General features: G+C 47.6%; 41 protein-coding genes, 1 tRNA gene and 1 pseudogene. 31 read left to right on the top strand and 12 right to left on the bottom strand.

Annotated elements, in window-relative coordinates; genetic code table 11:
* The first annotated feature begins 156 nt into the window (after positions 1-156).
* Positions 157-1,617 (top strand): polysaccharide deacetylase family protein, encoded by a 1,461-nt coding sequence (locus OCV59_RS11110; RefSeq protein ID WP_147594510.1) that lies wholly within the window; start codon positions 157-159, stop codon positions 1,615-1,617.
* A gap of 81 nt (positions 1,618-1,698) precedes the next feature.
* The gene (locus OCV59_RS11115; RefSeq protein WP_147594511.1) at positions 1,699-2,091 is read left to right on the top strand and encodes an RrF2 family transcriptional regulator; all 393 of its coding nucleotides are present in this window, start codon (positions 1,699-1,701) and stop codon (positions 2,089-2,091) included.
* Positions 2,092-2,309: 218 nt separating this feature from the next.
* On the opposite strand, the gene OCV59_RS11120 is transcribed toward OCV59_RS11115, so the two are convergent.
* The 3 genes from OCV59_RS11120 to pepF form a co-directional block, all read right to left on the bottom strand.
* Positions 2,310-3,203 (bottom strand): RluA family pseudouridine synthase, encoded by an 894-nt coding sequence (locus tag OCV59_RS11120; protein WP_147594512.1) that lies wholly within the window; start codon positions 3,201-3,203, stop codon positions 2,310-2,312.
* A 156-nt stretch (positions 3,204-3,359) separates the two neighbouring features.
* A complete protein-coding gene (locus OCV59_RS11125; RefSeq protein WP_147594513.1) occupies positions 3,360-4,166 on the bottom strand; it encodes an NAD(+)/NADH kinase in 807 nt (268 codons plus the stop codon).
* 77 nt (positions 4,167-4,243) lie between these two features.
* Entirely contained in the window at positions 4,244-6,046 is a 1,803-nt protein-coding gene (gene pepF / locus OCV59_RS11130; RefSeq protein ID WP_147594514.1) for an oligoendopeptidase F, read from the bottom strand.
* A 310-nt stretch (positions 6,047-6,356) separates the two neighbouring features.
* Here pepF and murI point away from each other — a divergent pair, with 310 nt between their 5' ends.
* The 3 genes from murI to OCV59_RS11145 are packed head-to-tail and all read left to right on the top strand — an operon-like array spanning position 6,357 to position 8,758.
* Complete coding sequence (murI, locus tag OCV59_RS11135) at positions 6,357-7,190, top strand: glutamate racemase (protein ID WP_147594515.1); 834 nt, start codon at positions 6,357-6,359, stop codon at positions 7,188-7,190.
* On the top strand, positions 7,187-7,786 hold the full coding sequence (locus OCV59_RS11140) for a hypothetical protein (RefSeq protein WP_147594516.1): 600 nt from the start codon (positions 7,187-7,189) through the stop codon (positions 7,784-7,786). The genes murI and OCV59_RS11140 overlap by 4 nt, the downstream gene beginning before the upstream one ends.
* Before the next feature lie 12 nt (positions 7,787-7,798).
* Entirely contained in the window at positions 7,799-8,758 is a 960-nt protein-coding gene (locus tag OCV59_RS11145) for an MBL fold metallo-hydrolase (protein WP_147594517.1), read from the top strand.
* Between the two features lie 10 nt (positions 8,759-8,768).
* Here the strand turns inward: OCV59_RS11145 and OCV59_RS11150 are convergent, their stop codons facing one another.
* Entirely contained in the window at positions 8,769-9,449 is a 681-nt protein-coding gene (locus OCV59_RS11150; protein WP_262584363.1) for a GNAT family N-acetyltransferase, read from the bottom strand.
* Positions 9,450-9,718: 269 nt separating this feature from the next.
* On the opposite strand from OCV59_RS11150, the gene nadE reads away from it, so the two are divergent.
* The 8 genes from nadE to OCV59_RS11190 all read left to right on the top strand — a co-directional run bounded on the left by nadE (position 9,719) and on the right by OCV59_RS11190 (position 17,494).
* A complete protein-coding gene (gene nadE, locus OCV59_RS11155) occupies positions 9,719-10,459 on the top strand; it encodes an NAD(+) synthase (protein WP_147594519.1) in 741 nt (246 codons plus the stop codon).
* 672 nt (positions 10,460-11,131) lie between these two features.
* Positions 11,132-11,998 (top strand): substrate-binding domain-containing protein, encoded by an 867-nt coding sequence (locus tag OCV59_RS11160; protein WP_147594520.1) that lies wholly within the window; start codon positions 11,132-11,134, stop codon positions 11,996-11,998.
* A gap of 40 nt (positions 11,999-12,038) precedes the next feature.
* Positions 12,039-12,887, top strand: a complete 849-nt coding sequence (pstC, locus tag OCV59_RS11165; RefSeq protein ID WP_147594521.1) for a phosphate ABC transporter permease subunit PstC — start codon at positions 12,039-12,041, stop codon at positions 12,885-12,887.
* Complete coding sequence (pstA, locus tag OCV59_RS11170; protein WP_147594522.1) at positions 12,887-13,753, top strand: phosphate ABC transporter permease PstA; 867 nt, start codon at positions 12,887-12,889, stop codon at positions 13,751-13,753. The genes pstC and pstA overlap by 1 nt, the downstream gene beginning before the upstream one ends.
* Positions 13,754-13,757: 4 nt before the next feature.
* Positions 13,758-14,507: a phosphate ABC transporter ATP-binding protein PstB gene (gene pstB, locus OCV59_RS11175; protein WP_147594523.1), complete on the top strand. Its 750-nt coding sequence runs from the start codon at positions 13,758-13,760 to the stop codon at positions 14,505-14,507.
* Positions 14,507-15,175, top strand: coding sequence for a phosphate signaling complex protein PhoU (gene phoU / locus OCV59_RS11180; RefSeq protein ID WP_147594524.1), 669 nt, complete (start codon positions 14,507-14,509; stop codon positions 15,173-15,175). The genes pstB and phoU overlap by 1 nt, the downstream gene beginning before the upstream one ends.
* Positions 15,172-15,849 carry a response regulator transcription factor gene (locus OCV59_RS11185; protein ID WP_147594525.1) on the top strand — a complete coding sequence of 226 codons (678 nt, stop codon included), beginning with the start codon at positions 15,172-15,174 and terminating at the stop codon, positions 15,847-15,849. The genes phoU and OCV59_RS11185 overlap by 4 nt, the downstream gene beginning before the upstream one ends.
* The gene (locus OCV59_RS11190) at positions 15,842-17,494 is read left to right on the top strand and encodes a sensor histidine kinase (protein WP_147594526.1); all 1,653 of its coding nucleotides are present in this window, start codon (positions 15,842-15,844) and stop codon (positions 17,492-17,494) included. The genes OCV59_RS11185 and OCV59_RS11190 overlap by 8 nt, the downstream gene beginning before the upstream one ends.
* A gap of 154 nt (positions 17,495-17,648) precedes the next feature.
* On the opposite strand, the gene msrB is transcribed toward OCV59_RS11190, so the two are convergent.
* The 5 genes from msrB to OCV59_RS11215 all read right to left on the bottom strand — a co-directional run bounded on the left by msrB (position 17,649) and on the right by OCV59_RS11215 (position 20,909).
* Complete coding sequence (gene msrB, locus OCV59_RS11195) at positions 17,649-18,620, bottom strand: peptide-methionine (R)-S-oxide reductase MsrB (RefSeq protein ID WP_394803009.1); 972 nt, start codon at positions 18,618-18,620, stop codon at positions 17,649-17,651.
* 181 nt (positions 18,621-18,801) lie between these two features.
* A complete protein-coding gene (locus OCV59_RS11200) occupies positions 18,802-19,413 on the bottom strand; it encodes a TlpA family protein disulfide reductase (protein WP_147594528.1) in 612 nt (203 codons plus the stop codon).
* 126 nt (positions 19,414-19,539) lie between these two features.
* Positions 19,540-19,710 (bottom strand): hypothetical protein, encoded by a 171-nt coding sequence (locus OCV59_RS11205; protein WP_262584364.1) that lies wholly within the window; start codon positions 19,708-19,710, stop codon positions 19,540-19,542.
* 16 nt (positions 19,711-19,726) lie between these two features.
* Entirely contained in the window at positions 19,727-20,770 is a 1,044-nt protein-coding gene (locus OCV59_RS11210) for a 4Fe-4S binding protein (protein WP_147594530.1), read from the bottom strand.
* Positions 20,763-20,909 (bottom strand): CD1871A family CXXC motif-containing protein, encoded by a 147-nt coding sequence (locus OCV59_RS11215; RefSeq protein ID WP_262584366.1) that lies wholly within the window; start codon positions 20,907-20,909, stop codon positions 20,763-20,765. The genes OCV59_RS11210 and OCV59_RS11215 overlap by 8 nt, the downstream gene beginning before the upstream one ends.
* A 151-nt stretch (positions 20,910-21,060) precedes the next feature.
* On the opposite strand from OCV59_RS11215, the gene OCV59_RS11220 reads away from it, so the two are divergent.
* A complete protein-coding gene (locus OCV59_RS11220) occupies positions 21,061-21,738 on the top strand; it encodes a response regulator transcription factor (RefSeq protein ID WP_147594531.1) in 678 nt (225 codons plus the stop codon).
* Positions 21,735-22,871 (top strand): sensor histidine kinase, encoded by a 1,137-nt coding sequence (locus OCV59_RS11225; RefSeq protein ID WP_147594532.1) that lies wholly within the window; start codon positions 21,735-21,737, stop codon positions 22,869-22,871. The genes OCV59_RS11220 and OCV59_RS11225 overlap by 4 nt, the downstream gene beginning before the upstream one ends.
* A 49-nt stretch (positions 22,872-22,920) precedes the next feature.
* Here the strand turns inward: OCV59_RS11225 and fabF are convergent, their stop codons facing one another.
* Positions 22,921-24,189 carry a beta-ketoacyl-ACP synthase II gene (gene fabF, locus OCV59_RS11230; RefSeq protein WP_147594533.1) on the bottom strand — a complete coding sequence of 423 codons (1,269 nt, stop codon included), beginning with the start codon at positions 24,187-24,189 and terminating at the stop codon, positions 22,921-22,923.
* A gap of 145 nt (positions 24,190-24,334) precedes the next feature.
* Here fabF and OCV59_RS11235 point away from each other — a divergent pair.
* The 7 genes and pseudogenes from OCV59_RS11235 to OCV59_RS11265 form a co-directional block, all read left to right on the top strand.
* A pseudogene (locus OCV59_RS11235) lies at positions 24,335-24,496 on the top strand (DUF896 domain-containing protein); the annotation flags it as partial.
* 191 nt (positions 24,497-24,687) lie between these two features.
* The gene (locus OCV59_RS11240; protein WP_147594535.1) at positions 24,688-25,143 is read left to right on the top strand and encodes a hypothetical protein; all 456 of its coding nucleotides are present in this window, start codon (positions 24,688-24,690) and stop codon (positions 25,141-25,143) included.
* 128 nt (positions 25,144-25,271) lie between these two features.
* Positions 25,272-26,441 carry a cysteine desulfurase NifS gene (nifS, locus tag OCV59_RS11245; protein ID WP_147594536.1) on the top strand — a complete coding sequence of 390 codons (1,170 nt, stop codon included), beginning with the start codon at positions 25,272-25,274 and terminating at the stop codon, positions 26,439-26,441.
* A gap of 10 nt (positions 26,442-26,451) precedes the next feature.
* Positions 26,452-26,898, top strand: a complete 447-nt coding sequence (gene nifU, locus OCV59_RS11250; protein WP_449495055.1) for a Fe-S cluster assembly scaffold protein NifU — start codon at positions 26,452-26,454, stop codon at positions 26,896-26,898.
* On the top strand, positions 26,855-28,162 hold the full coding sequence (mnmA, locus tag OCV59_RS11255; RefSeq protein WP_147594538.1) for a tRNA 2-thiouridine(34) synthase MnmA: 1,308 nt from the start codon (positions 26,855-26,857) through the stop codon (positions 28,160-28,162). Before nifU ends, mnmA begins: the two co-directional genes overlap by 44 nt.
* Positions 28,163-28,414: 252 nt before the next feature.
* The gene (locus OCV59_RS11260; protein WP_262584367.1) at positions 28,415-28,795 is read left to right on the top strand and encodes a RidA family protein; all 381 of its coding nucleotides are present in this window, start codon (positions 28,415-28,417) and stop codon (positions 28,793-28,795) included.
* A 141-nt stretch (positions 28,796-28,936) separates the two neighbouring features.
* Positions 28,937-29,010 (top strand) — tRNA-Gly (locus tag OCV59_RS11265).
* Positions 29,011-29,094: 84 nt separating this feature from the next.
* Here the strand turns inward: OCV59_RS11265 and OCV59_RS11270 are convergent.
* Positions 29,095-29,490 (bottom strand): type II toxin-antitoxin system HicB family antitoxin, encoded by a 396-nt coding sequence (locus OCV59_RS11270; RefSeq protein ID WP_147594539.1) that lies wholly within the window; start codon positions 29,488-29,490, stop codon positions 29,095-29,097.
* 426 nt (positions 29,491-29,916) lie between these two features.
* Here OCV59_RS11270 and OCV59_RS11275 point away from each other — a divergent pair, with 426 nt between their 5' ends.
* The 9 genes from OCV59_RS11275 to OCV59_RS11315 all read left to right on the top strand — a co-directional run bounded on the left by OCV59_RS11275 (position 29,917) and on the right by OCV59_RS11315 (position 40,068).
* On the top strand, positions 29,917-30,717 hold the full coding sequence (locus tag OCV59_RS11275) for a nuclease-related domain-containing protein (RefSeq protein ID WP_147594540.1): 801 nt from the start codon (positions 29,917-29,919) through the stop codon (positions 30,715-30,717).
* A 65-nt stretch (positions 30,718-30,782) separates the two neighbouring features.
* Positions 30,783-31,151 carry an ACT domain-containing protein gene (locus OCV59_RS11280; RefSeq protein ID WP_147594541.1) on the top strand — a complete coding sequence of 123 codons (369 nt, stop codon included), beginning with the start codon at positions 30,783-30,785 and terminating at the stop codon, positions 31,149-31,151.
* 337 nt (positions 31,152-31,488) lie between these two features.
* Positions 31,489-32,463 (top strand): aldo/keto reductase, encoded by a 975-nt coding sequence (locus OCV59_RS11285; protein ID WP_147594542.1) that lies wholly within the window; start codon positions 31,489-31,491, stop codon positions 32,461-32,463.
* Positions 32,464-32,573: 110 nt separating this feature from the next.
* A complete protein-coding gene (locus OCV59_RS11290; protein WP_262584368.1) occupies positions 32,574-32,711 on the top strand; it encodes a hypothetical protein in 138 nt (45 codons plus the stop codon).
* Between the two features lie 4 nt (positions 32,712-32,715).
* Positions 32,716-33,273, top strand: a complete 558-nt coding sequence (locus OCV59_RS11295) for a TetR/AcrR family transcriptional regulator (RefSeq protein ID WP_262584369.1) — start codon at positions 32,716-32,718, stop codon at positions 33,271-33,273.
* 22 nt (positions 33,274-33,295) lie between these two features.
* Positions 33,296-37,486: a collagen-like triple helix repeat-containing protein gene (locus tag OCV59_RS11300; protein ID WP_262584370.1), complete on the top strand. Its 4,191-nt coding sequence runs from the start codon at positions 33,296-33,298 to the stop codon at positions 37,484-37,486.
* 205 nt (positions 37,487-37,691) lie between these two features.
* Positions 37,692-38,501 (top strand): amino acid ABC transporter substrate-binding protein, encoded by an 810-nt coding sequence (locus OCV59_RS11305; protein ID WP_147594544.1) that lies wholly within the window; start codon positions 37,692-37,694, stop codon positions 38,499-38,501.
* Between the two features lie 209 nt (positions 38,502-38,710).
* Entirely contained in the window at positions 38,711-39,370 is a 660-nt protein-coding gene (locus OCV59_RS11310) for an amino acid ABC transporter permease (RefSeq protein ID WP_147594545.1), read from the top strand.
* Complete coding sequence (locus tag OCV59_RS11315; protein ID WP_147594546.1) at positions 39,370-40,068, top strand: amino acid ABC transporter ATP-binding protein; 699 nt, start codon at positions 39,370-39,372, stop codon at positions 40,066-40,068. Before OCV59_RS11310 ends, OCV59_RS11315 begins: the two co-directional genes overlap by 1 nt.
* A 194-nt stretch (positions 40,069-40,262) precedes the next feature.
* Here the strand turns inward: OCV59_RS11315 and OCV59_RS11320 are convergent.
* Positions 40,263-40,744: DDE-type integrase/transposase/recombinase (locus tag OCV59_RS11320; protein WP_147594547.1), on the bottom strand; the 482-nt coding region annotated here is incomplete at its 5' end.

A 40,744-nucleotide genomic window follows, 5' to 3' on the forward strand; every position in this document is an offset into this window, starting at 1 on the left:
TGTTTTGGGTTATTTAAATTCTAACACAAAAGGAAGTTCTCTTTTCTATTGATCTTTTTTTGACCTACAAATATTTTACACTAGCTATAACGGTTGTGCTGCAGTGCTGTTTAAGTGTATAATAATAGTATAAATTCAAGGAGAAAGAACACAGTAATGGAAAACAGAGTACGGCGACACTTTACATCAAAAAACAGACGAAAAAACAGAAATATGTTACTGCTTGTGATATTTCTCGCGGTACTTGTGATCACATCGCTGATAGCGATCGCGGCATATGTCTCGACCAACGTTTATCAGAACAAAGAGGAATTCCGGCAGTATGCGGACGAGGAACTGAAAAAAACGCAGAACTTTTCAGTCACTGATAAGACAAAGGTCGAATACGAATATGCCAGCCCGATATCATATGTAGTCGAGTATGATGCGTGCGACGACCGGAACGTTGCAGCTTTTCGCGAACAGCGGATATCCGAGATAAAACAGAAGTACATAGAAACTGCCTCGGCAGTGGAAAAGGCCAGAAAAAAAGAAAAGAAGAGACTGTACAGGCCGCTGGAGCATGCGCTGATACTGAAATCCAGTGTCTATCGGTCGGTCAGCGGAGCGATAAGCCTGGCGATATACGAGGACAACAGCAGCGAAGTGGAAAAGGACATGAAGAGAGCTGACTCCCGCATAAATACATATCAGTTTTCTGCGAAGACGGGAAATCCACTTGAACCGATGCAGATCTTTCGTGAAAACTACAGGCAGATCTGTTCGAAGTATTTCAGTGAATATTTCAGACGCAACTATGGAAAGGATGAACTGAAAAAGGGCTGGGAGCAGTATGTAACAGCTGAGGAGGGAAATTTCAGCAAATACGCGCTCACAGACGAAGGTGTGACATTTTACTTCGATGAAGGCACCGTGCTGAAAAAATCAAGGGGTGTGGTGCAGGCGGGGATATCGGTTTCCGACCTGGAAGGGACGCTGAGGGAAAGCGTGCTGGAGAGATATATCGATCCTTCAAAGCCGATGGTGGCGGTGACATATGACGACGGGCCGGGAGGAAATGCGGAGACCAGGATCCTGGAATGCCTTAAGAAGCACGGAGCAGTGGCGACTTTCTTTTATCTGGGAAACCGTGTGTACGGCAGCCCTCAGAACGTGAAGACGGCGTATGAGATCGGATGCGAGCTGGGAAACCATACGTGGAACCATCCAGTGCTGACAAGTCTTAAGCCGGAAGAGCTTACCAGGCAGTTCAATGATACGAATGCGGTGATAAAAGACGTTGCGGGAGTGTATCCTACGCTGTTCAGACCGAGCTACGGGGAAACAAATGATGCGATAAACAAGATGTCAGATCTGCCGGTGGTAATGTGGACTGTCGATACCCTCGACTGGAAATACCGCGACGGGCAGAAGATCTTCGACGCGGTCCGCAGCGCTTCAAACCTCGACGGAAAGATAATCCTGATGCATTCGATCTACGAATCGACTGCCGATGCCACAGACAAGATCATACCGTGGCTTAAGGAAAACGGATACCAGACCGTGACAGTCAGCGAACTGATAAAGTACAAGACGGGTGCGGATCCGCAGGCAGGAAATATATATCACACATTTTAAAAGGCATGATTGCTTTTAGAGGAAAAATGTGTTACATTATTACTTTAATACTGAAAATAAGAATTTGGAGTGTGTATAAAGATGCTTATTACTAGACGAAGCGATTATGCGATGCGCATATGCCGTGTCCTGCATGACGGTAAAGTCCATAATGTACGTGAGATATGCCAGGCGGAGGAGATACCGAAAGCCTTTGCATATAAGATATTGAGAGAGCTGGAAATGGCGGGACTGGTGAAGTCGGAGCGCGGCAACCAGGGCGGGTACTATCTCAACAGACCGCTGAGCGAGCTGACGCTTTACGATGTGGTGAATATCACGGAGGATGATCTTGCGATACTTCACTGCATGAAAGAGGAATGCAACAGGAACCCTGACAGCATGCCGTGCAAGGTACATCAGGAGATCGAGAGGATACAGAATATCCTGATCGACGAGCTCAAGAAAAAGACGATAGAGGAGATACTCGACTAAGCCCGGACCGTGAACTGAATGCGAACGGACCGTGAATGCAGCGCAGATATCACGGTACCGTGCATCGACGTAACGGCGATGCGACTGGCGTCATGCACCGGCAGAATGGCAGAGTAACGGATGAAAATAAGACCCTTTCGGCGAGAAGGCTGAATAACGCAGCTGTTCGCACGAAAGGGTCTTTGTGTTTTTTGAATTGCAAAGCTGCACACTGTGTATCAGACGAGCCTGTCGAGCACGCTCTGCATGTCATCGGGCAGCGGCGCGTTCAGTGTCAGCTGCTTTTTCGTTATAGGGTGTGTAAAGGTCAGTGTCGCGGCGTGAAGCGCCTGTCTTTCGATCAGGTTCACGTTGTCTCCTCCGTAAAGCCAGTCGCCGAGCACGGGGTGACCGATGTGCGACATATGTACGCGTATCTGGTGTGTTCGCCCGGTTTCAAGGATCAGCTCCACGAGTGTGTAGCCCATGCGAGGGAAACGCTGCAGCACTGTGTAGTGGGTGACCGACGGCGAGCCGCCTTCCATCACTCCGCGCCTGACGTTTTCCGGATCGGGTCTGCCGATCGGCAGGTCGATAGTGCCTGAATCCGATTCGACGATGTCTTTGACGATCGCTACGTAGCGCTTTCTGACGAGATTGGCCTTCATCTGATGCGTGTAGTCGTTCTGGCAGTATGCGTTTTTCGCGATGACCAGGAGTCCCGATGTATCCATGTCCAGTCTGTTCACGAATCTTATCTTGAAGGACTGGCCTGTCTGCTCCATGTAGTACATGAGCGCATTCGCGACTGTGCCCGAAGGGTGGCCCTTGGTCGGATGGACGATGAGCCCCGGCTGCTTGTTTATTATCAGCAGGTCATCATCCTCGAATACTGGATAGAGAGGTATGTTCTGCGGCTCGAAGTTGCTCCTTTCATCGGGGAGCGTGATCTTTATCACATCTCCCGCTGCAGGCCTGATCCAGCCCGGCGTCTGGACGCCGTTGAGCATCACGAGCTTTTCGCGTTTTATTTTATTTCTCAGCCTGGAGGAAAAATCGAAATGCTCGCGCATTATATCTTTCAGTTCCAGGCCTTCATCTTCTGAAGTAACTGTATGGATAAAATCTGTCATTCTCTTTGTATGCCTTTCAATTTTGTAAGTCTTTCATGCAGCCGCAGCGGGTTCTACAGCTGATAGATGACCGTGGTGACCGGTGCGGATGATGGCCTGTGCAGCAGGTCCGGGGTGATCGATGGACGGTAGCGCGGCTGTTCTGGCTTTCTGCAGCTACAGGAACTTGCTCTTGACCTTGTCCCAGAAATCGTAGTTCTTGAACCGCATCAGCTGTACCGATGTTTCCGATATCATCACCTGTATGTCGCGTATGTCGGAGTAGCTTGTCTGGAAACCGTCGTTCGTGATGAATATCCTGCTGTCGCTGCTTTCGGGAACGACTCCCAGTGACAGCTCGGCAGGGAGAAGGATGCTCGATGTGAACGAACGGTATGCCGTAGTGTTCATCGGTGCTATAGGTGTGACCTGAAGCAGTTTGAGCCGCGGATCTACGATGGATCCTCCGAGCGAGTAGTTGTATGCTGTGCTCCCGGCCGACGTTGCGATCAGTATGCCGTCTCCGCTGAAGCGCTCGATAGGCTTGCCGCCGATGGAAATATCGAGATGCACGGAGTACGACTGTCTGCCCCTTATAACGATCTCGTTGAGGCCGATATGCGTGTGCTCCGAGCCGTCATTTTTTGTGACTACGGCCTTTACGGTGCTCAGCTCCTGTATGGAGTACTGCCTGTCTTCGTAGTCTGAAATGAACCGGTCGATGCTGTCGAGCGATATTTCCTGGAAAAATCCGAGGTGCCCGGTATTTATACCTATGATGGGGCACTCAGGGAAGCTGCAGGAGTGCACCGCTTTGAGCAGTGCGCCGTCGCCGCCTATGCAGATTATCAGTTCTGTTTTGTCGCCTGAATACTCTTCCGTCACCGTATATCCTCTGTCAACGAGTTTTTTTGTGAGGATCGTCTGTGTTTCCAGTGACAAATCTGTCCCGTTTGTAAAAATGTTGATGTGTTTTTTCTTCATAAAGCTGATCCTTCCCGGCATTTTATCTTAAGTCCATGTTAGTACGATCCGGGATCCTTCAATGGACCCAATAAGTTCTATATCAGTTTTTCGAATTCGTCCAGCAGGCTTTCAAAGGTCTGCATAGCTTTTCTTACAGGCTCAGGACTGCTCATATCGACGCCTGCGATCTTTAAAAGCTCGATAGGGTAGTCTGACTCGCCTGTCTTCAGAAATTCGATGTATGCGTCTCTCGCAGGCTCTCCTTCGGTCAGGATCCTGTTAGAGATAGCCGTCGCTGCGGAATATCCGGTAGCGTATTTATAAACGTAGAATGCATTGTAAAAGTGCGGTATGCGGGCCCATTCATATTTTATGGTGTCGTCTTTTTCTACTGCATCGCCGTAGTACCTGGCATTGAGCGCTTCATACTGTTCGCACATGCCTTCTGCCGTCAGCACCTGTCCATCTTCGATCGCCTTGTGAGTCATATCCTCGAATTCTGCGAACATCGTCTGTCTGAACAGCGTGGTCCTGAATTCCTCGAGATAGAGATTGAGCAGATATTTTCGCATCTCTGTGTCGGTCTCATTGTTGAGCAGATGCTTCATCAGCAGCGATTCGTTGACCGTCGACGCCACTTCTGCGGTGAATATGGAGTGGCTTCCGTAGATGTACGGCTGGTTGTCTCTGGTGTAGCGCGAATGCATCGAGTGACCCATTTCGTGGATTATCGTGAATACATCCTTGAGCGTGTCAGTATAGTTCAGGAGGATGTAAGGGTAGCTGTCATAGCTGCCGAAGCTGTATGCTCCGCTCGTCTTTCCTCTGTTTTCGTACACGTCTATCCAGCCCTGCGAGATACCTTCGTTCATCTTGGAAATGTACTCGCTGCCGAGAGGGGCGAGGGCTGTTCGCATCATGTCGAGTGCTTTTTCATAAGGAATGTCGTTTTTAGGGAGCTCGATGAGCGGCACGTACATGTCGTACATGTACATTTTGTCAAGACCGAGCATTTTCTTGCGGAGTGCCACGTATCTGTGGAGCACAGGCAGGTATTCGTTGACTACTGCAACGAGGTTGTCGTATACTTCGCCGGGTATATTGTCTCCGGAAAGTGCAGCAGCTCTGGCTGACTCGTATTTTCTGATCCTGGAGCCGACCACATCGGTCTTGGTGTTGTAGTTATAGCATGATGCGATAGTGTTTATGAGTTCTTTATAAGAGTCGTACATAGCGTTGTATGCCGCTTTTCTCACATCTCTGTCATGGCTTTCCATGAGTTTGATGTAGCTGCCGTGAGTGACTTCGACAGGCTGGCCGTCTTCGCCGGTCACTGTGCCGAATTTGATGTCGGCATTGTTGAGCATGGTGAATATGTCGTTTGTCGCACCTGTGACTTCGCTCATCTGTGCGAGGATGTTTTCCTCTGCTTCGGAAAGCACGTGCGCTTTCTGACGGAGCGTGTCTCTGATGGCGAATTCGTATTCTTTTAATCCCGGTTCCTGGTCTATATAGCCGAGGATAGTTTCTTCAGGTGAAGCGAGCAGTTCCGGTGTGAAAAATGCCATCGCTGCGGAAACTTTTGCGATAACGGCGCCGCATCGGCTGGTCATAGCCTGGTATTTGCTGTCTGCGTTGTTTTCATCGCGGCGCATGCGCGCGTATACGAATATCCTTTCGAGATCCATCCATATAGCATCGCGGTCCTTGTGTGCTTTCAGGAGACCTGCAGCGCTTTCCGCAAGCTTTCCGCTGTAAGTCCTGTTGTATTCTTCGGCACGTTCCGCGATCCTGTCGAGATCGCCGTCGACAGCAGAGTCATCTGAGATCATCGCTTCGATGTTCCACTTGTACTTTTTATCTATCTGATCTCTGGTCTTCAGTTCATTCGAATTCATTTTTTTACCTCCGTTGCAATTTACTTTGTAAAAGTAATATTATATAATAAGCTGATATGGACATCAGCATGTCCCGGCATGTTCCAATAAATTTGATTTTACGGCAAAGCCGATATGAAGCAATGGAATTATTATAGCAGACAAGCTTGTCGCAGTCTGCTTCAATAGTTTCCACCTTGCGGCGAAGCCGATATAAATCAATGAAACTATTATAACATGCAAACTCAGCATTATCGACATTTAATAAATGTTTAGATACATATATTATCGCAATAGATAGTATGCAGTAAACGAGAGGAGATATACTTCAATGGATAACAGACCCATAGGTTTTTTTGATTCGGGGCTCGGAGGACTGACATGCATACCGCACCTCATGAAAAAGCTGCCTGATGAAAAAATGATTTACTTCGGGGATACTGCAAGGACTCCATACGGATCGAAAGCGATCTCGACTATAAAGAATTTCTCTATGGAAATCGCAGATTTCCTCGTAAAAAGCAATGTGAAGATGATAGTCATCGCCTGCAACACGGTAAGCTCCACATGTCTTGAGGATCTGAGACGAAAATTTCCTCAGATCCCGATACTCGGCATAATCGACCCTGCTGCGAAGAGCATCGCAGAACACGGCAATGCGGACAGCCGGGTGGGCATAATAGGAACGAAGGTCACGATCGCCAGCAGAGCCTACGAGGAGTGTATCAGCAGATATAACGACAGCATAAATATTTTCGAGACATCGTGCCCGGCATTCGTGCCTCTGATAGAAGAAGGGATAATCGAAAACGACATCATGGATCTGACCATAAAATATTACATGGATGATTTCGTGTACGGCAACAGACTCGACACGGTGGTACTGGGATGCACGCACTATCCTCTGATCAGCAGGAACATAGAACGGATATATCCGCAGCTGGATATAATAAATCCTTCCAGTATAATCGTCGATACAATAGCAAAAATACTTGGAGAGAGAGACATGCTTGCGAAGGATTCATCCTTTGAAAATGTGTTCTACGCCAGCGACCTTTCGGAAAACTTCATCAACATGATCGACCATATTTTCGAGGGGGAAAGCGAAGGCAGGAAGGTGAAATTCCTTAATTTTGATTTGGAAAACGGAGAGCGATTTATATGAATTACGAAGAACTTATAGAATACCTCGATCTCGAGGACGGGAGCGAACTTGAATACTTTGAAGCGATGGCAGACATGATCGAGAGCGAGGAATACATCGAGATGGAAGCTATGTACAGGCTTTTTGAGGAAGCTGACAAGACTATGATAGAAGAGCTCCTCAACGATTATTTTGAGGATATACTTGACGGACTTCCGGACAATTCAGGAGAGATCTTTTCACTGCTGCATCAGATAAAGCTCAGCCTCACGGGACTCATAGCAGGAGCCGAGGATGACAGCGACCTGCGAAGATTTACAGATGAATTCCACAAGTTCAGGAACTGGTACTCCCAGGACTCCGAAGTCGAGCTGACCCCTGACGGCGGAGGCGCGCCTCTTTACCACAGCGTCAGAGATGCGATCACAGCGTCGCGCGTGGAAAAACTGGGCGGCGAAAAGTACAGCTATGATTTTGAAAATGCGCTGGATTATGAGCTCGACAGCTATACGGTGCCGTTTTCGGATCTCGCACAGGCAGAGGATGAAAACGACGGGACCATCGTGTTTTCACCGGAGGACGGCGAGCCCGGCGACTATTCGGACGACTACATGTAGGGAGCTTCTATCATGACAGACAAAGCAAGAGATCAGAAGAACATCATAATAGACGACAAGATATTCAATGTGTTCGGGGATGATTTCGACAGATTCGATTTTCCTGCGGACATACAGCGCGTGACGGCGGGCAACGGCGGCGAGGCGCTGCTGATAAACGGCAGTGAAAAGACCGCGCTTCTCGACTGCGGCATGGCGTACTGCGGCAGCAGGATGGTCGAAAACCTGAAAAGCGCGCTTCAGAACCGCGGGCGCAGTACGCTGGACATCGTGTTCCTCAGCCATTCGCACTACGATCACATTGGTGCGCTTCCTTATGTAAAGGCCGCGTTTCCGGATGCCGTGGTGTATGCGAGCAGGCACTGCAGCGAGATCCTCAAAAGACCGAATGCGAGAAAGCTCATGAAAGAACTTGGGACGACGGCGCGGGATCTTTACGATCCGGGCAATACCGAAGAGATAATCGTCGACGGACTTGCGGCAGACAGAGTTCTGGCCGACGGAGATACGGTATCGCTGGGGAAAGAGACAGTGGCAGCGATAGAGACGAAAGGGCACACCGACTGCTCCATGAGCTACTACCTCGAGCCGTACCGGATCCTTTTCACGAGCGAAAGCACCGGGCTGATGGAGACCTCGGAATACGTACATACACCGATACTTAAAAGCTACGATGACGCGATCGTTTCAATGAAAAAATGCAGGGCATGCGGCGCGGAATACCTGTGCCTGCCTCATTTCGGCATGCTTCCGAAGGACTTCAACGAGACGTACTGGAAGATGTTCGAGGAGGCGTGCCATGAAAAGCTCGCATTCGTGCGCCGTATGGAAAACGGCGGGCTGAGCGAGGACGAGATGGTCGACGAGTATATGAAGAAATACTGGAATCCCGCAAAGGAGCAGGAGCAGCCCATCGAAGCTTATCTGATCAACGCGAGGGCGGTCGTCAAAGCGATAAGACGGGCGCTGTGATCCTGCGTGTCTAGCGGTTGGTGTACAGCATGTATGTATTGACGAAACCGAATTTTTCGGATGATGTCTCGCCGATCACATCGAAACCGAGGCTCTGATAGAATTTCACATCGTCTGCCGTATTGGTGAACAGCATGACAGGAAGCCCGACTTCATCTGCGTACCGGCAGACCTGAGTCATGAGTTTTCGGCCGCGACCCTGATGCTGATATTTTTTCTCGACGCCGAGAAAATCGGCATATATGTGAGGTCTGGGGATCGTATCGAGCCGGCTTTCCAGCAGATCGAGCTCCTCGAAAAGCTCGAGGCGCAGCTTTCTGTCTTCTGCGGAGAGCCTGTTCATCACATTGCGGTACTCTCTGCTGTAGCTTCCGGCGGCGAGATGCTTGAGAAATGTATATTTCATCCTGTCGGAATGGACGAGCATCACCGCTTCATGGACGTTTTCGTCAAGGCTGAATCCGGCACCGTACATCATGTCGTACGCCGTGTAATATCTGAGAGTGGCTTCCAGTGCGAGGAGCCTTTTTCTTTTGTCCGGAAATACATTGAGCAGCTTCGGGTACCGGTCGAATGCGTCGAGGTAGGTGAGTACGAGCTTTTCTCTGTCCCTGTTTTTCAGTCTGTAAAGCTGCGGGATATCGATTTTTCCTGTAAAGCCGTTAGCGGCTGTGCCTTCTGTTGTTTTCATGTTCCACACTCCATAAATGTAAATGTATTTCGAGAGAAAGCCTGCGCTTTGCATAAAACACAAAAGTCATAAAAGATATCATGTGCTGTTTGCGCGCAGTATTTTCACAATTTTCTAAACTATATAATACCACCTGATCCGGATGACTGCAATAACTTGCATAAAAATGAAAATGCTGATATGATACTAACAATAATGTTTTCATGTCATTAAACTTTCCGCCGGTCTGGTATCGGGCGGAAAATACAGATAGATAAGAGGTGATACTTATGTTTAATGCAGAAAAATCAAAGAACGATATCGTCAAGTGGATAAGAGACTGGTTCGAGGAAAACGGCCAGGGCTGCAAGGCTGTCATAGGTCTTTCGGGCGGCAAGGACAGTTCGGTAGTGGCGGCGCTGTGTGTGGAGGCTCTCGGTAAAGACAGAGTCCTGGGCGTGATGATGCCTAACGGAGAGCAGTTCGATATAGATGTTTCACACAAGCTCGTCGAGCATCTCGGCATCGAGGGTATCGTGGTAAATATAAAGGATGCGTATGAAGGCATGGTGGGAGAGCTGATGAAGCATTTTGACAGCTTTGAAGGCCAGGCGAAGGTGAACCTGCCTCCGAGGATCCGTATGGCTGCGCTTTACGCGGTATCGCAGAGCGTGAACGGCAGAGTTGCGAACACGTGCAATCTTTCCGAGGACTGGGTGGGATACAACACCAGATACGGCGACGGAGCCGGCGACTTCAGTCCGCTTTCGCACTTCACGGTACAGGAAGTCAAGGCTATAGGAAGAGCGGCAGGGCTGCCTGACATGTTCGTGGACAAGGTGCCTATCGACGGGCTCTGCGGACTGACGGATGAAGACAACCTGGGCTTTACATACGCTGTACTCGACAGATATATCAGAGAAGGCGTATGCGAGGATGCGGAAACGAAGGCGAAGATCGACCGCATGCACAAGATGAATCTGTTCAAGCTGCAGCCGATGCCTACGTTTGAATACGAGCCGGAGAAATAGGGCACGGTGCAGATCTGCGCCACAGAGAAGCACCGGGCATCAGCGCAGTCGCGGCCATGACAGCGACCTGATAAGTCCAGCGGGCGTGATGGATCAAAGAATGATATACGAGATCACGGGATCTCATCAGAGCGGGCTTTCCGACATACACGGGAGGCTCGTCTTTTTTTGTTTTTTTGGAGTGGAAAGACTGCACACGGGCACATGATGTGCAGATTATCGTGATCACAGAAAACAAATACACATCAAGTCATTTTTTTGTGCATGATTCGGATCGAAAAAGTTTTATTTACACAAGGATTTTGTGGCAACTGCCAAAAAACCATGGTTTACAGTGATTTTTGGCATCGAATTAACAATATATGTAAAAACCTTGTGTAGGATTTTTTTCGAGAGCGTTTATATGCACATCTAAAATTTGATTTGTGTAATTTCCCTGATTGTGACTGGATTTATACACAGATTATGGTCGTTTTGATCGTGACGCATTCACCGCAGACGTTACTGGATCATATTTTTAAATTTGTCCTTATGATAAATTCAAAACGTTTTACATAGATTTAACGTATATGAGATTTTGCATTTAACATTCGCTACCTATAATACGAAACATACAAAAGAGAAAAAGAAAAAAGAAAAAACAGATCAAAAAGACGAAGGAGATGTAAAAAGATGAAAAAGAGCAGATTAGCAAAAATTCTTACGTTAAGTCTGGCGGCAGTGATGGTATTCTCACTGGCAAGCTGCGGAGGCGGCGGCAGCGATACAGGAGATAAGGACATTACTGTTATTTCCAGAGAAGAAGGTTCAGGAACGAGAGATGCCTTTACAGAACTGACAGGAGTCCTCAAGGATGACGTTGACAGAACAGTTGATACCGCTGAGATCTCAAACAGCACATCAGTTGTTACTCAGTCGGTTGCAGGAAACGATGCAGCGATCGGATACATTTCACTGGGATCGCTCGATGATTCGGTAAAGGCAGTAAAGGTGGACGGAACAGAAGCGAGCGTCGACACAGTGAAGAGCGGCGACTACAAACTTCAGAGACCTTTCAATATCGTTACAAAAGGTGAAGTAGCAGAACTCCCGCAGGATTTCATAAACTTCATCATGAGTAAAGACGGTCAGAAGATCATCGAAGAGGAAGGCTACATAGCAGCAAATGAAAACGCAGGCGACTACAAGGCTTCCGGACTCACAGGAACGATCACTCTCGCAGGATCGACATCAGTTTCACCGGTAATGGAAGTTCTCGCTGACAAGTACAAGGAGCTCAACAGCGGCGTAACGATCGAGATCCAGCAGACTGGTTCAGGCGCAGGCATCCAGAGTACTATCGAAGGTGTATGTGACATAGGCATGGCATCAAGAGCACTCGCAGATGACGAAGCTTCCCAGGGTCTCACAAGCCAGGAGATCGCACTTGACGGAATAGCAGTTATCGTAAACACTAACAATTCAGTCGAAGATCTCACAACAGACCAGATCGTAAAGATATTCACAGGAGAAATCACAAACTGGGCTGACGTTAAATAAGATAGATAAGTAAGATAAGAAAGAATAACAGGTACAGAAAATGCGAAAATACAGTGAAAAGATCATGAAGATAGTCTTCCTGACAGCAGCATGTGTTTCTATACTGGCAGTGATCCTCATATGTGTATTCCTGTTCGCAAGCGGTGTACCAGCCATCAGGGAAATCGGAGTATCCGATTTCCTTCTTGGCGGTTCATGGAAACCGAATCAGGGACTTTACGGAGTCTTCCCGATGATAGTGGGCAGCATATACGTGACTGCGGGAGCAGTTGTCGTAGGAGTACCGATCGGTCTTCTCTGCGCTGTGTTCATGGCGAGGTACTGTCCTGCAGGGCTTTACAGGATACTAAAACCGGCAGTCGACCTGCTGGCAGGGATACCATCGATAGTTTACGGATTCTTCGGGCTGATGGTCATAGTGCCGATGGTGCAGAACATGTTCGGAGGGAGCGGCAAATCGCTGCTGACAGCATCAGTCCTTCTCGGGATCATGATACTGCCTACCATAATAAGCGTAGCGGAGTCCAACATAAGAGCGGTGCCTGAACAGTATTATGAAGGCTCCCTGGCTCTGGGTGCGACAAAGGAAAGAAGCGTGTTCCGCGCAGTCCTTCCGGCTGCGAAGATGGGTATCATGGCAGGTATCATCCTCGGCATCGGAAGAGCTATCGGAGAAACGATGGCGGTAGTTATGGTCTGCGGCAACCAGGCGATAATGCCGCGAGGCATCACGGAAGGAGTCAGGACTCTCACAGCGAACATAGTGCTCGAGATGGGATACGCGTCGGGCCTGCACAGAGAAGCCCTGATCGCTACAGCAGTAGTGCTGTTCGTTTTCATACTGATAATAAATCTTTCATTTATGGCACTGAAAAGGAGGGCTGACTGATGAGAAGAAGCAGAAACAGCTCGATGCAGCAGTTCTGGCTGACATATAAAAACAGGCCGGGTTCTCTGATAATGCGGATACTGGTGATACTGTCAGCAGTGATCACTACAGGGATACTGTTCTCGCTGATAATATACATACTCGTAAACGGTGTCGTACATCTCAAACCGGAACTGTTCGCATGGGAATACAACACTGACAACATGTCGATGATGCCGGCAATAATAAGCACGGTGTACATAACTTTCCTGTCGCTGCTGATGGCAGTGCCGACAGGTATCTTCTCGGCGATATATCTTGTGGAATATGCAAAGCGCGGCAGCCGTCTCGTGAAAGTCATCAGGGTGACGACTGAGACTCTGCAGGGTATACCGTCGATCGTCTACGGTCTGTTCGGATATATACTGTTCGTTATAACTCTGGGCTGGAGCTATTCGCTTCTCGCAGGAGCGGTGACACTGGCGATAATGATACTGCCGCTGATAATAAGGACGACGGAAGAGGCTCTGATCTCAGTTCCCGACTCCTACAGAGAAGGCAGCTTCGGACTGGGAGCAGGAAAGCTCAGGACGGTGTTCAGGATAATACTGCCGAGTGCAGTGCCCGGGATACTGGCAGGAGTGATCCTGGCGATAGGAAGGATAGTAGGAGAAAGTGCAGCGCTGATCTTTACAGCGGGAACTGTAGCACAGGTGCCGGGAAGCCTTTTCGACTCGGCGAGAACGCTTTCAGTGCATATGTACGCACTCCTGTCCGAAGGTCTTTACACGAATGAAGCATACGCGACAGCAGTAGTGCTGCTGCTTTTAGTAATAATCATCAATGCGGTTTCGGGCTTTATAGCAAAGAAACTCGCGACGAGGTAGCGATATGGATAAATACACGATAAAGGATCTGGAGCTTTTTTACGGTGATTTCAAAGCTCTGAAGAACATAAACCTTAACATACAGGAAAAAGAAATCACAGCATTTATAGGGCCGTCCGGATGCGGCAAGTCGACGCTTCTTAAGACGCTGAACCGCATGAACGACCTCGTTGAGGGATGCAGGATAACGGGCTCCGTGCAGCTCGACGGCGAAGACATCTACGGAAAGATAGACGTTAACAAGCTGCGAAAGAGAGTCGGCATGGTTTTCCAGAAGCCGAATCCTTTCCCTATGAGCATATTCGATAATATAGCATATGGTCCGAGGACTCACGGTATTCATTCAAAATCCAGACTGAACGAGATCGTCGAGAAATCCCTGAAGGACGTGGCTATCTGGGACGAAGTGAAAGACAGGCTGAACAAAAGCGCGCTGGGACTTTCCGGCGGACAGCAGCAGAGACTCTGCATAGCGAGAGCTCTGGCGGTCGAGCCTGAGGTGATACTGATGGATGAGCCGACATCTGCACTCGACCCGATATCGACTTCGAAGATAGAGGATCTGGCAGTCGAGCTCAAGGAGAAATACACGATAATCATGGTGACTCACAACATGCAGCAGGCGGCCAGGATATCCGACAAGACCGCGTTTTTCCTGCTGGGAGACATGGTGGAGTTCAACGATACAGATAAACTGTTTTCCATGCCGGAAGACAAACGTACAGAAGATTACATAACAGGGAGGTTTGGCTGATGCGTGTTAAATTCGATGAACAGCTGGAAAAGCTCAACGTGATGCTCATAGACATGGGCGCGCTTTGCGAAGAGGCGATAACATATGCGGTGAAGGCACTTGAGACCGGCAGCGACGAGATGAGAGAAAAGACATTCAGCACGGATGAGGTGATCGACGAAAGAGAGCGCGAGATCGAAACCGCGTGCCTCAAGCTGATACTGCAGCAGCAGCCGGTGGCAAAGGATCTGAGGACGATATCCTCAGCGCTCAAGATGATCTCAGACATGGAAAGGATCGGAGATCAGGCTTACGATATAGCCGAGATAACGAAGACGATAGATGACGGGGCCGGAGGGTTCTGCCAGGATCACATAAGCGCCATGGCACAGACCGCGATACAGATGGTGACGGAAAGTATCGATTCATTCGTAAAAAAAGACATCGGCATCGCGAAAAATGTTATAATCAGTGATGACAAGGTGGATGACCTCTTCATCCGCGTCAAAAACGATCTGATAGATGCTGTCACTGCCGACCGCTCGCACGGCGAATATATGTTTGATATACTGATGATCGCCAAATATCTGGAAAGGATAAGCGACCATGCCGTCAACATCGCAGAATGGGTGATATTCTCCGTGACCGGAAAGCATGTCAGTGAACAGCAGGAAAAGGAAACGATATGATATATTTTCTTGAAGATGACAACAACATAAGGAATTTCGTGATCTATGCGCTCAAGAATACAGGACTCGATGCGGAAGGCTTCGATCACCCGGAAAAATTCTGGGATGCGATGAAGAAAAAGAAACCCGATCTTCTGCTCCTCGACATCATGCTCCCCGGCGAGGACGGCATTTCCATACTGAAAAAGATAAGATCAGACAGTTCGACAAAGGAGATGCCGGTGATAATGCTGACTGCCAAAGGCACGGAGTACGATAAAGTGGTGGGTCTCGACAGCGGCGCAGACGATTATGTCGCAAAGCCGTTCGGCACGATGGAGCTGATCTCGCGCATCAAGGCGCTGCTCAGGAGAAGCGGTATGAACAACGATCCCGTGGAGTACAGGAAAGGCGCACTTTATCTCTGTCCGTCGAAGCATATAGTAAAGGTGGACGGAAAGGACGTCACGCTGACCTTCAAGGAATTCGAGCTTCTCTGCCTGCTTTTCAGAAACGAGGGGATAGTGCTGACGAGAGATGAGATCCTTTCAAAGATATGGGGATACGAGTTCGACGGGGAAAACCGCACTGTCGACGTACATATCAGGACTCTCCGTTCCAAGCTGGGCGAGGCCGGCAGCCTGATCAGGACGGTGCGCGGCCTGGGATACAAGATAGGAGGAAGTGATGAGTAAGAAGATATTCAGGAGCATCCTTGCCGTATCGGCTGCAGTGCTGCTCATCTGCGTTTTGTGCGTATCATACGTGCTGCACGGATATTTCGGAAAGATCATAGAGGATGAGCTGAAGGAAGAAGGAAATTTCGTTGCGCAGATCGCAGAAAACGACGTTTCCGGACTTTACGATATAAAGAATGTAAAGAACAGGATCACGCTGATCGCGCAGGACGGCAGTGTGCTCTTCGATTCATACAAGGATGCTGCAGACATGGATAACCACGGAAGCAGAGAGGAGATCGCCGAGGCTGAGAAAAACGGCGAGGCCTTTGCGGTAAGATATTCGGACACGCTTTCGACCAGGACGATATATTATGCAAAGCTGCTGGATAACGGTGACGTCGTGAGGATCGCACAGCAGCAGAGCATGGTGAGCATGATGCTCAGAGGTATGCTCGCTCCGTTCATACTGATACTCATAGCAGTGATAATCCTCGCTTATATCGTATCGAGGAAGGTAGCATCGTGGATAACAGCTCCCGTCAATGCGCTTGATCCCGAAGATCCGGAGGCGGAAGAGCCTTATCCGGAGCTGGCGCCGCTCGTGACCAAGATCAGAGAGCAGAACAGGCGCATCGACATGCAGCTCGAGGCGATGAAGCGAAGACAGAAGGAATTCATGGCGATAACGGAGAACATGAGCGAAGGGTTCCTGCTGATCGACACCAAGATGGAGATCCTTTCGTACAATACCGCGGCTGTAAGACTTCTCGGAGACACGGACACGGAAGAGCCGCATTCGGCATTCGAGCTCAACAGGAGCACCGGATTCAGGACAGCCGCAGAAGAGGCGCTTTCAGGCAGACACAGCCAGCAGCTGCTCGAGCTCAAGAACAGATACTACAACATCATAGCCAATCCTGTAACGGAAAGCGGCAAAGTCGTCGGAGCGGTCATCATAATCATGGACGTTACGGAAAAGGAACATCGCGAAAAGCTGCGCAGAGAATTCACGTCGAACGTTTCGCATGAGCTGAAAACGCCGCTGACGACGATATACGGAGTTTCCGACATGATGGCAGAGGGCATCGTCAAGCAGCATGATGTGAAGGATTTCGGCAGGACGATAAGAGATGAATCCGGCCGCATGATCACGCTGATCGACGATATCATCAAGCTCTCCAGGCTGGACGAAAATTCTTTTCCCGAGGAGTTTTCGGAGGTCGATCTCATGGAAAGCGCAAAAGACGTGATAGAAAGACTTTCTATGAAGGCCGAGGAAAAGGGCGTGAGCATGTATCTGGAAGGCAGTCATGCGAAGATACACGGTATCCCGTCGCTCTGCAGCGAGATCATCTACAACCTGTGCGACAATGCGATCAAGTACAATCGCGAGAACGGTTCAGTCATCGTAAAGGTGGCAGATCTGCACGAGGGTGCGGAGCTTTCGGTCGAAGACACCGGCATCGGCATACCGTTCGAGTGCAGAGACAGGATCTTCGAAAGATTCTTCCGTGTAGATGAGAGCCACAACCAGCAGGTGGACGGCACAGGTCTCGGACTTTCGATCGTCAAACATGCCGTCGCACAGATGGGCGGCACGATAGAAGTGGAAAGCGCAGACGGGATCGGAACGAAGATGATCGTCAGATTCGGACGCTGAGGATACAAATAAATATAAGATGCAGGGATTTTTACTGAAAGAGCCCTCCGATCGGAGATGACGTTTCTATGATACGTCGGTTTTCCGATCGGAAGGCTCTCTGTTTTTTTTTTTGACGTTTTTCATGTCGGATAACAGACGGATCATCTGTCATTTACTCAAAAAGATACAGAAGATACCCGTAACCTTCAGCTTCCATCTTTGCATAAGGAACAAAGCGAAGAGACGCACTGTTGATGCAGTACCGCACTCCGTTTGGCGATTCGGGGTCATTGGTGAAAACATGTCCGAGATGCGAGTTGCCGCTTCTGCTGCGCACTTCAGTACGCTGCATCCCATGACTCCGATCTTCTTTTGTCACTACGACAGGGTCTTCGATAGGCTTTGAAAAGGCCGGCCATCCACATCCGCTTTCAAATTTGTCTGTAGATGAAAAAAGCGGTTCTCCTGTAACGATATCTACATAGATACCTTTTTCAAACTGATCCCAGAATTTATTTTTAAAAGGTTCTTCTGTACCGTTTTCCTGAGTTATGCGGTATTGCTCATCAGTGAGCCTGTCACGGATAGTTTCAGTCGCAGGTTTGATGTAATCGCCGGGATCTATAGTCAGTTTTGAGAACAATTCGATTTCTTTACGGGGGATATGACAGTACCCGTCGGGATTCTTTTCAAGATAATCCTGGTGATATTCTTCTGCAGGATAATAATTTAAAAGAGGTCCGATTTCAACAGCGAACACATCATGCCTGCTTTTTTCGACAGCAGCGATACGTTTGACGGTTTCCTCTGCTTTATCGTTGGTATAATAAATGCCGGTCTGATACTGTGTTCCTTTATCGTTGCCCTGCCTGTTGGAGACTGTAGGATCGATCACATAAAAATATGCCAGAAGCAGTGCGTCGAGACTCACTTTTTCGGGATCGTATTCTACACGCACTGTTTCTTTAAATCCTGTTTTGCCTTTAGATATTATGCTGTATTCAGCATCGGATATACCTGTTCCGTTAGCATAGCCGCTTTCGGTATCGGTCACGCCCGGAATGGACTGCATCAGTTTTTCTATACCCCAGAAACAGCCACCGGCAAGGTATATTACATTTTCGGGTTCATTCGAAAAATCCATTTTCTCAATATTTGCCGTATCTTTTTCTCTGCTGCTGTTTTCGTCAGCAGCAGAGCAGCCGCAGACAAGCAGCAGAGAAAGAAGAAAGGCTGTCATCAGGCTTTTTTTCATGGTAATTTCCTCCCATGTGTTTTTATAAATCATGCAGTCTCAGCAGTCTCAGGATCACGAGGGAGACTGTTTAGCTGTCTTGATCCCGGGCTTTCATATCATCCTTTATGATCTTGTCGATCTGCTCTTTCAGCATCTTCATAGATGCTTCGTTATCTATACTGCCTCTCAGTGGTTCGCCGATGATATTGCCACTGCGGTCTACCAGATATGTAGTCGGGAAAGCGGTGATACTGTTGGCGAAATCTATAGCATCCTTCGAAGCATCATCAAAATACAGGTTTCTGTAAAGTGCTCCCTGCTTTTCAAGAATCTTCTTTGCTTCGCTGATACTGTCACTGCTGCCGCCAAGAGTATCAGTATTGATACCTATGACAGCACCGCCTTTTTCCATGAGCTCCTCATTGAGAGCGTTCAGCTCAGGCAGTTCTCCGACACATGGAGCACAGCTGCTGAACCAGAAATTAACGACAGTGACTGAATTCTCCGCAAAGATATCGCTGCTTACAGAACCTCCGTCAAGATCACTGCCGGTAAATGCCGGAAAACTCTGCATGTCAGAGCCGGCATTGCCACTGCTGGCACTGCCGCCGCAACATGCCTTGTCTTTTGAGCAGGTGCTGCAAGAGGTCAGTATAAGTATGAGCGACAGGAGCAATATTGTTGGAAGAGTTTTTTTCATAATTTATCGTTCCTTTCTTTATATTTGCGAAATCCAGTAATAACATTGTGTCGTAATATATGGAAAAAGACGTGCTGTCAGGAGACATGACCGGCATTTACTTCATGGAGGTCATAAACAGAAGATTTAATTCATATCCTTGTCTTCATCCATCATATCTTTGTCTTTCATATCCTTGTCTTCATCCATCATGTCCTTGTCTTCGTCCATCTCTTTCATACACATACAGTCTTCAGGACACATGCCGTCTTTCATGTCAGGGCATTCACAGTCTTCTGTACACATGCCGTTTTTCATGCATGCATCGCTGCAGTTACAGCCTTCTGATGTGTCGCCGTTTGAGCATGCTGCAATGCATACAGCCATGATGAGTATCATCATCGCGATCAGTAATTTTCGGATTTTCATTGGTATTACCTCCTTTTTGTGTTCTTGTACTACTACATTTATATTTATTCCCCTTTGAAGTCTGAGCCTGTAAATTATCATGTCCCGGTTTCAGACTGTATCTGTAGGATATCGCGTCTGCAGGACAGTTCCTGATACATACTCCGCACCGTATACACTCGTTATGATCGGGAGCTTTGGTGACATCGACATCCATATCGCATACATCGGCACATATACCGCATGAAACACATTTATCCCTGTCTACACTGATACTAAGCAGCGATATCCTGTTGAACAGTGCATAAAATGCTCCGAGCGGACACAGCCATTTGCAGAACGGTCGGTAAAATATGATGCTCAGTATTATCACCATGAGCAGTATGCTCGCCTTCCATGTGAACAGCCTCCCAAGAGCCGCCCTGATGCTGCTGTCTGCCAATGCAAGAGGGACGGCGCCCTCCAGCACACCCTGCGGACATATATATTTACAGAAATACGGATCACCTAGTCCTGCCGCGTTCGCTATGACTGCCGGCAGCAGGAAAACAGCAGCAAGAAGGATCACATATTTGAAATAACGTAAAGGCTTAAGTTTTTCAGTGGAAAGTTTTCTTGACGGCACTTTGTGAAGCAGTTCCTGAAACCAGCCGAAAGGGCACAGGAATCCGCATATGAAACGCCCCAGAAATACTCCAATCAAAACGAGAAAACCTGTCACGTAAAAAGAGAAAGAAAACCTTGAAGAACCGGAAACGGCCTGCAGCGCACCTATGGGGCAAGCTCCCGATGCAGCAGGACATGAATAGCAGTTCAGACCGGGCAGACATACTTTTTTCAAACTGCCCGTGTAGAGCCTTCCGACCGGTATGTTCGTCAGGAACGGGTTTGAGAAAAAAGTCGCTGCGGCCTGCAGCCATATCCTTGCTGATGAGATCCTGCCGGAAAGAGAACGTTTTTTACTAACCAATACCTATACACTCCAGACATATTTTAACAGCCTTGTTGAATACATAGCCGATCTCTTCCCTCCATATACCGAAAATCACCATCAGGCTGCCCGCTGCAAGCATCAGAATGCGAATAGCCGTTTTTCTTTCGATTCTCATAAAATCACCTCTCTTTTGGGGTACATGATACTACAAGTGGTATAAAATCTTTGTTAAGAAATGGCCAGCGTTACGAATTTTCTGGTTTTTATGATTTTTTTTGCTATAATGATAAAAAACCGGCAAGAGGCAGTAGGGAAGGAGAGCAGTTATGAAGCTTTTGATTGTAGAGGATGAAAAGGCCTTCTGTGACAGGATAGCGAAAAGCCTGCGCAAGGCGGGATATGAGGTCGATATGTGCCACGACGGCAGCTCTGCTGCTGAATATATGATCAGCGGCGATTACGATCTGATACTGCTTGATCTGAATCTTCCGGATACCGACGGTATGGAACTCCTTCGTCATATGCGTTCCTGCGACAATGAGACTGGCGTCCTGATCATCTCTGCAAGAAGCCAGATCGCCGACAAGGTCGAAGGGCTGGATTCAGGAGCCAGTGACTATCTGGTCAAGCCTTTTCATCTGGATGAGATGAAAGCGCGTATAAGAAGCCTGACAAGACGCAGATTCATACAGAATGACGTCAGTCTTTTCTGCGGCAGACTCTGTTTTGATACAAAGGGAAGAACAGCATATGCAGACGGGAAAGCGATAGGTCTCACACGCAAGGAGACGGGAATACTGGAATACCTCATGCTCAACCAGGGCAGACCTGTGAGTCAGGAAGAACTCATCGAGCATGTATGGGACGGCAGTGTAGATAATTTCAGCAATTCGATACGTGTGCACATGTCATCGCTGAGGAAAAAACTCAAGGGAGAACTTGGGTACGATCCCATCCGAAATCGTATAGGTGAAGGTTATCAGATCGGAGGAGACGAGAGATGAAAAAAATATCGCTCAGATGGCGTATGACCCTGATGAGTCTGATCATAGTCATAATCACATGCGTATCGATGAAAATCGCCATATGCAGCTCCGGAACGGCGCAGATCACAGAACTGGGGGATTATGTACTGGATTTTACCGCAGGATACAGTGAAGAAAAAGTTTCAGATACATCAGAGTACATCAGACAGTTCGAGGAACAGTTTACAGAAGAGCTTGCCATGGTCAGATCGCATTTCTGCATGTACAACTGGCTGATCACAGGAACAGTAATTATCATAAGCGGTCTTGTTGTCTTTTTTGTCAGCAGACGTTCCCTCGAACCTCTGAAGAGGTTTTCCGGACAGCTTGGAGAGATCCGTATGGAGAACATAGCAGATATGCGGATAAAAGAAGATAATGTCGCCGAGTTCGCATTGCTGAGCAGATCTCTCAACGATATGCTGGACAGGATATCGCATGCTTTTGAAGCGCAGCATCAGTTCACCGCCAATGCGGCGCATGAGCTCCGGACACCTTTGTCGCTTATGCAGAGTCAGATGGATCTTTATGTCGAGGAAAACCAGGACGTATCGGAAAAGACAGCCGAAACTATAGCGATGATAAGAGAACAGACTGAGCGACTGTCAGACATGGTCAGGATACTGCTGGATATGAGCGAACTGCAGACGGTCCCCTGCAGCGATACGATAAGTCTCGGACCTATGATAGAGGAAGTGATCGCTGACCTTTCATCGATGGCAGAAGAAGAAAACATAACGCTGGAGCAGTCAGGTGAAAGTGCCGATATAAAGGGCAGCGACATACTTATCTATCGTGTCTTTTTCAATCTGGTTGAAAATGCCATCAAATACAACAAAAAAGGAGGAAAGGTATCAGTCGAGACTTCTTTACATGCAGGGAAAGTTCGTATTTATATTTCAGATACAGGATATGGTATTCCTGATGAATTCAGAAATAATATCTTTCAGCCGTTCTTCCGCATCGATAAATCGCAAAATCGCTCACTTGGCGGTGTAGGACTGGGGCTTTCCCTGGTCTGGGAAATCATTAATCTCCATGGAGGCAAGGTAGAAGTCATGGAGAGCTCCGAAAGGGGAACTGTGATACTCCTCGAATTTTCCAGCATCTGAAGATGACCGGAAAACCGGTATGCATCACTGAAGCATACAGATCCCCGGGCTATTTGTTTTCAGTATACCTCCTGACGATGATGCTAGAGTTCTGACCGCCGAAGCCGAGGGCATTAGACATAGCGACGTCGATCTTTGCCTTTCGAGGGCCCTCAGTCACGAAATCGAGATCGCATTTCGGATCAGGAGTCGTGTAGTTCAGAGTCGGAGGCAGTATGCCTGTCTCGATCGCCTTGATGCATGCGATCACTTCCGTGATGCCGCCAGCACCCATCAGATGACCCGTATTGCCCTTTGTCGAGCTGACAGGCGGGATCTTCACCTTGAGTTCGGCAGGCATCTCGCTTTCAGGATCGCTCCATCCGAACAGCGTCTTGATAGCGAGCACTTCGACAGGGTCGCCGACCGGAGTAGATGTTCCGTGAGCGTTTATATAGTCTATATCCTCAGGTGAAAGACCTGCTTTTTTAAGAGCGCTCGTCATGCATGCTACTGCGCCGCTGCCGTCAGGTCTCGGCGACGTCACATGATATGCGTCAGTGTTGTTGCCGTATCCCGCGAGACTGCAGATGATCTTTGCACCTCTTTTTTTTGCGTGTTCCTCGGTTTCAAGCACGATGGCTCCGCCGCCTTCTCCCATCACGAATCCGTCGCGGTCCGCATCGAACGGTCTGCATGCGGTTTTCGGATCGGGATTTTTGGAAAGCGCTTTGGCCTGTGCGAGTGTTGACATTATGATAGGGCAGTGCGAGCTTTCGCCGCTGGCTACCAGCATCACATCAGCTTCTCCCGAATTGAGGAGCATCGCTGCTATGCATATCGCATCTCCTCCTGAGGAGCATGCGGTGCTCACTGTGAAGCTCGGTCCGTGTATGCCGTATGCTATCGCGATCTGCGCAGCACCCAGATTCCCCAGTATCTTAGGCAGGAAGCGCGGGCTGACTTTCTTCTTTCCTTCGACGTACGCCTGCTCAGTGTCGGCTATCTCCGAAGTGCCGTTGAGCGCGGTAGCCATCACGATGCCTACTCTGTCCGATTCGGCGTCTATATCTATGCCGCTCTGTTCGATCGCTTCCTTTGCAGAAGCAAAGGCGTACTGTATGAAAGTGCCTGTTTCCTTAGCCAGTTTAGGTGACATGTAGTTCTTAGGTTCAAAATCCTTGACCTCGCCGGCTATTGTGATAGGGACATTCTCATCGCTGAACTTCGTGATCTTCTCGATCCCGCATTTCATATCAACGATCCCCTGCCAGTATTCATCGACACCGATACCTACAGGTGTCACAGCCCCAAGGCCTGTAATTACCAAGTTTTTCATTTTGTATAAAACCTCCCCAAATCATGCCAATTATTTGTATTTTATCACAGACACCGTTAAAAGTCATCTTTAATTTGGGAATTTTGTTGACACGATAGCAGGCATTGGATATCATTTAAGGTATAAATCATACGGAGGCGATACTATGCTGAAAAAAGAGAAAATAGACAGGATCAACCACCTTGCTAAAAAATCAAAAGGTGAGGAAGGGCTGACTGAAGAAGAGAAAAAAGAGCAGGAGCAGCTCAGAAAAGAATACATAGAGAAGTTCAGAGAGCATTTCAAGGGTCACTTAAGCAGAGTGAAATTCGTAGAGGACCTGTCAGAGGAAGAGCTGGCGAAGATCCAGAAGGAAAATGCCCAGATCCAGAAAGAAAGAGAGAAAAACGGACAAAATTAGTTTGTTTACGACAGCGGGAAGCATCACGTTTCTCGCTGTTTTTATTTTATCATCAAAGCAGCAAAGTCCCGCACGCAGCAGGGGGAAAGCAGGGGAATATGGAAAAGAGATATATTAAATGGATCCTCATAACGGCAGCAGTCTGCATAATTGGACTGGCCCTGACGGGAGCTGCCGGTACACATGAGGCAAGGACGGTGAAAAAACTGCTGGAAAAGCGCAGCGCAGTGATGGAAAGCGTGCTGTTCGGGGAGATAACGTACGAGGAAGGAGAAAAGCAGCTCCGGCAGATCGAAACGGGAAGACTTTACACAAAAGACATCAGCGCGCTCAGGGAATACGAGGATACAGATCTTGAGCGCATCAGAAAAATGGACATCGTCAGCATCGAGAAAAAGAGCCGGATCTACGACCGCATGACGTTTTGCATAAAGATCGACTGGACGATAGCCGGCATGGACGGAGTCGAAAACATCACGCGCGAATACCTCGCAGGAGTCGATGTCAGCAACGGCGACTACAGGCTCATATCCTTTGAAATCCGGGGAGAATGATTATTACCTACTAAATTCATAGGAAAAATTTCATTTTATGCCCGAAACGTATTGCAATCTTCATTAAATTGGTATAATATAGTCCCAGAAAAAAACGTACATAAATTTTTATATAAAGGAGTTTTATCATGAAACAGGTATATCTTGATTATTCGGCAACAACACCTGTTAAAGAAGAGGTAGTCAGGGAGATGCTGCCGTTCTTCACGGAACGTTACGGCAACCCGTCCAGTCTCTATTCAGTAGGCCTGGATGCGAAGGCCGGACTCGATGAAGCGAGAGCAAGGGTAGCAGGGCTTATCAATGCTGAGCCCAAGGAGATCTTCTTCACTTCGTGCGGCACCGAATCGGACAACTGGGTCCTGGAAGGGACTGCAAACGCACTGAAAAACAAGGGCAGACATATAATCACCAGCAGGATAGAGCACCACGCGATACTGCACACGTGCGAATATCTCGAAAAGCTGGGATTTGAAATAACTTATCTCGACGTTGACGGCGACGGTTTCGTATCGCCGGAAGCGCTCGAAAAAGCTATCAGAAAAGACACGATCCTCGTGAGCATAATGATGGTCAACAACGAGATCGGCACTATCGAACCGATCAAGGAGCTTGCGGCAGTTGCAAAGGCGCACGGCGTGCTTTTCCATACGGACGCTGTACAGGGTCTGGGCAATGTGCCTATCGACGTGAAAGATCTGGGAGTCGACTTCCTCTCGATGTCGGCACACAAAATATACGGACCGAAGGGCGTAGGCGCGCTTTACATGAGAAAGGGCGTGAGGATAACGAACTTCATGCACGGAGGAGCTCAGGAGACGAAGCGAAGAGCAGGTACCGAGAATCTGGCGGGCATCGCGGGGTTCGGAAAGGCTGCGGAGCTTGCGGCTGCGAACCTGGAGCAGCACATCGAGCACAGCACGAAGCTCAGGAACTATTTCTGGGAGCAGATAGAGGCGAACATCTCAGGCGTGACGCTGAACGGCTCGCGCGAAAAGAGACACCCGGGCAATCTGAACGTGTCGTTCGACTATATAGAGGGTGAATCGATACTGCTGATGCTGGATGCATTCGGGATCAGCATTTCGACCGGCTCGGCATGCTCGTCAAAATCGCTCGTTCCGTCGCACGTGCTCGAGGCGATAGGGATCTCGATAACTAAGATGAACGGCACCGTGAGATTCACGGTAGGCGACTTCACTACGAAGGAAGATATAGATTATGTTGTTGAAACACTGGTAAAAGTCGTGGCACGACTCAGAGAATTATCCCCGGTAACGGGACAGGAAGGATGGTAGAAACATGGCACTGTATAACGATAAAGTAATGGATCATTTCCTGAATCCGCACAATGTAGGAGAAATCGAAAACGCTGACGGTATAGGTACTTACGGCAGCCCGGTCTGCGGAGACATGATGCAGATGTCGATCAATGTAGATGAAAACGACATCATAACTGATGCGAAGTTCAAGACGTTCGGATGCGGCAGCGCTATCGCGTCATCGAGCATGGCGACAGATATGATAATCGGCAAGAGTGTCGAAGAGGCGCTGGAGCTCTCGAATCAGAAGATCGTCGATGAGCTCGGAGGTCTTCCTGCTGTAAAGCTGCACTGTTCGGTCCTCGCGGAGCATGCTATAAAGGCTGCGATCTACGATTATGCGATGAAGAACGGCAAGACTTACAAGGGACTCGAAGGATTCGATCCTAATGAGGAAGAGGATCATCATCATGACATCGATGAAGAAGAATAAAGTGGTACTGGGTCTGAGCGGCGGTGTGGACAGCACTGCCGCCGCTTTGATTTTAAAGGAAAAGGGGTATGAGGTCACAGGTCTGTACTTCGATGTGTTCGGCGGCAGCGCCAAGTCAGAGGAGGGCAGAGCGAAGGCCGAGACTGCTGCAGAGCAGCTCGGTATAAAGTTCATCTACAGGGATCTCAGCGATGAGTTCCGCGAAAAGGTGATCGGCAATTTCTGCAGCGAGTATTCATGCGGCAGGACGCCTAATCCGTGCATCGTCTGCAATCCCGGTGTAAAGTTCAGGGTGCTGCTGGAGACTGCGGATCGGGAGGGTGCGCAGTACATAGCGACGGGTCACTATGCCGGCACATATCACGATGAAGCTACGGACACGTGGTTCATAAGACGTGCAGCAAACGAGGCGAAGGATCAGTCGTACATGCTTTACAGACTGGGGCAGGAGGTCGTGTCGAGACTGCTGCTGCCGCTCAACGATGTCGACGACAAGGAAAAGATCCGCGACATCGCGAGGAAAAACGATATGAAGAACGCCGAGGCAAAGGACAGCCAGGAGATCTGTTTCATAGAGGCGGACGACAATTACAAGGATTTCCTGAAGCGCCGCGGATACGAGACTCCGGAGGGGGATTTCGTGGATGCGCAGGGAAATGTGCTGGGGCGTCACAAGGGGATCCTGAATTACACGATAGGCCAGCGAAAAGGTCTGGGCATCGCGCTCGGAAAGCCTGCTTTCGTCACTGCGATAGACGGTGTGAAGGATCAGGTCGTGCTCGGCGACAATGCCGATCTGTTCAAAACCGAGGTCTGTTCTTCCGGGAATGTGATGTTCGGTGTCAGGACGGATGTGGCGCCGATGGATGGAAGCCTGGAGGAAGGCAGTCCGGATGTGACTAAGGCTGAGACTTCCGGGAGAGTCTGCACTGCCGGGTCTGATGATCAAGATGAGAGTGCATGTGCCGCTGGATCTGGCATTTCAGATGAAATGGTCTGCACCGCAGAAGATGGAGGATCTGTGGCAGGAAACGGCGGCGGTCAGGTCTGTCAGACGATCCCGGACGAGCTGAAAGCGTGGCTCGGAGACGGGATCAGAGCTAAGATCCGCTATGCCGCAAAGCCTGCGGAAGCATCGGTAACGCTGCTCGATGACGGCAGGATAATGGCTTCGTTCAGCGAGCCGCAGCGCGCGCCGACGCCAGGACAGTCGATAGTGTTTTACAAAGGAGACCTCGTGATAGGCGGCGGTTTCATCGACTGAATGAAATACTGAATAGTGTCTGGCAATGAGGTCCGGACTTCAGATCCGGGCATCGGCTATGATCCGATCCTTCTGCCAGTGCATCGGTAAAGGAAAACGTAGCAGAAAGATCGCATTCACCAACGTATGTTTTACAGCGGAAGATGTGATATTGTGATATAATAATGGAGTCGAAACGCGCGATCACCGCAGTGATCGGTAGTTATGATAAATTGACGAATAAGTTTAAAACAGTTTGAGGAGGTTTTGCAAATGAGTGCTATCAGAAAGATACATACAGAAAACGCACCTGCAGCAGTAGGTCCATATTCGCAGGCAGTCGAAGTGAACGGCATGCTTTACACATCGGGACAGATCCCGCTCGACCCGGCAACAGGCAATATCGTGGACGGTGACATCAAGGCGCAGGCAGACAGGGCGATGAAAAATATCGTCGCAGTGCTCGAGGCGGCAGGAACGACTGCTGACAAAGTCGTGAAGACGATGTGCTTCCTCGCTGACATGGACGACTTTGCCGCTTTCAATGAAGTGTACGCAGAGTATTTCACGGAGAAACCGGCGAGATCATGCGTTGCTGTCAAGTCGCTTCCAAAGGGCGCGCTGTGCGAGATCGAAGTGATCGCTGCGCTGTAGCTGACGACAGAGCTGCCGGCAGCAGGCCTGCGGTGTGACGGAAGATGTGGCGATCCGTGTCGCATAATTCTGTTTTACATTCGTGACGAAAAGTGATATAATAATGGCGTTCCTGATCGGCAGAGCGATCGGGAACGCTGTGCGGATGTAGTTTAGTGGCAAAACCTTAGCTTCCCAAGCTAAAGTTGTGGGTTCGATTCCCATCATCCGCTCCATACTCAAAAGCCTGCAATTTTAACAGCTGCAGGCTTTTTTATTGCTTAGAACTGGGCAACAATTTTTTTTATGCAAGTTTTATTTTACAGACCAAGCCTTGCCTTTAAACCGTCCTGCAGGACCTGAGAGAAATTTATGTTTTGCGCAATCGCTTCTTCATTAAGCCATTGAGGGATAGAAAGAGTTTTCTTGACAGCTTTGGAGCTGTGTTTTTTTCTGTACGCCTGCATGTCAAATTCGATAAGTGCTACATATGCATTGTCTTCAGGTGAAAGTTTATCTATTTCAGTAGGGGCTGGAACGTCATGTTCCTTTATGCGATCTTCAAGTGCGAGCCCCAGTGCATCAATAGCCATTTCGTAAGCTTCTGCCATATCATCACCTTGTGTAAGACACTCTGGGATATCAGGAAATGAGATCCAGAAACCGCCTTCCTCAGCTTTATGAAAATATGCAGGATAAAAATACTTGTTTTTCATTATATATACCTCCTGTAAAGGGGCAGAGCTACTTGAGCCCTGCCTGTTTCTATTTCAAAGCCGTTCTTTTTAAGAAGTTTTACCATCTGTTTCGGTGTCATTGGTATAGGATTTAAGCGCCTTTCTTATCTTGCTTATATCTTACTACGTAATAATACGTGCGTCAATTATAATGAGTAAAATTACGTATAATACTTTAATATATTATACTATAGAATGGTAAAATATTCCATGATTCTGTTGAAATTTAATAATAATTTATATATAATATTTTTAGAAAGAAGGCTTCGTTCGTAACTTGTAGAGCATCCGTTCCATATATAAACCCCTGCAGGTTTGATCGCTGCAGTAGTGTTGTGGTGTTGATGATTATCGGCAGGTAACAGTAAAAGCGTACGAAGAACATAGAAAAAAAACGGAGTTAAAATGGCAAAGATCATTAAAAAAGGATACCAGTTAGAAAAAGAATATTTAGATATACAAAGACGCGGAGAAGGGCATCAGAAAGAAAAGCGAAAAAACATCATGACAGCTTTGCTGATATGTTCTGCAATATACGCTGCAGTTATCTGCTTTGATGCATTTTACATAGGTGGAAAGTTGCTGATACCTGCATCTCTGGTATTTGCTCTTATAGTGATGTGTGCATTTACATATTATATCTGTATACCAGATCTGCATGCTAATGATCATAAAGATATGCAAATACTTCGTTCAGGGATTTCCGGAGAACGGGTGACTGCTGAAGAGCTTTCTCTCCTTCCGGATGACTATACAATTTTTCAGGACATCGAAGTAGAATATGATGGAAAAATCAGCGAAATAGATAATATAGTCGTAGGAAAAAGCGGAGTGTTTATTGTTGAAAGCAAGAACCATGGAGGGGTGATTGCAGGTGATTATGAGGATACTTACTGGACACAGGATAAAATCAGTAGAGGCGGAAGACTGTATTCAAAAGAAATCTACAGCCCGGTAAAGCAGGTAAGAACGCATATATACCGGCTGGCAAATCTGCTGCGCGACAATGGCGTCTTTACATATGTCAGAGGGATAGTTTATTTTACTAATGAAAACACTTCAGTACGAATATCCGGAAATGAGAACGATATACCTGTGTTTTCCTACTACGATGCCGGAATGATGCGCCGGGCGATACTGAATGGCGATGCTCGTCTTACGGTTGCAGAAGCAGATCATATCGTCGGCATTATTGATGCATTATGAGCGCTGACAGCATATACCGGAGAAATCATAATTTTATTTATGATTGGATATTATGGAGTAGTATTATGGAAATCAAAAAGATAGATCATGAATTTTCGGTCTATAAAGTCGCAGACTACTCGCAGATCGACATAGATAGGGAATATGTGTTCACAGGCAGGACCGATGAAGAACGATCCCTGGTGTGCATCACCGGCGATGTGCCGGTCAATGTGACAGACAGGGATGACGGCTGGAAAGCATTCAGGATACAGGGCATCCTTGATTTTTCACTGATAGGCATCCTGTCGAGGATCGCGGGAATACTTGCGGAGAATGAAATCGGCATATTTGCAGTATCGACATTCAATACGGATTATGTCCTGACGAAGAAAGAGAATTATGATAAGGCTCTGGAGGCTTTGAAGCAGGCAGGGTATGAGATCATAGAATAAGATCCGGACAAAAATCAGTTATACATCGATTACGCAGTCATATTTTCTATGGCTGCATTTTTTTCGAAATGCGAAATGTATAAAAAATGTGTCTGAGAGGGGTGTTTTGTGACAGTCTATTATAACTTTTTGATATGATTTAGGAGTTAAAACATACAATACTGAAATCAGCTGAAAAGCTGAAAACATGTATTTGACATTTGTTAGCATTATTTCGTGCGACTTCGACACATCGGACACATCGACATCATCGCTCAAGTGAATTGTAAACTCCGTCCTCCTATGATAAAATCTGTCATATGACAACGCTGATGATCATAAGAGGAGGCATCTATAAATGAAGAAGAACAGATTAGGCAATACGGATCTATACGTTTCTCCGGTTTCGTTCGGTGTGCTGACGGTGGGGAACACGCAGCTGGATCTGCCGGTGGAAGAGGGCGCGGAGCTCATAAAATATGCTATTTCAAAGGGAGTCAATTTTTTTGATACGGCGCAGTACTACGAGACGTACCCGTATCTGCGCGAGGCGCTGAAGGATATCGATATGAGTGCCGGTTCGAATGAGAGGCCTGTGATCTGCACGAAGTCGCTGGATCTTTCGTATGAGAAGATGGAGTATGCGATCGAGGAGGCGCTGCGGGAGCTGGACACGGATATGATCGAGATATTCCTGCTTCACGAGGTCAGGCAGGATCCCGACTGGGAGATGCGAAAGGGCGCGTGGCAGTGTCTGATCGACTATAAGGCAAAGGGTGTGCTCAAGGCGATCGGAGTCTCGACGCATCATATAGATGTAGTGGAAAAGATGGCAGATGTTCCTGAATGTGACGTCGTGTTCCCTCTGATAAACTATGCAGGGCTCGGGATCAGGAAGGGCGGCGGTCCGGGAACCAGCGAGGAGATGGCGGCAGCTATAAAGAAGTGCGCTGATGCGGGAAAAGGGCTGTTCGCGATGAAAGCGTTCGGCGGCGGCAACCTCACGGGTCATTACATGAAAGCGCTGAACTACGTCGCAGGACTCGAGGGCATATCGTCGATCATGGTAGGCCTGGGGAAAAAAGAAGAAGTCGACAGTCTCGTCGCATATGCGGAGGGGAAGCTGCCGGCGGATTTCCAGCCTGATGTGAGCCGCAAGAAGATACGCATCGACCTCGGAGACTGTGAAGGCTGCGGAAGATGCATAGAAAGATGCCCTAACAAGGCGATATTCCGCAACGACAGAGGACTGGCCCAGGTCGATCACGGAATCTGTCTCACGTGCGGATACTGCGCACCTGTCTGTCCGGTGAGGGCGATAATAATGTTCTGACCTTGCTAAGCAGGGGATCGCAGACATATCATATAACATGCAGAAATAATAGCAAGCTATTAACTTTAGTTCAAAAGCGTGCTATCGTTTCGCTATCATTGAAGGTATTTATGGAAGCAAATAAATCATTTACAGATGAAAATGATTATGTTATCTTAAAGGTGAACGAACATTCATTCAATGGAGGTGCAAAATTTATAAAATATGAAGGAAAGAAATATAGAAGAACACAACGCGAAGAAAAATGAGCTGATGGAAAAGTGCTATGATTACTATTGCGAAAACGGATTATACGGAACCGGAATGAAAGAGCTTGCAGCACATTGCGGCGTCTCGGCGTCTAATCTGTATCATTATTTTAAAAACAAAGACGATCTGATCATAGAGTCGACCGCCTATTGCATGGAAAAGGTAGAGGATGATTTCATGATGCTGGCACCTGAATATCAGGAAGATGTCATCAGATTTCTAAATGAGACACCGGAGTGGACCGCCAAAAAACACGGAAAAAAGTACAGGATGATGTATCAGGTTTATACGCATCCCAAGTATTTTGAACACGGTAAAAGGTTTTTTGAAGGTGTCAATCAAAGATATACAGAATATGCCAAAATGCTGGAAGCTAAGATCGGCATACCCTACACTACCATTACGCCGCTTATTTTTATTTATGTAAGAGCTTGTGTGCACTACGCATTGTTTGAAGACAAATATTATCTTGAAGCACAAATAGAAGTCTTGAAAAAGGCAGTCAGGCTTTTTATAGCAGAGGAAATGAGTAAGAGCCTGCAAATAAACAGTCAAGGCTGAATCGATGGAAGGAGAAAGCTGTATGATGAAAAAGGTAAAGAGATTAAAAGCTGCTTCAATAATAGCTTTTGTTATGGCAATAGTATTCGGTATTTCGTCACTTGCGACATTTAGTGTAAGTGCTTATGCAGGTCAAAGTCACAAAGAAGAATCGGAGAGCCATCCGAGAAAGACATACGGGTCGGCCTTTGGCGATGCAAGTAACGAAAGCATTATGAATCCTTCCGAACCGACAGGTTACGACGCGGAAGATGAAAAAAACCCCTACGGGGCAGCCAATAAAGAGCCTTTCATGTTGTTCAAGCAATCGGAGCTTTTTGCATTGTATGGTGAGGATTTGTATGCAGACAGCGTTAAAGCTGTCAATGCAGCTGCAAAGACCGCAATTTACGATACACATAACGGGACAAATGCGGAAAATGTCCTTGGTGAAAACTGGAAGGTCAAATCCACGATCAAATACGGAGATCTTTTGGGAAAGGACAATCTGTTTCTTTCGCAGTGCAGTTATATACAGGCTGTTTCCTTTGATCCGACAAAAAGCGGAAGGAATGACCATATCGCTTTTATCGGAATCTGTAAAAAGGATGACAGCAGTGAGACACAGGCTTGGGTTTGGGTATTTGACATCAAAAATAATCGGATAAGCACACCTTTCAGCATGGGAAACATGAGCTGGATGCGGGAAACGGATGCAAATGACGAGGATGTGACGCTGCCTTATCAGGCACAAAACTTTATATCGATCACTGCGGGAGACTTTAATAATGACGGCTATGATACGGTAGTAGCCTTTGCATCCTGTGACGGCAATGATATAAAACTGGTGGAATTTTCGGTCACCTCGGGAACCGGAGCTACTGTGATCGGAAAAGAAGCAGAGGGAGCAACACTTTTGCATCCTGCATACATGCAGTCAGGAGAAGTATATGAAACTCTAAGAAGCAAAGTATCTGCGGACGGACGGTTCAGACTTGGCTGTGATCTTGCGGCGGGAGATGTTAATGCCGATGGAATAGATGACCTTGCCGTCATTTCTTTCACGCAAAGGTTTTCCGAATACGCCAAACCGCTTGCTGCCGGTGAAACGATCATTGAGCCGTATCTTGCGGTCGCCTACGGTGAAAATGCTCAGGGTCCGGTGATTGCGTCTAATAAAACAAAGACGACCTATGTGGTTTCCGACAAAAAGGCATCCGGCGAAAACGAAAAGATCAATGTACCGCTTTCGCCAACCATCAGCATTGGCGATACCAACCTTAACGGTTATAAGGATATCATCGTATCGGGAATAAACGGCGGTTCGTTTTTATCTGATGATAATGTTCTTGATTGTCCGGCACTGGACGGAAAAAAGATCATGATGGTTTCGTACAGTGATTCCGGAAAAGAAACGGATTCGCTGGTGCGTGGCGTTTGCGAGTCCGTAGATATGCCGCCGGGATTAAAAACTGACGGATACGGTCATACCCGCACTTATCCGGCAATGGGAACCACTGCTGTTGCGGTAAACGGACCCGCAAACTACGTCTATGTGTTTAGCGGCGGGAGAATGTACGATTTGTCACAAGGTACGGTCAATGCCGTGAAGGAAGCAGCGTCACCGTTTTTTGAATCTGAGCTCGATGCTGCTGATTTTGAAGGACATTCCGGAGAAAAAAGAGATAAAATCGATATCGCTTATATAAGCAGTGCCTATGCAGCACCTCTTGACGGGAATTACAGCGGATACGAGCAGATGGTCTTTATTGCCGGAACAACGTGGAAGTCTTCCGGAACTTATCTGGATTCGAAATATACAACAGATTATACGATAGGCATGGTGGGAGTGTCCAAAAGAAACAAAACGACACAGCTTGCGGAGAAATACTTTGCCACCTCAAGAAAAGCTTTCCAGGGGAAAACCAACAGACTGGCTTCCATAAACGGCGGTAAACTGAAGCAGGGTTATACCGCTGTCATTTGTCCGGCCGACATTAACGATGACGGCCTCATGGTAAAATATGAGGGAAAAGATTATTTATACGCAGATCCTCAGGTGCAGGCGATTTTACAGGCGGCACCATATTATAAAGAACTCGGTAAGGACTTTGGGGATACGACGCTTAGATATACCGACAGCTATAATTATTCCGAGGGAGACAGCGAGACAAACAGCTTTTCGGCAGGAATTACGGCAAGCGGAGGAACGGATCATTTCGACGTCAGTTTCAGGGCTGGTTATACGGGAATGACGAGACATTTCACGGAAACAAGTTTTAGAACGGAACACTCAACAGAATTTGATGCGACAAATTATGATTCGGTAATTCTTTACAGAACGCCGATGACCATTTATTCCTATTCGGTGTGGGATACAGAAAAAGAGAAATGGATCGAAAACGGAATCGGCTCGATTTATGCCGGCAAGCCGGAGTATGTGCAGATGTCGGTTTCGGATTATAATTCTTTTGTTGATGCTTATAATAAGGAAATACAAAAAAGATACAAAGACAAAGGGCTCACGGAATCTCCGACACTTATGGAAAAACTGAAAGGAAATCTTTATATCGGAAATGAGGGAGATCCTTACGAGTACTATCACGGCGGCAAAGGGCAAAGGGCCCCTTCAGACCTGAAGCTACTGAGCGATACAGCCTTTGAGCTGGGATATAACAGCGGATCAAATGCCAGTGAATATGTGACGGGAAGTTCGGTGACCTCAGGAGATGAAGATGGCCACGGCGTCCATTTTGAACTTGAGGGTAAAGGAGGAAGCAAGTTTTTTAAAGCCGGAGTATACGGCGCCTATGAGCACATGTGGGGTCAGAGTACATCAAAGACCAACGAAAAGTCCACAGGTTATCAGGGGCGAGTAAAAAATCTGGATCTTGGAGAATTGATGGAGGAAGGTTTTTCTGAACAGACAATAAGATCGTATGCTTTTACATGGCAAATCGCAAAATGGAAATCGAATATCGTATACAAATATAAGAACATTAAGGGTAAAGATATCGGAGAAAGAACTGTGCCGGTTTACGGGTACAAACTCTCAAACTTAAGAAGTCCGGGGCTTACCGTCAACGACCTTAAGGCAAAATACAACAAGGATGACAACAACATAACCCTTACATGGACAGATCCCAATACAATTGAAACAACGCGTGAAAAAAATGTCGGATTCAGCATTTATGTTGTAGAGATAACCGGGGAACTCACAAAAGTAGGCGAAGTAGGCAAAGGTGTGACAAAATATTTACATAAATCACTTGACGGACGTTTGGCATATGATTTTGTCGTGAAACCTCTGTTTGGAGAGGATAAAGTTGAAGGAGCCGTATCCAATCATGCCCCATGTTATATCACAAATGTGATAGGTGAAAAGGGTGATGACGGAAAGAGCGCATATGAACTTGCCGTTGAAAGCGGATACGTCGGCACCTTAGAAGAATGGCTTGAATCATTGAGAGGAGAAACAGGTGAAGGCGGAAAGAGTGCCTATGAAATAGCGGTTGAGAACGGCTTTACCGGATCAGAAGAGGAATGGCTTGATTCATTGAGGGGAGAAACAGGCGAAAGCGGAAAGAGTGCCTATGAAATAGCGGTTGAAAAAGGCTATACCGGCACCGAGGAAATGTGGCTGGCATCCCTTGTTGGAGCATCCGGCAAGGATGGACGAGGTATTTCTGATATTTCACTGACATCAACGGTTGGCAATGTAGATACCTATACGATCACTTATACCGATGGAACAACTTTTTCATTCCTGATCAGAAACGGAAAAGACGGTAAAAAAGGAGAAAAGGGCGACAAAGGTGACACCGGAGCTACGGGAGAAAAAGGCGACAAAGGTGACACCGGAGCTACCGGAGAAAAAGGCGACAAAGGTGATACCGGAGCAACCGGAGAAAAAGGTGATACCGGAGCACCCGGTGTGAATGGACGAGACGGAAAAGATGCGGTATCAACTTACGGTATTAAAAGCGTCACCATGGATGAAAGTGACAATCTTGTTTTGGTGTTGTCAGACGGCAAGCAGATCAAGGCAGGTCATGTAAACGGAAACGGGGAACTTGAGGCCAAGTCATCTGACACTGCCAGGATAGAAAAAGCGTTAAAACTGGCATGGCTTGCGTTGATTTTTGCGATTATTGCAGCAGGACTCAGTACGGCAGCCCTTGTGATGTCAGCTAAAAACAAAAAAAAGAGCACTGATGCCGGAATACCGGTCTAGGCAAGGTGGTGTGCAGCCGTTATAACAGGAAGTCAGAAAAACTGATGTAAAAAAAGAATCCGCCTTCACTTTTTTCACTTAGGGATTGACACGAGCGCTTTTGTGGTGTAAAGTGATATAGACGATGATTTTAATGCGATAAAGCGATAACACACTGCTTTATCGATACTGAACACAATGACAATATTATTTATGGAGGATCACAATGAAAAAGAAGATTTTATGCATCACAATGATAATGTTAATGGCATTCGGCGTGTTTGCACTCACAGGCTGCGGCGGATCAGACAATTCATCAGACACTGAAAAACTGGTGATAGGTCTTGACGATACATTCGCTCCTATGGGTTTCAGAGATGAAAAGGGCAACCTCGTCGGATTCGATATCGACCTGGCAAATGCCGTAGGCGAAGAACTCGGAATGGAAGTGGAATTCAAACCGATCGACTGGAACGCTAAGGAAACTGAACTCGAAGCAGGAACTATCGACTGCGTATGGAACGGTATGTCCATAACTCCTGAGAGACAGGAAAAAATGGCGCTTTCCAACAAATACCTCAATAACAAGATCGTGCTCATGACACTTGCTGATTCGGATACAGACGTTACCGATGCAGCACAGCTTGCTGATCTGAAGATAGGAACACAGGTGGATTCATCAGCTCTCGAAATGCTCAAGGCAAACGAAGCGTATGATTCATTCAAGGACAACATCAGCGAATATGACACATATGACACTGCCATCATGGATCTGAAAGCAGGAAGAGTAAATGTCATCGCAGTTGACCAGGTTCTCGGCGAATACACTAACAAGAACCTCGGCGGAGAGATGAAGGAATGCACTTACTCACTCGGAGATGACTACTATGTCATCGGATTCGCAAAGGACAACACTGAACTCAGAGACAAGGTGAACGACGCTATCAAGGCTCTGGTAGACAACGGCACAGCTGCTGACATCAGCAATGACTGGTTCGGCAAGAACATCGTGGTATTCGAGCCGCTCGAAGACTAATACGAAACACTGCCTTTATACAGACAGACTTCTCCTGAAATGCAGTCAGGTGAGAGTCTGTCTGTTTTGTGACGTATAAAGGATATACAGAATAATGAAAGCTGCCGGCGGAAGCACGGCAGCAGCTATATGAGAGAACGGGAGGATTTTCCGTATCTCGTTTTTCTATGTTTGAAGTGATTTAGTGATTTTAAAGTAAGGATGTTATTATGGACAAGTTAATGGAGTTCCTGCCTTTCATGCTCGAAGGCGCCGTGGTAACGATAGAGCTGTTCGCACTGACGATCGTGATATCGCTCCCGCTCGGTCTGCCTATAGCACTCGGCAGCAACAGCCGCATAAAACCGCTCAGCATTATTTGCAAGATATACGTATGGATCTTCAGAGGAACGCCGCTCCTGCTGCAGCTGTTCTTCTTTTACTTCTTTTTCCCGCTGGTGCTCAATATACAGATGAACGCATTCGTGACCGTGGTGCTCACCTATGTGCTCAACTATGCCGCATATTTTGCTGAAATATACAGAGGCGGCATCAACAGCATAGACAGAGGTCAGTACGAGGCAGCCCACGCGCTGGGGCTTTCCAAGAGACAGACGATGGGGGACATCATACTCCCGCAGACGATGAAGGCGATACTGCCGCCTGTCGTGAACGAAACGATAACGCTCGTAAAAGACACTGCACTGGCATCATCGCTGCCGGTCATCGAACTGATGAAAGCGACGAACAGTGCAGTAAACAGGATGACAGATATGACTCCGTTTTTCTTTGCAGCGATCATATATCTGATCATGACATTCGTGCTCACTGTGGTCGCAGGCAGACTGGAAAAGCATTTCTCGAGATATGATGCGAAGGAGGACTGGTGATGAGCAGAGAGAACATACTGGAAATGAAAAACATCGTGAAGGACTATTCAGGCTTCAAGGCAGTCGACAACGTGGACTTTTCGATGCACAAGGGTGAGATCGTGGCGATCATCGGACCGTCGGGTTCCGGAAAGAGCACGCTGCTGAGATGCATCAACGGTCTCAACAGCATAACTTCCGGAGAGATAGAGCTCAAGGGAACTACTGGAATGGTGTTCCAGCACTTCAATCTCTTCCCTCATATGACATGTATCGAGAACATCACGTATGCTCCGATAAAGGTCAAGAAGGAGAAGAAGGAGGGCGCGTATGCGAATGCGCGCAACCTGCTCAAAATGGTCGGACTGGAAAACAAGGCGGATGTCTATCCGGCGCACCTTTCCGGCGGACAGAAGCAGAGAATAGCTATCGCCAGAGCTCTCGCGATGAAGCCTGACATCATGCTGTTCGATGAACCTACTTCAGCGCTCGACCCTGAGATAACAGGCGAAGTTCTGAACGTAATGAAGCTGCTGGCCAAGGAGCACACTACGATGATCGTCGTTACACACGAAATGGGGTTTGCCAAGGAAGTCGCAGACAGAGTCATCTTCATGGACGGAGGCAAAATCGTAGAACAGGGACCTCCGAAAAAAATATTCGAAGCTCCTGAGAATGAACGTCTTATCGCGTTCCTCGGCTCGATGCTGAGAGCATAGGGCGCATATAAGGATATGTAAAGGGCAGGCTGCTTTTTGTAAAGCTCCTGCTCTGTTTGTGTGTTCCGGGGTAAAGGCTGCGCACGGTCGTCATCCGGCGCTTTGGATGATTTTTCAGGTGTGCATGATCCAATTTTCGGGAGAAATGCCTGAGAACTTACTGAGAAATGTCTGAAAATTTTTTTGTAGGTTTGTCAAACATATGTTACACAATCAAGCACGAAATCATTCAAAACAGTTTGAGGCGATTTCCACCCCAGAGGACGCATAGGAAAGCGATTGTAATCCCTGTAGTTGTATATCTGCAGCTGCTTCGAAAAATCTTCAAAAGAATAAAATCTGTGGGAGGCGTAAAAGCGTTCGTTATCCTTGCGATGACTGCGCTCTACCTTCCCATTATGCCTCGGTGTAAAAGGCCTGATCAGCTTGTGGCGGATATTGTTATCTTTCAGGGTGCGCTGAAACATCGTTAAAGTTTCCTTTCCCGGCTGTGTAAAGCGTTTGGTGAATTCGGTGCCATTGTCTGTTTGAACACACTCTATAGGCATTGGAAAATGCCTGATGAGATGCTCAAGGAAAACAGAAGAAGAATATGTGCTGTGTTCTTCAAAGGCTTCCACATAGCGCCAGCGGGAGTATTCGTCGATTGCAGTGTATTGATAGAACTTTTTACCTT

This window comes from Brotomerdimonas butyrica (assembly GCF_025567305.1).
GTDB classification, from domain to species: Bacteria; Bacillota; Clostridia; order Peptostreptococcales; family Anaerovoracaceae; genus Lentihominibacter; species Lentihominibacter butyricus.

Excerpts from the sequence above, each read along its gene's own strand:
- OCV59_RS11115 (WP_147594511.1), top strand. The coding sequence starts at position 1,699 with ATGCTTATTACTAGACGAAGCGATTATGCGATGCGCATATGCCGTGTC.
- OCV59_RS11190 (WP_147594526.1), top strand. The coding sequence starts at position 15,842 with ATGAGTAAGAAGATATTCAGGAGCATCCTTGCCGTATCGGCTGCAGTG.
- OCV59_RS11315 (WP_147594546.1), top strand. The coding sequence starts at position 39,370 with ATGAGCAGAGAGAACATACTGGAAATGAAAAACATCGTGAAGGACTAT.
- OCV59_RS11290 (WP_262584368.1), top strand. The coding sequence starts at position 32,574 with ATGGAAGCAAATAAATCATTTACAGATGAAAATGATTATGTTATCTTA.
- OCV59_RS11305 (WP_147594544.1), top strand. The coding sequence starts at position 37,692 with ATGAAAAAGAAGATTTTATGCATCACAATGATAATGTTAATGGCATTC.
- phoU (WP_147594524.1), top strand. The coding sequence starts at position 14,507 with ATGCGTGTTAAATTCGATGAACAGCTGGAAAAGCTCAACGTGATGCTC.
- murI (WP_147594515.1), top strand. The coding sequence starts at position 6,357 with ATGGATAACAGACCCATAGGTTTTTTTGATTCGGGGCTCGGAGGACTG.
- OCV59_RS11260 (WP_262584367.1), top strand. The coding sequence starts at position 28,415 with ATGAGTGCTATCAGAAAGATACATACAGAAAACGCACCTGCAGCAGTA.
- OCV59_RS11125 (WP_147594513.1), bottom strand. The coding sequence starts at position 4,166 with ATGAAGAAAAAACACATCAACATTTTTACAAACGGGACAGATTTGTCA.
- OCV59_RS11160 (WP_147594520.1), top strand. The coding sequence starts at position 11,132 with ATGAAAAAGAGCAGATTAGCAAAAATTCTTACGTTAAGTCTGGCGGCA.
- OCV59_RS11220 (WP_147594531.1), top strand. The coding sequence starts at position 21,061 with ATGAAGCTTTTGATTGTAGAGGATGAAAAGGCCTTCTGTGACAGGATA.
- OCV59_RS11285 (WP_147594542.1), top strand. The coding sequence starts at position 31,489 with ATGAAGAAGAACAGATTAGGCAATACGGATCTATACGTTTCTCCGGTT.
- OCV59_RS11145 (WP_147594517.1), top strand. The coding sequence starts at position 7,799 with ATGACAGACAAAGCAAGAGATCAGAAGAACATCATAATAGACGACAAG.
- OCV59_RS11215 (WP_262584366.1), bottom strand. The coding sequence starts at position 20,909 with ATGAGAATCGAAAGAAAAACGGCTATTCGCATTCTGATGCTTGCAGCG.
- OCV59_RS11270 (WP_147594539.1), bottom strand. The coding sequence starts at position 29,490 with ATGAAAAACAAGTATTTTTATCCTGCATATTTTCATAAAGCTGAGGAA.
- msrB (WP_394803009.1), bottom strand. The coding sequence starts at position 18,620 with ATGGATTTTTCGAATGAACCCGAAAATGTAATATACCTTGCCGGTGGC.
- OCV59_RS11295 (WP_262584369.1), top strand. The coding sequence starts at position 32,716 with ATGGAAAAGTGCTATGATTACTATTGCGAAAACGGATTATACGGAACC.
- nadE (WP_147594519.1), top strand. The coding sequence starts at position 9,719 with ATGTTTAATGCAGAAAAATCAAAGAACGATATCGTCAAGTGGATAAGA.
- pepF (WP_147594514.1), bottom strand. The coding sequence starts at position 6,046 with ATGAATTCGAATGAACTGAAGACCAGAGATCAGATAGATAAAAAGTAC.
- OCV59_RS11110 (WP_147594510.1), top strand. The coding sequence starts at position 157 with ATGGAAAACAGAGTACGGCGACACTTTACATCAAAAAACAGACGAAAA.
- OCV59_RS11275 (WP_147594540.1), top strand. The coding sequence starts at position 29,917 with ATGGCAAAGATCATTAAAAAAGGATACCAGTTAGAAAAAGAATATTTA.
- OCV59_RS11225 (WP_147594532.1), top strand. The coding sequence starts at position 21,735 with ATGAAAAAAATATCGCTCAGATGGCGTATGACCCTGATGAGTCTGATC.
- OCV59_RS11120 (WP_147594512.1), bottom strand. The coding sequence starts at position 3,203 with ATGACAGATTTTATCCATACAGTTACTTCAGAAGATGAAGGCCTGGAA.
- OCV59_RS11150 (WP_262584363.1), bottom strand. The coding sequence starts at position 9,449 with ATGAAAACAACAGAAGGCACAGCCGCTAACGGCTTTACAGGAAAAATC.
- mnmA (WP_147594538.1), top strand. The coding sequence starts at position 26,855 with ATGAGGAAGAGGATCATCATCATGACATCGATGAAGAAGAATAAAGTG.
- OCV59_RS11280 (WP_147594541.1), top strand. The coding sequence starts at position 30,783 with ATGGAAATCAAAAAGATAGATCATGAATTTTCGGTCTATAAAGTCGCA.
- pstA (WP_147594522.1), top strand. The coding sequence starts at position 12,887 with ATGAGAAGAAGCAGAAACAGCTCGATGCAGCAGTTCTGGCTGACATAT.
- OCV59_RS11240 (WP_147594535.1), top strand. The coding sequence starts at position 24,688 with ATGGAAAAGAGATATATTAAATGGATCCTCATAACGGCAGCAGTCTGC.
- fabF (WP_147594533.1), bottom strand. The coding sequence starts at position 24,189 with ATGAAAAACTTGGTAATTACAGGCCTTGGGGCTGTGACACCTGTAGGT.
- OCV59_RS11140 (WP_147594516.1), top strand. The coding sequence starts at position 7,187 with ATGAATTACGAAGAACTTATAGAATACCTCGATCTCGAGGACGGGAGC.
- OCV59_RS11185 (WP_147594525.1), top strand. The coding sequence starts at position 15,172 with ATGATATATTTTCTTGAAGATGACAACAACATAAGGAATTTCGTGATC.
- OCV59_RS11200 (WP_147594528.1), bottom strand. The coding sequence starts at position 19,413 with ATGAAAAAAACTCTTCCAACAATATTGCTCCTGTCGCTCATACTTATA.
- OCV59_RS11310 (WP_147594545.1), top strand. The coding sequence starts at position 38,711 with ATGGACAAGTTAATGGAGTTCCTGCCTTTCATGCTCGAAGGCGCCGTG.
- pstB (WP_147594523.1), top strand. The coding sequence starts at position 13,758 with ATGGATAAATACACGATAAAGGATCTGGAGCTTTTTTACGGTGATTTC.
- OCV59_RS11205 (WP_262584364.1), bottom strand. The coding sequence starts at position 19,710 with ATGAAAAACGGCATGTGTACAGAAGACTGTGAATGCCCTGACATGAAA.
- OCV59_RS11300 (WP_262584370.1), top strand. The coding sequence starts at position 33,296 with ATGATGAAAAAGGTAAAGAGATTAAAAGCTGCTTCAATAATAGCTTTT.
- nifS (WP_147594536.1), top strand. The coding sequence starts at position 25,272 with ATGAAACAGGTATATCTTGATTATTCGGCAACAACACCTGTTAAAGAA.
- pstC (WP_147594521.1), top strand. The coding sequence starts at position 12,039 with ATGCGAAAATACAGTGAAAAGATCATGAAGATAGTCTTCCTGACAGCA.